General features: G+C 59.1%; 57 protein-coding genes, 2 tRNA genes and 1 riboswitch (2 of these 60 cut by a window edge). Of the genes, 32 read left to right on the top strand and 27 right to left on the bottom strand.

What is annotated here, in order from left to right; all coding sequences use genetic code 11:
- From rstB to ACB042_RS12585, 4 genes are all read left to right on the top strand, one after another.
- A protein-coding gene (rstB, locus tag ACB042_RS12600) for a two-component system sensor histidine kinase RstB (RefSeq protein WP_371178507.1) crosses the window boundary here: on the top strand, nt 1-906 show its 3' portion. The gene continues 420 nt to the left of window position 1, outside the view; the window shows 906 of its 1,326 coding nt (coding positions 421-1,326); its start codon lies off the left edge, out of view; the stop codon is at nt 904-906.
- Between the two features lie 54 nt (nt 907-960).
- Nucleotides 961-1,143, top strand: a complete 183-nt coding sequence (locus tag ACB042_RS12595) for a hypothetical protein (protein ID WP_005337116.1) — start codon at nt 961-963, stop codon at nt 1,141-1,143.
- Nucleotides 1,144-1,296: 153 nt separating this feature from the next.
- On the top strand, nt 1,297-3,846 hold the full coding sequence (mprF, locus tag ACB042_RS12590) for a bifunctional lysylphosphatidylglycerol flippase/synthetase MprF (RefSeq protein WP_371178506.1): 2,550 nt from the start codon (nt 1,297-1,299) through the stop codon (nt 3,844-3,846).
- Nucleotides 3,847-3,857: 11 nt separating this feature from the next.
- Nucleotides 3,858-4,565, top strand: coding sequence for an AcvB/VirJ family lysyl-phosphatidylglycerol hydrolase (locus ACB042_RS12585; protein WP_371178505.1), 708 nt, complete (start codon nt 3,858-3,860; stop codon nt 4,563-4,565).
- Between the two features lie 307 nt (nt 4,566-4,872).
- Here the strand turns inward: ACB042_RS12585 and ACB042_RS12580 are convergent.
- A tRNA-Ser gene (locus ACB042_RS12580) sits at nt 4,873-4,960 on the bottom strand.
- A gap of 134 nt (nt 4,961-5,094) precedes the next feature.
- On the bottom strand, nt 5,095-5,550 hold the full coding sequence (locus ACB042_RS12575; RefSeq protein WP_005337119.1) for a YbjN domain-containing protein: 456 nt from the start codon (nt 5,548-5,550) through the stop codon (nt 5,095-5,097).
- A gap of 158 nt (nt 5,551-5,708) precedes the next feature.
- Between ACB042_RS12575 and ACB042_RS12570 the strand changes: the two genes are divergently transcribed.
- A complete protein-coding gene (locus ACB042_RS12570) occupies nt 5,709-7,046 on the top strand; it encodes a flavohemoglobin expression-modulating QEGLA motif protein (RefSeq protein ID WP_371178504.1) in 1,338 nt (445 codons plus the stop codon).
- Between the two features lie 80 nt (nt 7,047-7,126).
- On the opposite strand, the gene ACB042_RS12565 is transcribed toward ACB042_RS12570, so the two are convergent.
- On the bottom strand, nt 7,127-7,708 hold the full coding sequence (locus ACB042_RS12565; protein ID WP_005337121.1) for a thymidine kinase: 582 nt from the start codon (nt 7,706-7,708) through the stop codon (nt 7,127-7,129).
- A 91-nt stretch (nt 7,709-7,799) separates the two neighbouring features.
- Nucleotides 7,800-9,380, bottom strand: a complete 1,581-nt coding sequence (locus ACB042_RS12560) for a Na+/H+ antiporter NhaC family protein (protein ID WP_144713555.1) — start codon at nt 9,378-9,380, stop codon at nt 7,800-7,802.
- A gap of 88 nt (nt 9,381-9,468) precedes the next feature.
- A riboswitch (Lysine riboswitch) is annotated at nt 9,469-9,640 on the bottom strand.
- Nucleotides 9,641-9,942: 302 nt separating this feature from the next.
- Here ACB042_RS12560 and ACB042_RS12555 point away from each other — a divergent pair.
- Nucleotides 9,943-10,347, top strand: a complete 405-nt coding sequence (locus ACB042_RS12555) for an H-NS family nucleoid-associated regulatory protein (protein ID WP_005359895.1) — start codon at nt 9,943-9,945, stop codon at nt 10,345-10,347.
- Nucleotides 10,348-10,416: 69 nt separating this feature from the next.
- Here ACB042_RS12555 and ACB042_RS12550 read toward each other — a convergent pair whose 3' ends face one another.
- The 5 genes from ACB042_RS12550 to ACB042_RS12530 form a co-directional block, all read right to left on the bottom strand.
- Nucleotides 10,417-10,992, bottom strand: a complete 576-nt coding sequence (locus ACB042_RS12550) for a cob(I)yrinic acid a,c-diamide adenosyltransferase (protein WP_026034843.1) — start codon at nt 10,990-10,992, stop codon at nt 10,417-10,419.
- The gene (locus ACB042_RS12545) at nt 10,989-11,219 is read right to left on the bottom strand and encodes a DUF3820 family protein (RefSeq protein WP_005337126.1); all 231 of its coding nucleotides are present in this window, start codon (nt 11,217-11,219) and stop codon (nt 10,989-10,991) included. The genes ACB042_RS12550 and ACB042_RS12545 overlap by 4 nt, the downstream gene beginning before the upstream one ends.
- A gap of 1 nt (nt 11,220) precedes the next feature.
- A complete protein-coding gene (gene queE / locus ACB042_RS12540; RefSeq protein ID WP_371178503.1) occupies nt 11,221-11,892 on the bottom strand; it encodes a 7-carboxy-7-deazaguanine synthase QueE in 672 nt (223 codons plus the stop codon).
- 61 nt (nt 11,893-11,953) lie between these two features.
- A complete protein-coding gene (gene queC / locus ACB042_RS12535) occupies nt 11,954-12,661 on the bottom strand; it encodes a 7-cyano-7-deazaguanine synthase QueC (protein WP_005359893.1) in 708 nt (235 codons plus the stop codon).
- A gap of 20 nt (nt 12,662-12,681) precedes the next feature.
- A complete protein-coding gene (locus ACB042_RS12530; protein ID WP_139734161.1) occupies nt 12,682-13,305 on the bottom strand; it encodes a tRNA-uridine aminocarboxypropyltransferase in 624 nt (207 codons plus the stop codon).
- Between ACB042_RS12530 and rrtA the strand changes: the two genes are divergently transcribed.
- Complete coding sequence (rrtA, locus tag ACB042_RS12525; RefSeq protein ID WP_074042643.1) at nt 13,304-13,897, top strand: rhombosortase; 594 nt, start codon at nt 13,304-13,306, stop codon at nt 13,895-13,897. The two genes, ACB042_RS12530 and rrtA, sit on opposite strands and share 2 nt — an antisense overlap.
- Here rrtA and pyrF read toward each other — a convergent pair.
- The 6 genes from pyrF to cmk all read right to left on the bottom strand — a co-directional run bounded on the left by pyrF (nt 13,872) and on the right by cmk (nt 19,045).
- Nucleotides 13,872-14,573, bottom strand: a complete 702-nt coding sequence (pyrF, locus tag ACB042_RS12520) for an orotidine-5'-phosphate decarboxylase (RefSeq protein ID WP_202002294.1) — start codon at nt 14,571-14,573, stop codon at nt 13,872-13,874. The two genes, rrtA and pyrF, sit on opposite strands and share 26 nt — an antisense overlap.
- 18 nt (nt 14,574-14,591) lie before the next feature.
- Nucleotides 14,592-15,758, bottom strand: coding sequence for a lipopolysaccharide assembly protein LapB (lapB, locus tag ACB042_RS12515; RefSeq protein WP_371178502.1), 1,167 nt, complete (start codon nt 15,756-15,758; stop codon nt 14,592-14,594).
- 9 nt (nt 15,759-15,767) lie between these two features.
- Nucleotides 15,768-16,052: a LapA family protein gene (locus ACB042_RS12510; RefSeq protein WP_005337143.1), complete on the bottom strand. Its 285-nt coding sequence runs from the start codon at nt 16,050-16,052 to the stop codon at nt 15,768-15,770.
- A 158-nt stretch (nt 16,053-16,210) separates the two neighbouring features.
- On the bottom strand, nt 16,211-16,495 hold the full coding sequence (ihfB, locus tag ACB042_RS12505) for an integration host factor subunit beta (protein ID WP_005299934.1): 285 nt from the start codon (nt 16,493-16,495) through the stop codon (nt 16,211-16,213).
- Between the two features lie 92 nt (nt 16,496-16,587).
- Nucleotides 16,588-18,258 carry a 30S ribosomal protein S1 gene (rpsA, locus tag ACB042_RS12500; protein WP_005337148.1) on the bottom strand — a complete coding sequence of 557 codons (1,671 nt, stop codon included), beginning with the start codon at nt 18,256-18,258 and terminating at the stop codon, nt 16,588-16,590.
- Between the two features lie 94 nt (nt 18,259-18,352).
- Nucleotides 18,353-19,045, bottom strand: coding sequence for a (d)CMP kinase (gene cmk / locus ACB042_RS12495; RefSeq protein ID WP_019444698.1), 693 nt, complete (start codon nt 19,043-19,045; stop codon nt 18,353-18,355).
- 248 nt (nt 19,046-19,293) lie between these two features.
- Between cmk and ribA the strand changes: the two genes are divergently transcribed.
- A complete protein-coding gene (gene ribA, locus ACB042_RS12490) occupies nt 19,294-19,887 on the top strand; it encodes a GTP cyclohydrolase II (RefSeq protein ID WP_005337152.1) in 594 nt (197 codons plus the stop codon).
- An 81-nt stretch (nt 19,888-19,968) separates the two neighbouring features.
- Here ribA and ACB042_RS12485 read toward each other — a convergent pair whose 3' ends face one another.
- Nucleotides 19,969-20,925, bottom strand: coding sequence for a LysR substrate-binding domain-containing protein (locus ACB042_RS12485; protein ID WP_144713563.1), 957 nt, complete (start codon nt 20,923-20,925; stop codon nt 19,969-19,971).
- A gap of 63 nt (nt 20,926-20,988) precedes the next feature.
- Nucleotides 20,989-21,864, bottom strand: coding sequence for a LysR family transcriptional regulator (locus tag ACB042_RS12480; RefSeq protein ID WP_144713565.1), 876 nt, complete (start codon nt 21,862-21,864; stop codon nt 20,989-20,991).
- 95 nt (nt 21,865-21,959) lie between these two features.
- Between ACB042_RS12480 and ACB042_RS12475 the strand changes: the two genes are divergently transcribed.
- On the top strand, nt 21,960-23,183 hold the full coding sequence (locus ACB042_RS12475) for an MFS transporter (RefSeq protein ID WP_371178501.1): 1,224 nt from the start codon (nt 21,960-21,962) through the stop codon (nt 23,181-23,183).
- Between the two features lie 142 nt (nt 23,184-23,325).
- Here the strand turns inward: ACB042_RS12475 and ACB042_RS12470 are convergent, their stop codons facing one another.
- The 5 genes from ACB042_RS12470 to ACB042_RS12450 form a co-directional block, all read right to left on the bottom strand.
- A complete protein-coding gene (locus tag ACB042_RS12470; RefSeq protein WP_198303949.1) occupies nt 23,326-23,880 on the bottom strand; it encodes a VOC family protein in 555 nt (184 codons plus the stop codon).
- Nucleotides 23,874-24,638, bottom strand: a complete 765-nt coding sequence (locus ACB042_RS12465) for a hypothetical protein (RefSeq protein ID WP_005337161.1) — start codon at nt 24,636-24,638, stop codon at nt 23,874-23,876. Before ACB042_RS12465 ends, ACB042_RS12470 begins: the two co-directional genes overlap by 7 nt.
- A gap of 191 nt (nt 24,639-24,829) precedes the next feature.
- Nucleotides 24,830-25,555 carry an oxygen-insensitive NADPH nitroreductase gene (gene nfsA / locus ACB042_RS12460; protein WP_103251767.1) on the bottom strand — a complete coding sequence of 242 codons (726 nt, stop codon included), beginning with the start codon at nt 25,553-25,555 and terminating at the stop codon, nt 24,830-24,832.
- 71 nt (nt 25,556-25,626) lie between these two features.
- A complete protein-coding gene (locus ACB042_RS12455) occupies nt 25,627-27,192 on the bottom strand; it encodes an AbgT family transporter (RefSeq protein ID WP_040069319.1) in 1,566 nt (521 codons plus the stop codon).
- A 143-nt stretch (nt 27,193-27,335) separates the two neighbouring features.
- Complete coding sequence (locus tag ACB042_RS12450; protein ID WP_013723827.1) at nt 27,336-29,288, bottom strand: bifunctional diguanylate cyclase/phosphodiesterase; 1,953 nt, start codon at nt 29,286-29,288, stop codon at nt 27,336-27,338.
- An 861-nt stretch (nt 29,289-30,149) separates the two neighbouring features.
- Here ACB042_RS12450 and ACB042_RS12445 point away from each other — a divergent pair.
- The 3 genes from ACB042_RS12445 to ACB042_RS12435 are packed head-to-tail and all read left to right on the top strand — an operon-like array spanning nt 30,150 to nt 32,605.
- A complete protein-coding gene (locus ACB042_RS12445) occupies nt 30,150-31,088 on the top strand; it encodes a LysR family transcriptional regulator (RefSeq protein ID WP_139494208.1) in 939 nt (312 codons plus the stop codon).
- Between the two features lie 54 nt (nt 31,089-31,142).
- Nucleotides 31,143-32,165: a response regulator gene (locus ACB042_RS12440; RefSeq protein WP_111901339.1), complete on the top strand. Its 1,023-nt coding sequence runs from the start codon at nt 31,143-31,145 to the stop codon at nt 32,163-32,165.
- 8 nt (nt 32,166-32,173) lie between these two features.
- Nucleotides 32,174-32,605 (top strand): PAS domain-containing protein, encoded by a 432-nt coding sequence (locus tag ACB042_RS12435; protein ID WP_005337175.1) that lies wholly within the window; start codon nt 32,174-32,176, stop codon nt 32,603-32,605.
- Nucleotides 32,606-32,694: 89 nt separating this feature from the next.
- Here ACB042_RS12435 and ltaE read toward each other — a convergent pair whose 3' ends face one another.
- The 3 genes from ltaE to ACB042_RS12420 form a co-directional block, all read right to left on the bottom strand.
- Nucleotides 32,695-33,714, bottom strand: coding sequence for a low-specificity L-threonine aldolase (gene ltaE, locus ACB042_RS12430; protein ID WP_144713573.1), 1,020 nt, complete (start codon nt 33,712-33,714; stop codon nt 32,695-32,697).
- Nucleotides 33,715-33,826: 112 nt separating this feature from the next.
- Nucleotides 33,827-34,528, bottom strand: coding sequence for a short-chain dehydrogenase (locus tag ACB042_RS12425; RefSeq protein WP_371178500.1), 702 nt, complete (start codon nt 34,526-34,528; stop codon nt 33,827-33,829).
- Between the two features lie 87 nt (nt 34,529-34,615).
- Nucleotides 34,616-35,023, bottom strand: a complete 408-nt coding sequence (locus ACB042_RS12420; RefSeq protein ID WP_371178499.1) for a helix-turn-helix domain-containing protein — start codon at nt 35,021-35,023, stop codon at nt 34,616-34,618.
- A 147-nt stretch (nt 35,024-35,170) separates the two neighbouring features.
- Here ACB042_RS12420 and ACB042_RS12415 point away from each other — a divergent pair, with 147 nt between their 5' ends.
- A complete protein-coding gene (locus ACB042_RS12415) occupies nt 35,171-36,070 on the top strand; it encodes an aldo/keto reductase family oxidoreductase (protein ID WP_371178498.1) in 900 nt (299 codons plus the stop codon).
- A gap of 71 nt (nt 36,071-36,141) precedes the next feature.
- Here ACB042_RS12415 and ACB042_RS12410 read toward each other — a convergent pair whose 3' ends face one another.
- The gene (locus tag ACB042_RS12410; protein ID WP_005337180.1) at nt 36,142-36,423 is read right to left on the bottom strand and encodes an RNA-binding protein; all 282 of its coding nucleotides are present in this window, start codon (nt 36,421-36,423) and stop codon (nt 36,142-36,144) included.
- A gap of 216 nt (nt 36,424-36,639) precedes the next feature.
- Entirely contained in the window at nt 36,640-37,182 is a 543-nt protein-coding gene (locus ACB042_RS12405) for a hypothetical protein (protein ID WP_335819694.1), read from the bottom strand.
- A gap of 106 nt (nt 37,183-37,288) precedes the next feature.
- On the opposite strand from ACB042_RS12405, the gene ACB042_RS12400 reads away from it, so the two are divergent.
- The 19 genes from ACB042_RS12400 to ACB042_RS12310 all read left to right on the top strand — a co-directional run.
- A complete protein-coding gene (locus tag ACB042_RS12400; protein ID WP_257701391.1) occupies nt 37,289-38,059 on the top strand; it encodes an amino acid ABC transporter ATP-binding protein in 771 nt (256 codons plus the stop codon).
- Nucleotides 38,052-38,849, top strand: a complete 798-nt coding sequence (locus ACB042_RS12395) for an amino acid ABC transporter permease (protein ID WP_139442151.1) — start codon at nt 38,052-38,054, stop codon at nt 38,847-38,849. Before ACB042_RS12400 ends, ACB042_RS12395 begins: the two co-directional genes overlap by 8 nt.
- Nucleotides 38,850-38,851: 2 nt before the next feature.
- Nucleotides 38,852-39,673 carry a transporter substrate-binding domain-containing protein gene (locus tag ACB042_RS12390; protein WP_101529944.1) on the top strand — a complete coding sequence of 274 codons (822 nt, stop codon included), beginning with the start codon at nt 38,852-38,854 and terminating at the stop codon, nt 39,671-39,673.
- Entirely contained in the window at nt 39,673-40,578 is a 906-nt protein-coding gene (locus ACB042_RS12385) for an amino acid ABC transporter permease (RefSeq protein WP_069555751.1), read from the top strand. The genes ACB042_RS12390 and ACB042_RS12385 overlap by 1 nt, the downstream gene beginning before the upstream one ends.
- Nucleotides 40,572-41,309 (top strand): penicillin-insensitive murein endopeptidase, encoded by a 738-nt coding sequence (mepA, locus tag ACB042_RS12380; RefSeq protein WP_371178497.1) that lies wholly within the window; start codon nt 40,572-40,574, stop codon nt 41,307-41,309. Before ACB042_RS12385 ends, mepA begins: the two co-directional genes overlap by 7 nt.
- An 85-nt stretch (nt 41,310-41,394) precedes the next feature.
- Complete coding sequence (locus ACB042_RS12375; protein ID WP_005346564.1) at nt 41,395-41,985, top strand: LemA family protein; 591 nt, start codon at nt 41,395-41,397, stop codon at nt 41,983-41,985.
- Nucleotides 41,982-42,707 (top strand): YgcG family protein, encoded by a 726-nt coding sequence (locus ACB042_RS12370; protein WP_005351128.1) that lies wholly within the window; start codon nt 41,982-41,984, stop codon nt 42,705-42,707. The genes ACB042_RS12375 and ACB042_RS12370 overlap by 4 nt, the downstream gene beginning before the upstream one ends.
- Before the next feature lie 20 nt (nt 42,708-42,727).
- Nucleotides 42,728-43,345, top strand: coding sequence for a TPM domain-containing protein (locus ACB042_RS12365; RefSeq protein WP_005337196.1), 618 nt, complete (start codon nt 42,728-42,730; stop codon nt 43,343-43,345).
- A 145-nt stretch (nt 43,346-43,490) separates the two neighbouring features.
- Nucleotides 43,491-43,578 (top strand) — tRNA-Ser (locus tag ACB042_RS12360).
- Nucleotides 43,579-43,960: 382 nt separating this feature from the next.
- A complete protein-coding gene (locus tag ACB042_RS12355; RefSeq protein WP_139442649.1) occupies nt 43,961-44,719 on the top strand; it encodes a flagellar motor protein in 759 nt (252 codons plus the stop codon).
- The gene (locus ACB042_RS12350) at nt 44,697-45,572 is read left to right on the top strand and encodes a flagellar motor protein MotB (protein WP_371178496.1); all 876 of its coding nucleotides are present in this window, start codon (nt 44,697-44,699) and stop codon (nt 45,570-45,572) included. Before ACB042_RS12355 ends, ACB042_RS12350 begins: the two co-directional genes overlap by 23 nt.
- A 163-nt stretch (nt 45,573-45,735) precedes the next feature.
- Complete coding sequence (locus tag ACB042_RS12345) at nt 45,736-47,874, top strand: TonB-dependent hemoglobin/transferrin/lactoferrin family receptor (protein WP_371178495.1); 2,139 nt, start codon at nt 45,736-45,738, stop codon at nt 47,872-47,874.
- The gene (locus ACB042_RS12340; protein ID WP_371178494.1) at nt 47,874-49,880 is read left to right on the top strand and encodes a prolyl oligopeptidase family serine peptidase; all 2,007 of its coding nucleotides are present in this window, start codon (nt 47,874-47,876) and stop codon (nt 49,878-49,880) included. The genes ACB042_RS12345 and ACB042_RS12340 overlap by 1 nt, the downstream gene beginning before the upstream one ends.
- Nucleotides 49,877-52,324: a proprotein convertase P-domain-containing protein gene (locus tag ACB042_RS12335; RefSeq protein WP_371178493.1), complete on the top strand. Its 2,448-nt coding sequence runs from the start codon at nt 49,877-49,879 to the stop codon at nt 52,322-52,324. Before ACB042_RS12340 ends, ACB042_RS12335 begins: the two co-directional genes overlap by 4 nt.
- Before the next feature lie 59 nt (nt 52,325-52,383).
- A complete protein-coding gene (locus ACB042_RS12330; RefSeq protein ID WP_335874574.1) occupies nt 52,384-53,823 on the top strand; it encodes a DUF1566 domain-containing protein in 1,440 nt (479 codons plus the stop codon).
- Between the two features lie 13 nt (nt 53,824-53,836).
- A complete protein-coding gene (locus ACB042_RS12325) occupies nt 53,837-54,406 on the top strand; it encodes a DUF1566 domain-containing protein (protein WP_005351118.1) in 570 nt (189 codons plus the stop codon).
- A 41-nt stretch (nt 54,407-54,447) separates the two neighbouring features.
- Complete coding sequence (locus tag ACB042_RS12320; protein WP_335874575.1) at nt 54,448-54,684, top strand: hypothetical protein; 237 nt, start codon at nt 54,448-54,450, stop codon at nt 54,682-54,684.
- Nucleotides 54,685-54,784: 100 nt separating this feature from the next.
- Nucleotides 54,785-55,189, top strand: a complete 405-nt coding sequence (locus ACB042_RS12315) for an NADH-quinone oxidoreductase subunit A (protein WP_005344919.1) — start codon at nt 54,785-54,787, stop codon at nt 55,187-55,189.
- Nucleotides 55,190-55,218: 29 nt separating this feature from the next.
- Nucleotides 55,219-55,598, top strand: partial view of an NADH-quinone oxidoreductase subunit B family protein gene (locus ACB042_RS12310; protein WP_005344917.1) — the 5' portion only. Its footprint extends 295 nt past the window's final position; only the first 380 of its 675 coding nucleotides appear in the window; its start codon is at nt 55,219-55,221; its stop codon lies beyond the right edge, outside the window.

Raw genomic sequence — 55,598 nt, 5'->3', positions numbered from 1 at the left:
CTGCTGCTGGTGATCGGTCTATCCCTCGGCCTGCCCATCCTTCTGTGGCTGCGTCCCCACTGGCGCGGCTTGCAACAGTTGGAGCAAACCGCACGTCGCGTAGGTGATGGGGATCTCTCCTGCCGAACCAATCTGCCACCGGGCAGCAGTCTGGCCCGGGTGGGACGCACCTTCGATCAAATGGCGACCCAATTGCAGGCCATGATTGCCAGCCGCAAGCAACTGACCGATGCCATCGCCCACGAGTTGCGCACCCCGCTGGTCCGGTTGCGCTATCGGCTTGCCATGCTCGATCCTGCCCCTGCCGAGCAGGAGCAGCAGGCGCTGGAGCGAGATCTGGGGGCGCTGGACGCCCTGATCGAAGAGATGCTCACTTACGCCAAGCTGGATAGACCCGAACTGCCACTGCAGCGGGACGAGCTGGAGCTCAGTCACTGGGCACAAGCGCATCTTGGCGACTGGCAAGCGCTGTCACCCGAGAAGAGGCTCACCCTCGATCTGCCGCCACGCCACATGCCCTGGTGCGGCGATCAGCGTCTGCTGACGCGCGCGGTGGAGAACCTCATCGGCAATGCCCTGCGCTACGCCGAGAGCGAGGTTACCCTCTCCATCTCGCGGCTGCAGGAGAACTATCTGCTGGAGGTGAGCGACGATGGACCGGGGATCGATCCGGCGCTGGCGCCCCAGATCTTCGAGCCGTTCGTGCGCCTTGATCAGAGTCGGGATCGCCGCACCGGCGGCACCGGGCTGGGACTGGCCATAGTGCGCAGCATAGCGATCCATCACGGCGGTGATGTGGCATTGCTTCCTTCCGGCAAGGGAGCCCGCTTCTGCCTCACCCTCCCTGTACATTTGGATACAAACCGTCACCAACCGCTCACTGAAGGGCCGCCGCAACCGTCATAGGATGAAGGTCATGGAGAACGCTCCATAACATCAACCCGAATAAGGAAATTGAACATGAAAAAGATCATTCCCCTGACCCTGGCTGCCGTCTTCGCCCTCACCTCCGGTTTCACCATGGCGGCCACCCCGACCAAGACAGCCACACCGCAGGCGACCCAGACCAAGGTGGTGAAAAAACACCATAAAGCCACCCACGCCAAGACCCCTGCCGTCAAAGTCGCGCCGAAAACCAAGTGATCCAACCGGTCACTGGATAACACAGAGGGAGGCTGACGCCTCCCTTTCCATCTCTTCCCGAAATTTTCCTGACGAGCGCCTCCCTCGTCCAAACCGGATCCACGACCCGGCTCCCCCTTTGCGGGAAACGGTCAATGACCACAGGAACATGGCATGTGGCGTCATCTGCTTAAATGGCTAGGCCCCTTGTGCAGTTTGCTGCTGCTCGGCACCGCACTGACAGTGCTGTATCACCTGACTCAGGCATGGCACTGGCACGATATTCGTGTGGCCATCTGGTCCCAACCCCTGCCGCGACTGGCGGGCGCCCTGTTGCTGACCCTGCTCAGTTATGGTTGCCTCTGCAGCTATGACATGCTGGCGCTCCATGCGCTGGGCAAGCGCCTTCCCTGGCAACAGGTCAGCATCACCTCCTTTATCGCCTACACCTTCTCCAACACTTTGGGATTTGCCCTGCTGACCGGCACCTCGGTACGCTATCGCCTTTACTCCGCACTGGGGCTCGCCACCGGGGAAGTGGCACGCGTGGTGCTGTTCTGCTCCGTCACCTTCTTCCTCGGCCTGCTGGCGTGGGGAGGTGGCGCCCTACTGACCTGCGATGTATCACAGTTGCAGCCTGACTGGCCGCAATGGGCAGATACCCTGCTCAAGCTGGCGGGCATGATGGCTCTGCTGTTGGTGGCCTGCTACCTCTGCTGGCCCACACACCGTCTCTCTTTGCGGAAACACACCCTGACCCTGCCGGGCTTTCGGATACGTCTGTTGCAACTGCTAGTCGCGCTGGCCGACTGGATGGCCGCCGCCGCCGTGTTGTTTGTGCTGCTGCCCGCCGATAGCGTCCCCTACCCTGTGCTGCTCAGTGCCTTCGTGTTGGCCAGCTTCCTCGGGGTCTTGGCCCACGTGCCGGGCGGGATCGGCGTGTTCGAAGCGAGTATGAGCCTGCTGCTGGCCCACTACCTGCCAGCCGACAAGCTGCTCGCCTCGCTGCTGCTCTATCGCTGCATCTATTATCTGCTTCCCTTTCTCTGTGCCCTGCTGCTCTTTGCGAGTCAGGAGATGCTGCAACAAAAAGCGCGCTGGCAGCGGCTACAGGGGCTGATGAGCGCGGTGCGCGAATTTCTGCCTGCCCTTATCAGCATGGGCACCTTCGCCGCCGGCAGCCTGCTGCTCTGCTCGGGCATGATCCCGACCATGCGCAGCCACATTGAAGTGTGGCTGCAGGTGTTGCCGCTCCATCTGCTGGAGCTCTCCCACGTGCTCGGCAGCGTGAGCGGTATCCTCCTGATCCTGCTGGCGCGCAGCCTCTATCGCCGTCACGACGCCGCGTTTCGCACCACCCAGCTGCTGCTGGCTCTGGGTATCGCCTTCTCCCTGCTCAAGGGTGGGGACTGGGAGTCAGCCCTGCTGCTCGGCAGCTTTCTGCTCATCATGACCCCCTGCCGCTCCCTCTTCTATCGCAAGGGGTCGCTGCTCTATCCCCAGTACACCCCGGGCTGGCTCATTTCGGTCGGCGCCGTGTTGCTGGGAGCGCTGTGGCTGCTGCTCTTCTCCTACCGTCAGGTGGTGTATGACCACGCCCTCTGGTTCCACTTCTCGCCCCACGGTGGGGCTGCCCGCGGCCTGCGCGCCATGGGGAGCGTGGTGGCCGTGCTGGCCGTGGCCGGGGTTGCCCAGCTGCTTGCGCCGCTGCGCATGGTCGGCGAAAAGCCGGACAAGGAGACGCTGGCGCGCGCTCACGAGCTGGTGGTGCGCGAAGGGGGGATCCACGGCTATCTGGCCCAGTTGCAGGACAAGTCCCTGCTGTTCCACCCCGCCGGTGACGCCTTCCTGATGTATGGCATCGAGGGCAACAGCTGGATTGTGATGGGGGATCCAGTCGGTCGCCCCGAGCAGATCGAAGAGCTGCTCTGGCAATTTCGCGAGCGATGCGATGAACACGACGCCAATTCGGTCTTTTATCAGGTGTCGGCCCGCTATCTGCCGCTCTATCTGGAGCTGGGGCTGATCCCGTTCAAGCTTGGTGAAGAGGCGATGGTCGATCTGGCTACCTTCGATCTGGCGGGCAGCCGGCTGCGCAACCTGCGCCAGAGCCACGCCAAGGGCAAACGGGAAGGACTGACCTTCGAGGTAGTCGAGGCAGGTGCCGTGGCCCCCCTGCTGCCCAGATTGCAGACCGTCTCAGATACTTGGCTGCAGAGCAAGATGGGCAAGGAGAAGGGCTTCTCGGTCGGCCGCTTCGAGCCTGACTACCTGACCTTGAGCCCGGCTGCGCTGGTATGGCACGAGGGGCAGATTGTCGGCTTTGCCAACCTCTGGGTGAGCGATAACAAGGAGATGCTCTCCATCGATCTGATGCGCTACAGCCTGGATACCGGCACCGCCCCCATCATGGATTTTCTCTTTGTCGAGCTGCTGCTGTGGGGTAAGGCGCAGGGGTACGCCAGCTTCAATCTGGGGATGGCCCCCATGTCCGGCTTCAACGATCACCCGCTCAACAGCTACTGGGCCCGCCTTGGCAATACCCTGTTTGTGCGTGGCAGCCGTTTTTACAACTTTCAGGGGCTCAGACGCTACAAGGAGAAATTTTCGCCCCGCTGGGAACCCCGCTACCTGCTCTGCAGCAGCAAGCTGGTACTGCCCAGAACCCTGACTCACCTGATCACCCTGATTAGCCGCGGCCCGCTAGGGCTGATCAAGAAATAGGAGGATGGCCAATGAGAGCCCTGATATTGCTGTTACTCAGTCTCGTACTGCCCGTTTCATCTTTTGCGGCGCACGCCGCCCCGGTCAAGGATGACCTGAGCCTGATTGAGCTGCCGGTCAAGCAGCCATCCGACACCCCCATGGTGATCTTTCTCAGCGGCGATGGTGGCTGGGCGGCCCTCGACAAGGGGCTGAGCGCCCAGTTTCAGCTGAACGGCATGCCGGTCGTGGGCTGGAGCTCCCTGACCTACTACTGGAAGAAGAAAACCCCGGAGCAGGTGACCGCCGATCTGGAGCGGATCCTCGATGATTACCAGACTCGCTGGCAGCGCCCCCGCTGGCTGCTGGTCGGCTTCTCGTTTGGTGCCGAGATTGTCCCCTTCGTCATCAACCGGTTACCGGAGCACTATCGTCAGGGACTGGTCGGGGCCGTGATGCTCTCCCCCTCCACCAGCTCGGATTTCGAGATCCACGTCAGCGACATGCTAACCCACAAGGCGCGCAGCTATCCGACCGAGCCGCAGGTGAAGACCATCCGTGATCTGCCGATGCTCTGCCTGCAAGGAGCCGATGACGATGACGGCGACCGCCTCTGCCCCCGTCTCAACCAACCCAACGTCACCAGCATCACCCTGCCGGGAGGACATCATTTTGACGATAACTACCCCCAGCTCTATCAGGCCATCACCAAGCATCTGAACCTGTCCCCGGCTCCGTAGTCTGTGGAGCATTAACCCGTATCACCACGGAATGCCTTTCAAGTACCGATCAGGGCGAATCAGCGAGCAATGAAAAGGGCCTCTCTTGCGAGAGGCCCTTGTACTGAATTGGGCGGAAACTTTAAAAGGAGCGACCAATGGATTGGCTGTGCCGTCAAGGTCACCGAGGCATTTCACTGCTATTGCCCAAGCTGTTCAGCCAGATGCTGGGCTATCAACAATAAGGATTTGCAGTCCTATGCAGACAACCGCTCGGGATTGCGCCATAAAACAAAAGCCCCGATGTTTCCATCAGGGCTTTGCAAGTTGGCGGTGAGGGAGGGATTCGAACCCTCGATACGTTGCCGTATACACACTTTCCAGGCGTGCTCCTTCAGCCACTCGGACACCTCACCAAATTTTGGTCTGTGGTTTAACGTGTTCAGCCAACACGGTGTTCGCTACGCTGTTGCGCTGGAACGGGGCGTAATTTAGGGGAAAGCCCCGCCCGCGTCAACGGCTTTTTTCACCTGGCGAACCGTTCGAACACTTAATGCACAGATTCCGGTGCAACCTGGATTTCCGGCAGGTTGAGGAAGCCGGAACGTTCGCATTCGGCAACCAGTTCGTGGGTGGCAGCGATGGTGCTTTGCACGAACAGCAGGAACTGCTCGACGCTGAGTCCGGCCTTGGTAAAGACGGTGTGGCCGACCACCAGCCGCGGCAGGTTGTCATCGATGATATCGAGGAACACCTTGAGGGAGGGGTACTGCATATTGAGTCGGCCCAGTTCGGCAACCAGCGGCAGCATTGCGGAGGGGCGCACTTCCAGCTCGGAGGAGAACAGCAGGCCTTCCTCTTCCACGAAGATCCGGCTCTCCTGAATACCATCGACCGACTGCAAAGAGACAATGTGGATACCGTGACACTGGTCGCAGACATAGTGCTCGATACGAGCCTGTTGCAACCAACGCATTATCATTTCGGAGCTGGGGATATTCATCATTTCCACGACAAGATTGGGATCAAGGGGCGCAGTCTAAACCAATTTGCTATCAACAAAAAGCACGCCAACCCGATAACCCTGCGGCTCGCTTCTTTTTGGCAAGCGCTATGCATATACTCAGCCAAATCCACGATGACGCTTGCCCCACAGGGGGCCCCATGACTATCCAAGAAAAGTATCGCCTTCATCTGAAATCACTCTCGGATGAGCTGCTCACCCTGCAAAAACCCATCCGCATTCTGGATGCCATCAAATGGCCACGCCATCTGCAGGATCGCTTTCTGGCAAGCGGTGGCAGGGAGCTGCCCGCTATCGACAGGCACTTCTATGATGCCCTCCCCCTCGGCTTCGATCCGCGCAACAAGTATCTGGAGCTCAAGGAGCTGCGGGACCGGATCCGCAGAAAACTGGGGCCACAGGACGATCTTGGCCGGATCCTGCAAGAGACGGTCGATCAGTACATGGTGGTGATCGAGATGCTGCGCCAGCGGGGCCAACCCGATTTTCAGCGTTACAGCCAGCTGCTTTATGGCTCTGCCAGCGATCACCTGCGCGGGGATCGCAAGACCCTCAAGGAGCTGGGCGCCCGCCTGTGCGATATCTTCTCCCTGCCCGGCGCCCGCCATCTGGTGCGCCCCTACCCCAAGGAGTTCGAAGGAGAAGCCGCGGTCGCCAAACTGCAGGGCAAGCTGTCGAGCTACTTCAGTGACGGCACTGTGCAGGTGAAGCTGAGCGATGGCATCGTCTCCGATGCCGCTGCCGGTGGCGACTACATCAAACTCAACTCCCACGCCCGTTTCTCCGAGCTGGACTTGCAGGTACTGGAGGTACACGAGGGGTGGGTCCATGTCGGCACCACCCTCAACGGTCGCCAGCAGCCTTATGCCACCTGGCTGAGCGCCGGTTCACCGCGGATCACCGCCTGTCAGGAGGGGCTGGCCGTCCTGATAGAGACCCTCACCTTCAGCTCCTTTCCGGATCGGGCCAAGCGTATCTCCGATCGGGTGATGGCCATCGACATGGCCGAGCGCGGCGCCGATTTTATCGAGGTGTTTCAACACTTCGTGCAGCAGGGTACCAGCGAGCACGGCGCCTACAAGATCACCCAGCGGGTCTTTCGTGGCGGCATGGTGGACGGCGGCGCCTGCTTTACCAAGGATCTCTCCTACGTGCGTGGCTATGTGGAGACGGTCAATTTTATCCGCAGCGCCGTGCTGGAAGGGGTGCCCGAGATCCTGCCGATGCTGTTTGTCGGCAAGGTGACACTGGATGACATTCCGGTGCTCTATCAGCACTATCTGGAGGGGCTGATTGCCGCACCCCGCTATTTGCCGCCGATGTTTCGCGATCTCACCGGCCTCTATGTATGGTTCGGTTTTGCCTCCGGCATGTCGCTAGTGGATATCGGTCGGGTACAGCACCATTTTCGCCAGCTGTTTCAACGCCTGCCGGTGGCCGACCCCATCATTGCGCCGGTGGATATCGAGATCGACTGAACCACAGCGATAGAAGTTGGGGAAAATAAAAAGGGCGCCAGATTGGCGCCCTGCTCGACGATTCAAATATCGCAGCCGAATTATTTGTAAGCCCGACCTTCGAGATAGTGTTTGCGACAGAGTGACACATAGCGATCGTTGCCACCGATCTCCACCTGTTCGCCATCACGCATCACCTGCCCCGCTTCATTGACCCGGGAGTTCATGTGAGCCTTGTTGCCACACCAGCAGATACTCTTCAGCTCTTCAAACTTGTCGGCCAGACAGAGCAGATGGTAGGAACCGGGGAACAGCTCGCCGCGAAAATCGGTCTTGAGGCCATAGGCCATCACCGGAATATCCTGCTCATCGACGATGCGGGCCAGCTGGTAGACCTGCTCACGGGTCAGGAACTGGGCCTCGTCCACGATAAAGACATCGATATGTTTCTTTGCATGGCGCTCTTTCACCATTTCAAACAGATCACAGCTGTCGCTGAACACGTCCACCTTCAGTTCAAGACCAACCCGGGCACTGATCACCCCAACCCCGAAACGGTCATCGATGGCTGGCGTCATCGCCAGAGGATGCATGCCCCGCTCCAGATAGTTGAAGTGCGCCTGAATGAGCTGGGTGGATTTGCCTGAATTCATGGTGGCAAATTTGTAGTGCAGTGAAGCCATGATACTGTTCCGAAACTGAATTTATGGGGCGCATGCTAACCAAAGCCCCTGACAAAACCAAGGGGCCCGCGGGCCCCTTGCTCTATAAATGTTACGCGGTGGCCAGCACTGGCCGCGCTTTGGCCTTTTTCAGGTGATAGCCGATAAAGAGCACGAACCAGAGTGCGCTGACACTGAAACCGGCCAGGCTGGAGTGCATCAAGCCCATCGCCAGGTAACCGATGGCCGCGCCGAAGGCGATGGCCAGTGCATAGGGCAGCTGGGTCATCACGTGATCGATGTGGTGGCAACCGGCACCGGTGGCAGAGAGGATGCTGGTGCTGGAGATGGGTGAGCTGTGATCCCCGAACACCGAGCCAGCCAGTACCGCAGCCAGCATCGGCAGCATCAGGCTGATGTCGCTGGCGGCGGCCATGTCACCGGCCAGCGGCAGCATGATGCCGAAGGTACCCCAGCTGGTACCAGTAGCAAACGCCATGGCACAGGAGAGGATAAAGACCACGGCAGGTAGCACTTCGATCGGCAGGTTGCCGTTAGCCAGCGAAGCCAGGTACTTGCCGGTCTCAACGTCGCGCACCACGGCACCTATGGTCCAGGCAAACAGCAGGATGTTGATGGCTGGCAGCATGGCCATGACGCCTTGCGGCGCGGCCTTGATCCAGTTCTTGGCACCCAGCTTCAGGCGCATCGCCAGACCGATGGAGACCACCAGACTGCACAGGGCACCGTAGACCAGCGAAGAGCCGACGTTGGTATTTTCGAACGAGCCGAGCACGCTGAAGGGCAGCCCTTTCTCGCTCAGCACCGCAGCACCGGAATCAATCATGAAATAGATGGTGGCGGCGGTCAGGGTCAGGATCGGCAGTACCATGTCGATCATGCCGCCGTTGCTCTCTTCCGGGCTCTCCATATCCAGACCGATGGGGCGGCCCTTGGACTCATCCCACAGCTTGCCTTCCAGCGCCCACGCTTCGTGTTGACGCATCGGGCCGATGTCGAGTTGGAATGCAATCACCACCAGCACCATGATCAGGGTGAAGACGGCGTAGAGGTTCATCGGGATCATCTCGACAAATGCCGCGATGGGGCTCTGTTCAGTCAGACCGTGTGCCGCCATGATGCCGCCAACCAGAGCGATGATATAGGCGCCCCAAGAGGAGATGGGCATCAGCACGCAGACCGGCGCCGCGGTGGAGTCCAGCAGATAGGCCAGTTTGGCACGGGAGATCTGGAAGCGGTCGGTCACCGGACGGCAGATTGCCCCCACCGACAGGCTGTGGAAGAAGTCATCGATAAAGAAGGCAAACACCATCATGCCAGTCAGGGCTTTGGCGCCCTTGCGGGTCTTGGCACGACGCTCGGCCCACTCGGCAAAGGCACGGGTCGCCCCGGAGACGCTCATCAGGCTGATGAGGCCACCCAGCAGCAGCATAAACAGGATCATGTTGACATTGTCACGATTGAGCGCGCCATCGACCCAGAAGATCTTGAGCACGGTATTCAACATGTAATGCAGGGATTCGAGGGGTGAAAACTGATTGAGCAGCAAACTGCCGGTGACGATGCCCACACCAAGGGACAGCAGCACGCGGCGGGTCATGATCGCCAGCGCGACAGCCAACAGGGGGGGAAGAACGGACCAACCGGAGTCGGCGAAATGACTAATGTCCATGATCTCTTTGCACCTAAAGATTACAGGTGGAGATCTACCGAGAGGATCTAAAGAAACAAAACCTATGGGGAGGTCATACTCCTCAGCCCCTTCAGGTAGCGCTCCATAGTGGATGACTATGGCAGTCCTGCACCTATTAGATGCAGAACCAGCAGCCCGGTATGATGGCCTGGCCACTTCGGCGCTGACTCCTTTCCTTGTGCATCACAGGCATCACCCTCCGCACAAATACTCATAGGCAGCGCGCCTCTACTTAAAGGTATTCGCCGCACATTTTATCGAGATGGCAGCTTATAGCAAGTTTTTTGATTAAATAGTCACGATAAACATATCAAGGTCGTAAAATGGTAGTCAAATGATGCAACAACGCCTGTTTTGACGCTATTTTCACCTACTGCGGTTTCATTGGCATCCAATCACCAAGCCTATTGCTGGCCATATTAAATATCTGTATTGATGTTCCCCACGGATATAATATTTAACCCAGCTTGACTTATTTAAATCACCAAGCAAGAATCAGCTGGAACATAATATTTTTCTCTGACTCGACGTGGTAACTCCTATGAATGAATTTTTAAAGGTACTGCTTAATATCCGCAGTCTGCGTGCGACCTGCCGCGAGCTTTCTCTGGAACAACTGGAAGAGGCACTGGAAAAACTCTCTACTATCGTTGCTGAACGTCAGCAGGATGAAGCTGCCGAGCGTCAGGCCCGTGAAGAGCATCTGCGGAAAATTAACGAATATAGCGAAATGCTGAAAGCCGCCGGTATTGACCCGGCAGAATTGGTAAGCGCTGTCGCTACCAACCCCGGCAAATCAGAAAAAGCCAAGCGGGCGCCACGTCCTGCCAAATATCGCTATCAGGATAATGGCGTAGAGAAAACCTGGACCGGCCAGGGCCGTATGCCTTCGGCTATTGCCAGCGCAGTGGCAGCAGGCAAATCACTGGAAGACTTTGCTATCTGATCTCAATCTCGTTGCTAATAAAAAACCTCGCCAAGGCGAGGTTTTTTATTGCCGCTTAAATGTGACATATCAGATAGCCGATTGCGGGCGATCTGCTGCCTTGACCCACAGCACTTCACGATCTCCTGCCACACAGATGAGATAGCGGGCAACGGTAAAGAACCAGTCACTCATCCGGTTCAGATAGGGCAGCACCTCGGGATTGACCCGCTCTTCCCGGCTCAATGTCAGCAGCAAGCGCTCGCAATGACGCACCAGAGTACGCACCACATGCGCTTGCGCCGCGGCACGGGAACCACCGGGCAATATAAATTGGCGCAGCGGCGGCAATGGCTCACTATAACGATCTATCTGCTGTTCAAGGCGAGTTGTCCAAGCGGCATTAACCTGCCAAATCGATTCATTCTGGGCGTCACTGGAGAATGCCAACTCCCCCCCCAGATCAAACAACTCCTGTTGCAACAGCTGTAAATCAGCCAATAAGCAGAGCTCTTGCGACGGGACGTCACAAATCAGCAAGCCAATATGGGAGTTGAGCTCATCGATATAACCGTAGGTCTCGACCCGCAAATGATCCTTGGGCAACTGGATACCATCGGCCAGCCGGGTCATGCCCTTGTCGCCCTGCCTCGTATATATTCTCATACCGACATCCTGTTAATAATGGGAATAATCATGGATTCGAGTCCATTGAGTTTGATTTCGTAAGCCAACGCCAGCGTCTGGCCCAATTTACCCGCCGGAAAACCGCTGCGCGCCATCCACACCAGATAGGGCTCTGGAATATCGATGATACGCCGCCCCTGATATTTACCGTAAGGCATCTTGTTGGTCAGAGTCAGCAGCACCTGTTCGTCGGATAGCCAATCCATATTAATCAATATCCAGATATTTATGAGTCTGGATTGAGAGTCGCCAGTTACGCGCGATACAGGTATCCATCGCCAATTGGGTGGCCCGTGGTTTCTGGCTGATCGGCTGCAAGGCAATGACCACGCCCGGGCGCAGAGTTGCGGTCGCCAGTAGCGCATCCAGCTCTTCAATATGGTGCTCGGTGGCCACCGGATGCTTGATCTCGTTGGCCCGCTCCAGCGCCGAGACCAGCACAGGCAGCCCCCCTTTCATACCGATCTTGGGGGAGACTGTTACCCAGGTCTGCTCATGAGTCTTGATCTCGCTGGTGCCACTGGTTTCAATCTGCACCTGATAACCCGCCGCCAGCAGGGCTGACGAGAGTTCGTGCAGATCGTAGAGGCAGGGTTCCCCACCGGTGATCACCACATGGCGCGCCTGATAACCCAGATCGTCAAAGCTCTTGATAATCTGCGCGGTGCTAAGTTGGCTCCAACAATCGGATTCGTTGGAGCGATCCAGCACCGCCGCCTTGCCCACTTCACGAGCCGGATCAACAACCCAGGTATGACGGGTATCGCACCAGGGGCAGCCCACCGGGCAACCCTGCAGGCGAACAAAGATGGCGGGCAGGCCGGTAAAGATGCCCTCCCCCTGGATGGTCTGGAAAATCTCGTTGATTGGGTAGTGCATCTCGATCACGGCTTGTTGCAAAAGTCGCGGATTATACCCCAAGCCACGGCAAGACGCAGGCTCACTCTGCGCTTTTCTCGCCCAGCCCGGTTTTCTCAAACAGTCTGGCCATGATGCCCGCCTTGTCGGCCAGATAGTTGTTCAGACCGCGACTGCGCAGTTCACACGCAGGACACGTGCCGCAGCCGTCACCGGCAATGCCGTTGTAGCAGGTCAGGGTCTGCTGGCGCACCGTGTCGAGGTGACCATAGTGATCCGCCAGTGCCCAAGTCTCGGCCTTGTCGAGCCACATCAAGGGAGTTTCAAAACGGATGCCGCGATCCAACCCCAGCGACACCGCCTGATTGAGGGCCTTGACGAACTCGTCACGGCAATCGGGATAGCCGGAGAAGTCGGTCTCGCAGACACCGGTGATCACCGCTTCGGCGCCCACCTGATAGGCATAGATGGAAGCCAGGGTCAGGAACAGGATATTGCGACCCGGCACGAAGGTGTTGGGCAGGCCATTATCCTGCAGCTCGCAGCTGACCGGGATGTCGTCACGGGTCAGGGCAGAGACCGCCAGCTCATTGAGCAGCGTCACATCCATCACCTTGTGGGCGGCGATCCCCAGAGCACTGCCCAGACGACGCGCGGTGTCTATCTCTTCCCGATGGCGCTGGCCATAGTCAAAGGTGATGGCGTGCACTTCATCATACCGGGCCAATGCCTGCACCAGACAAGTAGTGCTGTCCTGACCGCCGCTGAAAACCACGACTGCTTTTTTCATCTTGATAACTCCTTGAATTGTCACGCGCGGCGGCCTTCGGCAAAGTCCTGCCACTGGGTATTCAACCGATTGAACAGGGTCAGCAAGGGCGTATAGCGCTCCGGCCTCCCCTCCCACCGGGACAAGAGGTGATAGCCCGCCTCTATGGTAGAGAGGGCATCGGGAAAGGGTTTCTTGCGAATGGCATATTGACCGGCAATGGCACCAATGCCGATGCGGGGCAAGCGGGCCAGTGCCGGGTTGCTCTGCAACATGCGATAGGCTTTGCGCCAGGTGCCGTCAAGCAAGATAAAGGCGACTGATGCGGAGCCAGAGGATTCACTCTCCCACTGCTGGCGAAGATCGGTCAGCGAAATGGCATCCTCATCCGGCCAGAGCAAATAATAACGACGGGATTGGTCAGCCAGCAGCACATTGAGCCACTCATCGCGGGAAAAGTCCTCCCCCACATGGATCTCGCACTGTTGCAAAGAGGCCGCCAGCAGCGCCGCAGTCCCCTTGGGATGTGCCACCTCGTTGGGGTGCTGCAAGATGTAGAGGGGCGTGTGATTGTCAACCGGCACAATATAATCGCACAGGCAGGCTTTGAGGGCTCGGGTGCAACGTGTACAGTATCGACTGTTCTTGTCGTTGGACTGTTTCATGTTGTCAGACAAATCTGGATTGCTCTGGGTTATCACGCTCTCTCTCACCAGCTTGCTACTCTTCTTTACCGTTCCCAATCTTCAGCTCTCCTTCGATCGGCCCTTGATCGCCGGGGGCGAAGGGTGGCGGATCATAACAGGCAATCTGGCTCATACCAATCTGTGGCACCTGCTGCTCAATCTGGGCGGCCTCGCCATCCTCTATAGCCTGTTTCGCGACTATCTGGGTGGGGCTCGCCTGCCGCTGCTGATGTTGCTGCTCTGGCTGGCAGTGGGCTTGGGGATCTGGTGGTGGTGCCCGCAGACCCAGTGGTACATGGGACTATCCGGCTCGCTGCATGGTCTGTTTGTCTGGGGGGCAATGCAGGATATCCGCCACGGACGCCGCACGTCGGGCTGGCTACTGTTGGCAGGGATGGGGCTCAAGCTGGCGATGGACTTCTACAACGCAGGAGAGAGTCCGATCTCCACCCTGATCAATGCCAGGGTACACATCGGCTCTCATCTTATCGGGGCCGGTGCAGGCCTGTTGCTCGGCCTGCACCGCGTATCACTGAGTGAGCCTGTTACGCACCAGCCAGCTCGGCATTGATGCTGGCCAGCATGGCGGCCGGATCGGCAGCCTGCGTAATGGGGCGACCGATAACCAGATAATCGGCCCCCGCCTCGACCGCCGCTTTCGGTGTCATCACCCGGCGCTGATCCCCGGCCGCTGAACCGGTCGGGCGAATACCCGGGGTCACCAGCTTGAAATCTTCGCCCAGCAAGGCTTTCAACTCATGGGCCTCGTTGGCAGAGCAGACCACCCCATCCAGACCGGATGTTTTGGTCAAGGTAGCCAGCCGGATCACCTGCTCGGCGGGGCTTACATCCAGACCAAGAGGGATCATGTCGGACTGCTCCATACTGGTCAGCACGGTCACGCCGATAAGCAGGGGGGCCTTGTCGCCATAAGGCAGTAGCGCCTCTTTGGCGGCACGCATCATCCGCTCACCACCACTGGCATGCACGTTGACCATCCAGACACCGAGCTCGGCACTGGCTGCCACGGCTTTGGCAACGGTATTGGGAATATCGTGAAACTTCAGATCCAGAAAGACATCGAATCCCTTGGCCACCAGCTGGCGTACAAACTGCGGGCCAAACAGGGTAAACATCTCCTTGCCTACCTTGAGACGGCACTGGGCCGGAGAGATACGTTCAACGAACGCTAAGGCATCTGCCTCGTGCTGATAATCCAGCGCTACCAGTACTTTGGGATCTTGCATCTCACATCCTATTGCTTGTTATTCACCGTCCAGACCACGGATCGGCTTGATGGAACCCCAATGGCGACAAGACGGGCACTGCCAGAACAGCGAGTGAGTGGCAAAGCCGCACTGCCGACACTTGTGGGTTGACTTGATTTTGATCTGCTCGCCGACCAGCTGTTGCAGAAGCTCGAGGCTCTCCTTGGCAGGCCCCTCCTCCGCACTGGCCAGTTGAAAACCCACCAACTGGTAAAAACCTTTCATCGACGGATGACGACGCAGCTGACGCAGCACCAGCGAACGGGCCTGACTCAGGCCATCACGCTCTTCAACCAGCTTGGCAAGGGCCAGGGTCACGCTGACACCGGCGTGATCTTCCACTGCCTTCTCAAGCAGTGGGATCAACGCAGGCGTGCGCCCCAACTGCTGATAGCACTCGAGCAATTTGGGCATTGCCTCGGAGGCAAAGTCGATATCCTGCTCGAACACCCGCAGCAGCTCCTTGCTGGCCTGCTCATACTCCCCCTCTGCCATGGCGAGCTCAGCGAGGCGCAAACTGGCCCGGGCACATGCCGGATTGATACTGAGCGCCCGTTTGAGCTTGGCCAGCCCCTCCCCTTTATTGCCCTCACGCAACGCGATATCGGCTTGTTCGCAATAGAAATGGGAGATGGGGTCGGCCAGCTTCTTGCCCTGGAATTTTTGCAGACGAACCGCCACATCGATGGCCTTATCCCAGTCCCGCAACTGCTGATGGATGATCAACAGCTGTGCCAGCGCCGTCTCTTCATAGTCGCTGTCATCACACAGCTCATTCCAGAGCGCTTCAGCACGGTCGAGCAGACCGGCAGCCAAAAAGTCGCGCGCCAGCTCCTGCAGGGCAAGCTGTCGCTGCTCCCGGGTCAGTTGGCGGGTTACCAGGTTCTGGTGGATCTTGATGGCACGATCGACCTCCCCACGCTGGCGAAACAGGTTGCCGAGGGAGAGGTGTGTTTCGATGGTTTCACTGTCTACCTCAAGCAGTTGGATAAAGAGATCCACCGCCTTGTCGGATTCATCGGACAGCAAATAGTTGAGGCCCGCCACATACTGGCGGGAAAACTGGTTACTCTGTTTTTGGGTGTCCTGGCGAACACTCCTGCGACCCATGTACCAGCCATAACCGGCGGCGATGGGCAACAGCAGGAAAAGCAGTTCAAGCATTGAGGAACATTATTCCTTACCCGGTGACCGGGCCAGCTCCAACTCGCGGGATTGACGACGCATGGTGCGGTTGAGGGTGCGGTTTTGCATTTTCAGGCGCAGGAACAGCAGGCCGAATACCAGCCAGCCCAGCAAAAAACCGCCAGCGAAGAAGAAGCCCAACAGCATGGCAAGCGAAAACTCCCCCTGAGCGATCAGGTAATTGAACTGAACCAGCTGGCCATTTTGTGAGCCCAGCGCCAGGGTCAGAACAAACACCAGCACCAGCGGAATGAGGGCCAAAATACGCTTCATAAGAGCTCCCTGTCAGTATCTAATGAGAGGCTGATTATCCTTAAAATCGCAGGCAGACTCTAGAGTGAATGGGAAAAGAGTTTAAGAAACAAGACGATTGGCACAGGAATCTGCGCTAAAAAGAAAAAAGGCATACCCGAGGTATGCCCATTTCTGCATTATTCAATGATGTTGACGCGCTCGCGCAACTCTTTGCCAGGTTTGAAGTGCGGGACATATTTCCCGGTCAGTTCAACCTTGTCCCCAGTCTTGGGGTTGCGGCCCACACGGGGCGCACGATAGTGCAGTGAAAAACTGCCAAATCCGCGGATTTCAATCCGGTCGCCGTTTTGCAAGGTCGACGCCATCTGCTCAAGGATCTCCTTGATGGCGGCTTCGACATCCTTGGCCGGCATATGCATGCGGCTGGCTGCCAGTTGTTCGATGAGATCTGATTTGGTCATAACGTTAAATCTCCTTCCCCGATCACATGCAATATTCATTTTGCCAGGATAAAAAAGGGCGGCGCAATGCCGCCCTTTTCTTGCATCAAGGATTACTCACCCTTGGCGGCTTTGAACGCTTCCATCATAGCATTGCTGAACACAACTTCTTCTTGCTGGTTCAGGTTATCGATAGCAACACGCTCATCAGCCTCGTCCTTAGCACGGACAGACAGGCTTACGGTGCGGTTCTTACGATCAACGCCCATGAATTTAGCTTCAACTTCGTCACCAACAGACAGCACCAGAGTGGCGTCTTCTACGCGGTCACGAGCAGCGTCGGAGGCACGCAGGTAGCCTTCTACGCCGTCAGCCAGTTCGATAACGGCACCTTTGGCATCAACCTCGGTAACCTTACCCTTCACGATAGCACCTTTCTTGTTGTCAGCCAGGTACTTGTTGAACGGGTCTTCTTCGATCTGCTTGACACCCAGGGAGATGCGCTCACGCTCCGGATCCACTTGCAGAACAACGGCTTCGATCTCGTCGCCTTTCTTGAATTCACGCACAGCTTCTTCGCCCTGGTTGTTCCAGGAGATGTCAGACAGGTGAACCAGGCCGTCGATGCCGCCATCCAGACCGATGAAGATACCGAAGTCAGTGATGGACTTGATCTTGCCGGAAACACGGTCGCCTTTGGCGTGAGTTTCGGCAAACAGCTGCCACGGGTTGGATTTGCACTGCTTCAGACCCAGGGAGATACGACGACGCTCTTCGTCGATGTCCAGAACCATCACGTCAACCACGTCGCCAACGTTAACAACTTTGGACGGGTGGATGTTCTTGTTGGTCCAATCCATCTCGGATACGTGTACCAGGCCTTCAACGCCTTCTTCGATTTCAACGAAGCAGCCGTAGTCGGTCAGGTTGGTCACGCGGCCAGACAGACGGGTGGTCTCCGGGTAACGCTTGGCGATAGCAACCCAGGGATCTTCGCCCAGCTGCTTCAGACCCAGGGATACACGGGTACGCTCGCGGTCGAACTTCAGAACCTTGACAGCGATCTCGTCGCCAACGTTGACGATTTCGGAAGGATGCTTAACGCGCTTCCACGCCATGTCGGTGATGTGCAGCAGGCCGTCAACACCGCCCAGATCTACGAATGCACCGTAGTCGGTCAGGTTCTTGACGATACCCTTAACTTCTTGACCTTCTTGCAGGTTAGCCAGCAGGCTTTCGCGCTCGGAGGTGTTCTCGGTCTCGATCACGGCACGACGGGAAACAACAACGTTGTTGCGCTTCTGGTCCAGCTTGATGACTTTGAACTCGAGTTCTTTGTTTTCCAGGTGAGCGGTGTCACGGATCGGACGCACGTCAACCAGAGAACCCGGCAGGAAGGCACGGATGCCGTTCAGTTCAACGGTGAAACCACCCTTGACCTTGCCGTTGATGATACCGATAACGGTAGCTTGCTCTTCGTAAGCCTTCTCAAGCTGCAGCCAGGCTTCGTGGCGCTTGGCTTTTTCGCGGGACAGCTTGGTTTCGCCGAAACCATCTTCGATAGAGTCCAGAGCCACGTCAACGGTGTCGCCGACGTTGATTTCCAGCTCGCCCATGGCGTTCTTGAATTCTTCAGCCGGGATAGCGGACTCGGATTTCAGACCGGCGTCAACCAGTACGAAACCGTTCTCGATAGCAACGACAGTACCCTTGACGATGGAACCTTGACGGGTTTCAACGGCGTTCAGGGACTCTTCAAAGAGTTGAGCAAAAGATTCGATCATTGTTTATGTCACAAATGAAACATCCACTTGCAATCCGGCACAAGCGGGGCTGTTTTAAATAATCTGCGCCATCCTTGGTGCAGACGACCGGATGTCAGCTTGCGCTGGCATCACCAAGTTGTTGCTCTGCATAAGCGAGTACTGTTGCCAGCACTTCATCTATGGTCATGGCGGTAGAGTCTACCACCAGAGCATCTTCTGCCGGTTTCAGGGGTGCAGTAGCGCGATTTCTGTCGCGATCGTCACGTTCCCGAATCTCGGTTAAAAGACGCTCAAAGTTAACATCAAAGCCCTTATCTTGCAACTGCTTATAGCGACGCTGGGCCCGTTCTTCGGCACTGGCGTCGAGGAAAATCTTCACCTCGGCCTCGGGGAAAACAACTGTACCCATGTCACGACCATCGGCGATCAGACCCGGGGCCTGACGAAATGCACGCTGACGGCGCAGCAAGGCTTCGCGCACCCGGGGGAAGGCGGCGATTTTACTGGCAGCATTACCCACTTCTTCGGTGCGGATGGTGCGGGAGACATCTTCCCCTTCCAGGATTACCTTGACCAGATCGCCCTCAACCTGAAATTGCACATCCAGATTGGCAGCCAGCGGCACCAGTGAGGCTTCACTGTCCAGCTCTACATCGTGATGCAGGGCGGCCAGGGACAACACCCGATAGATGGCGCCCGAGTCCAGCAAGTGCCAACCCAGCTTCTCAGCAAGCAGCTGACACAAGGTGCCTTTACCTGCACCACTGGGGCCATCAATTGTCATTACGGGGGCCATCTGAGGCATAACTTCTCTCCTGCACTGTGTTGCTCCCATCCCGAAGGGGTGGGTTAATGGGCGCCGATTATACCCGAATGTGGTGAGCCTGGCAGTCATCAATCCGCACAAAGGGCCAAAACCCCGCCGGACAGCTGTGCTTGTATCTCATTTGGAGATTTCATTAAGCAATGCAGGGACTTGTTCTTATGGTCGTTCCTGACAAGGCGCGCTAAACTGGCCCCCTTTTTTGAGCCGTTAGTAGTAAGGAGCAACCTATGAGCAGCGTTACCCTCGTGGCCAAATCCAAATTGCCAACCCCCTGGGGCACCTTCACGCTGGTAGGTTTTCAGGAAACCGGCACAGGCAAAGATCACGCCGCACTGGTGATGGGCGACATTACCGGTGAAGAGCCCGTGCTGGGCCGGATCCACTCAGAGTGCCTGACCGGCGACGCCCTGTTCAGCCTGCGTTGTGACTGCGGTTTCCAGTTGCAGGCGGCCATGGAAAATATCGCCAAAGCCGGTCGTGGCGTGTTGCTGTATGTGCGTCAAGAGGGCCGTGGCATCGGCTTGCTCAACAAGATCCGCGCCTATCACCTGCAGGATCAGGGGGCCGATACCGTGGAGGCCAACGTAGCCCTTGGTTTCGCCGCCGATATGCGCGACTACACCATCTGCGCCGATATGCTCAAGCAGCTTGAGGTCAAGTCTCTCAAACTGATGACCAACAACCCGCGCAAGATGAAAGCCATGGAATCCTTCGGTATTCCGGTGGCCGAACGGGTTCCGTTGCAGGAAGGACGCAATCCCCACAACGAGTTCTATCTGTCGACCAAGGCCAACAAGCTGGATCATATGCTGAAGAAGTGAGCCTGCATTGACGAATGCCAGATAGTCAAACGCCTCCCATTGGGAGGCGTTTTTCTTGGGATGACCACACATCAACCCAAGCTATCTAAGTGGCACGGTCAGATTGGCCAACAGTTCTTCAAGCTCTTCGCCAGTGCGGGCAGCACAGTATTGTTCGACCCGCTCGCGGGTCAATTGCGGCGCGAGACGTTCAATCAGATCGTAGAGATAGCCGCATAAAAATGCCCCTCTGCGCAACCCGATAGTGGCCACACCGCCTGGTAGCCAGGGCGCCGTTTTGAGCACCAGATCGCCATCGCGCTGGGGCTCCCAAGCAAAAGTTGCCATCACCCCGATGCCCATCCCTTGTCTGACATAGGTCTTGAGCACATCGCTGTCGCTCGCACAGCAGGCGATCCGGCTCTCGGCATGAGCGCAATCAGTGCCATGTGCAGCAGAGAGAGCCCTTCCGTCAGTCACCAGCGCAAACTCCACCAGTTCGGCCGGGGTCAGCGAGGTTGCTTTGGCCAACGGATGATCCTTGGGCAGCACCAAGCCCCGTTGCCACTGAAAAGAGGGGAGCATGAGCAGATCGCTCCCCTCCTCCGGTTCATCCGCCAGCAGCAGCTCGGCAGCGCCATCATGCACGGCTACGCGGCACTGCACCGCACTCCCCTGCATCACAGTTACGGCAACTTTGGGGAAGCGGGCCATAAAACCCTTGAGGATGGTGGGCAAAATATAGCGAGCTTGCAGATGAGTGGCGGCAATGGTGAGGGTTCCCTGCTCCGGATGCACATGCTGCCTGGCCATCACCTTGATGGTGGCCACCTTGTCCAGCACCTCCGCGGCCACTTTGATCACGTCCCGACCTATGGGGGTGATCTGGGTCAGGTGTTTGCCGCTGCGCTCGAAGATCTGGATCCCCAGCTCATCCTCCAGCATCCGCACCTGTTTGCTGATCCCGGGCTGGGAGGTAAAGAGGCTCTCGGCGGTGGCCGACAGATTCAGCCTGTGGTTCGCCACCTCGACGATATAGCGCAATTGCTGCAATTTCATGGTGTAGCCCTCAAGCGAACCCACCGTTAATAGTAACAAACTTTCAGCAATGACCCGCCGCCATCAGGCCGGGCGATCCTTGAGTAGGAAATCGCGCAAGGCACGGTTGGCCATGGAGAGCGGATCACCACGCCGCCACGCCACACAGAGGTCGAGGTAGATGGGTGGGTCGAAGGGCACGCCACTCAGATCCGGCTCCTCTTCCAGCACCATCCGCAAGAAGGTGGTCACCGCAAAGCCTTGCCGCACCACCGCCTTGAGCAGAGGGATAAGATTGCTCTCGAAGGCGATATCGGGTTCAACGCCCAGGCTCTGGGCCAGCGCCTCCATATGCTCCCGGTGGTAAAAACCACGGCGAAACAGCGCCAGCTCCTGAGCGAAAAACTGCGAGAGGGTGACGGCCGGTTTGCCTCGCAAGGGGTGATCGTCCCCCACCACCATCAACATCTCTTCGCTCAGCAGATGTGCCCCCTCGATGGCGGGGGGGAGATCACTGGTGATGAGAATGGCCAGATCGAGGGAGCCATCCACCATCCGGCTGAGCAGCTCACGGGTGCCGGCCTCTTCGACCCGGATCTTGAGGCCGGGATAGCGATGCTTGAAGGCCATCAGACGAGGGGGGAAATAGTAGGAGCCCATCATGTAGGGGATCCCGATCCGCACTTCCCCCCGCTCCAGCCCCTTGAGCTCGGCCATCTCGGCCTCGGCCTGATGCATCTGCAGCAACAAGCGCTCGGCATGGCGACAGAGCACCTCTCCCTCCGGGGTGAGCCGTACCGCCCGGTCCTGTCGATCAAACAGCCGCAATTCGAGCTGCTGCTCCAGCTTGGCGATGGCCATGCTGATGGCCGGCTGTGCCACATGCAGACTGTTGGCTGCCTTGGTAAATGAGCCGGCATCCCTGACCGCCAGCAGATAGGTGAGCTGTTTCAGATCCATGTATCAATTCATATTATGAGATGGATAACTTAAATATATTATATTTATAACCGCAAGGACTCTACCCTGACCAAAAGTAGTCAGGACAATACGCAATGATTGAAGTTGGAAGTCGCGAGTGGATACGTGCAACCCTGGCCCTCAGCCTGGGCTCTTTTCTGGTGTTTCTGAACCTCTACCAGACCCATCCCCTGTTACCCCTGATTGCCGAGGTCTTCTCGGTCAACTCCCTCTCGGCCAGCTGGACCCTGGCAGGATGCACTGCTGGCCTCGCCGCCTCACTGCTGATCTGCGCCAGACTGGCGGATCGCCATGGCCGTCGGCAGGTCATGCTGGGTACCCTCACCCTGGCGATCCTGCTCTCACTGTTGATCCCGATGGTTGAGCAGTTTGGCACCCTGCTGCTGCTACGCATCCTGCAGGGCGCGCTGCTGGCAGGGCTGCCCGCGACCGCGATTGCCTATATGGGGGAAGAGTTCAGCAAACGGGCGCTCCTCTCGGCGGTGGGGGTCTATATTGCCGCCAACTCCCTCGGTGGCATTGCCGGTCGGGTGGTCGGCGGTCTGTTGGCGGGCTGGTTTGGCGACTGGCAGCATACCTTTCTGGGGATTGGTGTGATCAGCCTGTCACTGCTGCCGCTGGTCTTCTGGCTGCTGCCCCATCAGACCCGCTTTGTGGCGAGCGCCCCCGTTCGCGGCCAATTTGCTCGCGCCTTGCAACAACACCTGACCAATCCCTTGCTGGTAGGGGCCTATCTGATTGGCGGCCTCAACTTTATGGTGTTTCTGAACCAGTTCAGCTACCTCACCTTCTTGCTGGCCAAGCCCCCCTTCTCCCTGCCCACCCAGTGGCTCGGCATGCTGTTTCTCACCTATCTCTCGGGAACGGTGGCCTCCTCTCTGAGCGGTCGCTTTGCCAATCGCTGGGGGGCACAACGCATGCTGCTGGTCGGGATCGCGCTGATGGCCATCGGCAGTCTGTGGCTGCTGCAAGCTAGCCTACTCGGGATCCTGAGTGGCTTGCTGATCTCCAGCTTCGGCTTTTTCCTGGCACACGCCTGCGCCAGTGCCTGGGTCGGTCATCATGTCGAACACAACCGGGCCCTCGCCTCCTCCCTCTATCTGGTGGCCTACTATCTGGGGGCGAGTCTGGGTGGACTTTACCTGCACCCGTTCTGGGAGCAAGGCGAGCTGGGCGGTCTGGTCATGGGAATTGAACTGGTCCTCATCCTGACGGCGGGCTTGAGCCTCTGGCTCGGCCGTCTCAAGCAGCGAAGCCAATCGCCACTGCCCGCCCAGCACCCCCACCGACACCGGTAACAGGCTCAGCGCAAACAGGGTCACCAACGAGCAGATGGCGCTCTCGCAACCCAGCACCGCCAGATAACAAAAGGGGTCACACCGGTGACCCCTTTTGCTGCGTTATTCAAGAGCCTGTCAGGCCCGCACATTGAGCGCAGGATCACTCCTGCTCGAAATAATCCGCAGGCACCGCGACCACAGCACCGGTCACCACCTCTTCGGCGATCACCTCAGCCAGCGAGCGCAGATGAAACTTGATCTGTCCGGAAGGCAACATCAGGCCAATATCGGGGTTGCGGATATCCTGCATGTTGCCCGTTTTGAATGGCAGCTCGGGATAGCGCGCTACCAGATCTTGCAGTGAAGTGACCACCAGCTCGATATGTTCCAGCCCCGCCTGATGGACGCGACCCGGTTTCGGTGCAGCCAGCTCGATACAGGGTACCTGTACCTCACCAGCCAACAGCGGCTGATGCAACTGATAAGTCGCAATAGGGCGCCCGCCAATCATACCCTCCACCAGCAAGGTACCTGCCTCAGCCAGCACAGCACATCGCGCGCGGTACTCCTGCAGGGTAGCCGCCCGATAACAGAGGTGATCGACCGTTGGCCGGGAAATGGTGACGCCAGTGGCGGCCAGTTCGGCCAACAGCTGAGAAACAAATGGGGCCATTGGCCCCAGTGTGGAATCGAGTGGGTGGGACATGCTTACCATTTCTTCTTGGGTTGAAACAGGACATCGAGCTCGTCGGCTTCCTTGTCCTTGATGTTTTGCAGATCCTGCGCGCTATTTTGCTGCTGCAGCTCTTCAAGCTCCTTGAGCCCCTGACGCATATCTTCTTCACGGGCCAGCAGATAGGGATCCTTGTCGCCCACGCTCGCCATGGCAGAGAGTCCCTTGGTATAGAGCTGGCGGCATGTACCATATTGGCCCTGAATGCGGGCATCCATCGCCCGCTTGACCAGATTGGAGATGTTGATCTTGAGCTGCATCAGCTCGAGGCGGCGCTCTTCCTGGGCAAACCCCTGAGGGTCAATCTTGCCCTTGTTGTGCTCGACCCGCAGCACGGCCCGCATCTTCTTGACCAGCTGCAGCATCTGGATCGCCTGACGATCGGACTCCGGGGTCTTGAACTGACCCTCATCCTGCACGCTGTAGTTCTCCTGCACATTCTTGATCTGGGTCTGTACATCAACGATGCGCTGCTTGATCTGATTGTTCGGCATCACCTGGGCGATGGCGCGATAGGCATCGAGGATCCGGTGCTGCAACAGCAACACCATGTTCTTGGAGAAAGGCACCAGATTGACGTTCAGCAACACCTCTTCGGTCTCGTCAGCCACCGTCTTGTGTCTGGCAACGGCGTGACGCTTGTCCGCCTCTGCCTTCTGCTTATATTGCTGCACCACGTTATAGGCGATAACCAAAAACAGGAGTGCGCCAATAGACAGCAATACCAAAGTTAAAATCATAGGATGTCCAAACCCCTGTTCCTATCCAATTGCGTGATCCTACAACAGCTTACCCACTTAAGGTAGCCTGCAGATCCCCCCTTGCCCACGATTTGTCACCAAGCTGTGCCCCCGGTCTCAGGGAGAGATTGCAGGATCAGGGGATGATGACCATGACGGTCACCTCCCCATAGTATCGCCCATCAGCGCCATTACTTGAGGTTAAAGCCCCGCGATTGCAGGAAGCCCAGCATGAAAGGGCGGGACTCCTTGCCCAGAATGGCGCGGATCTGGCCGCTCCAGGTCTGCTGTTTGTTGTTGCTGCTGCGAGCCTGATAGTAGTCCGCGATCTGCTGATCGTACTGGGCCAGCAGGTCGCGATCCAACTCGTGCTGGTAGCGCTCCTGATGCACCACCAATCCCCTGGGCAGACGGGGTTTCTGTTCCGGCTGCTGGGCAGGATGACCAAGGCAGAGGCCAAACAGCGGGATCACCTGATGGGGCAAGCCGAGCAGTTCGCTCACCTCGGCCGGATGGTTGCGAATGCCGCCGATATAGACCCCGCCCAGCCCCAGCGACTGCGCCGCCAGCAAGGCGTTTTGCGCCATCAGGGCGCCGTCGATGGCTCCGATCAGCAACTGCTCCGCATAGCCGGTCTGGGCCTCGGGCACGATCTGGGTGTGGCGGTGGTAATCGGCGCAGAACACCAGAAACTCGGCCGCCTGCACCACATAGGGTTGATTGCCCGCCAGCATGGCCAACTGCTGACGCGCCTCGGGCTCGCAGACTCGCACAATACTGGTCACCTGCAAAAAGCTCGAGGTCGAGGCGGACTGGGCGGCGGAGAGAATGGCATCCAGCTGCTGCGGGGCGATCGGCTCGGCAGTGAACTGACGAATGGAGCGATGGGAAAGGATAAGATCGATGGTCTGATTCATGGCACCTCCAAAATGAGGTAACACCATAGCGAAAAAAACGAGGGAGCCCAAGGCTCCCTCGCACACCCAGCTTAAGGGGCCGGATAGACGTAAGGGGCTTGCAACCCGAGCGGGAAGCCGAGCGCCCAGTAGAGCAGCAGGAAAATCGTCCAGCTCACCAGGAAGGCCAGCGAGTAGGGCAGCATCATGGAGACCAGGGTACCGATCCCGGTGCTCTTCACATACTGCTGGCAATAGACCACCACCAGCGGGAAGAAGACCATCAGCGGGGTGATGATGTTGGAAGCAGAATCCCCGACCCGATAGGCCGCCTGGGTCAGCTCGGGGGAGATCCCCACCGCCATCAGCATGGGTACCAGGATCGGGCTGATCAGCGCCCACTTGGCGGAGGCCGAGCCGACTACCAGATTGACGGTGGCGGTGAGCAGGATCATCCCGACGATGGTCACTTCACCGGGCAGCGCCAGCGCATGGAGCACTTCGGCACCGGAGAGGGCCAGCAGGGTGCCCAGGTTGGAGTCACCAAACGCCTTGATAAAGAGCGCGCAGAAGAAGGCCATCACCATGTAGGAGCCCATCTTGTTCATGGTGGCCGACATGGCATCGATCACATCCTTGCCACTCTTGAAGCTACCTGCGACAAAGCCGTAGACAATCCCAGGCAGGATAAAGAGCAGGAAGATGAGCGGCACTATGGACTTCATCACCGGCGCGGCGAAGGTGGTCAGGGAGCCATCGGCAGCACGCAGCGGTGAATCGCTCGGGGAGAGCGCCAGCGCCAGCAGCACGATAGCCGCCAGCATGGCAAACCCGGCCCAGTTGAAGGCCCGGCTCTCTTGCGCGCTGTAGCGCCCCATCTCGTCGGCACTCTCCAGATCCTCGTTGAGCGCCACATGCTTGAGGCGCGGCTCCACCACCTTTTCGGTGACGAACCAGCCGACGCAGATGATCAGCAACGAAGAGGCACCGGTAAAGATGATGTTGCACAGGGTGTTGACCATGTAGTCAGGATCGAGCAACTGAGCGGCGGACTGGGTAAAACCCTGCAGCAGCGCATCCCCGCCGGAGGGCAGGAAGTTGGCGGCAAAACCGCCGGAGACACCGGCAAAGGCAGCTGCGATCCCCGCCAGCGGATGGCGTCCGGCAGCGTGGAAGATGATGCCACCGATGGGGATCACCAGCACATAACCCGCATCTGCGGCGGTGTGGCTGACGATCGCTACAAGGATCAGCATGGGAGTGAGAAAACGTGCAGGCGTCACTTTCAGCAACTTTTTCAGACCGGTATTGATAAAACCGGACTGCTCGGCCACCCCGACCCCGAGCATGGCCACCAGCACGATCCCGAGCGGGGCAAAGCCGGTAAAGGTGGTCACCATGGTGGAGAGAAACTCGGCCAGACCGGCACCGGTCAGCAGGTTGTTGACCACTACCGCCTCCCCGGTACGGGGGTTGACCAGATCAAACTGGAATTGTGACAACACCCAGGAGCCGACCCAGACGATCAGCAAGGCGTAGAGGAACAGCATGGCGGGGTCGGGTAATTTGTTCCCGGCTTTCTCGACGCCATTGAGGAAACGGTTCAGCCAACCTTTGGGAGGGCTGGCCGGACGGTCATTGACAGCAGCATGACTCATTATTGCGATACTCCTTTCCCTAGAAACGAGGTCGCATGCTAGCAATTCCAGTCAATCCGTCTCATGACCGATCGCAAAAGAATGATTAATTTTGATTAAATATTGCGGAATAAAATCCCAAGTTGTGGCCTAACGCACACTTGTTACTCTGCCATCACGGCATCTAGCAGTGGATAACGCCCGACCTGGCACTCCACCACAAAACCGCTCGCCTCGACTTGCGCCACTGTCAGCGGCTTGCTGAACAGATATCCCTGGAACACATGGCACCCCTGGGTCTGCAGTGCGGCCAGCTCGTGAGGCTCCTCCACCCCTTCCGCCATGATCCCCAACCCCAGATTGGTAGCCATGGCCGCAGTCGCCCGGATCACCGGCAAGTTGAGACCGACCACGAAGGAGCGATCCAGCTTGATGTTGTTGATCGGCAACCGGTTGAGATAGGCCAGCGAGGAGTAGCCGGTACCGAAATCATCGATGGCAATCTTGATCCCCTGCTCGCTCAAATCATCGAGAATGCCGAGGCACCCCTTCATATCGAGCATCAGCACGGTTTCGGTCAGCTCCAGCGTCAACAGGGAGGCATCCACCCCGTGCAGCTCCAGCTGCTGGCGAACTTGCCCGGGCAGCGCCGACGAGAGCTGGAAACCGGAGAGGTTGACGGAGACCGGCACCCGCTGATGGAAGCGCTTCTGCCAGCTGGCGACCTGTGCCAGCGCGGTGGAGAGCACCCAGCTGCCGATCTCGCGGATCAGCCCCATCTCTTCGGCCAGCGGGATAAATTCTACCGGCGAGACATGGCCGAGCACCGGGTTGTACCAGCGCAGCAGCGCCTCGTAACCGATCAGACGCCGTTTGGCGGCATCGACCTGCGGCTGGTAACAGAGGCTCAGCTCCTGGCGGCCGATGGCCTTGGCCAGAAACTGTTTGAGATTGAGCTTGCGCTGCAGGGTCTGCTGCATGCTGGGGGTGAAACGCTGCCAGCGCAACCGCCCCATCTGCTTGGCCTGATACATAGCCATGTCGGCACGGGTGATGAGGTTGTCCCCGTCATCCGCATCATCGGGATAGATGGCGATACCGATACTGCCACCGATGGTCACCTCCGGCAGCCCGCTCAGTTGCAGCGGCTTGGTCATCTGGGAGAGCATCTGATCGGCCACCTCTTGCGCCCGATCCCCCTGATTGCCCAGCGGCACCAGTGCTGTGAATTCATCGCCACCGAGGCGAGCCAGCTCCACATCCCGCGGGCAAATCTGTTTGAGGCGACCGGCGACCCGCTCCAGCAGGCGATCTCCCGCCTTGTGGCCGTAGTTGTCGTTGACCAGCTTGAAGTTGTCCAGATCCATGAACACCAGCGCGAAACGCTCCCCCAGCCCGCAATAGGCCTCGAGGGATTTCATCAAGCCATACCGATTGAGCAGGCCGGTCAGGGAGTCGTGCCAGGCGAGGTGGCGATGCTCCAGCTCTTCGAGTTTGCGATCGGTAATATCCCGCATGGTGAGCAGAATGCGGGCCCCCTGCTGGATATAGCGGAACTGATACTGGAACCAGCGCATCCCCTTGAGGGTACGGCACTCCCCCTCGGTCACCACTTCATCGAGACGGGAGAGCTTCTGGTAGAAACTGTCATCATTGCCGGAGAAAACCTGGGAGAGCTTGGCGATCTGGTGGCCGAAACACATTTCGAAGTGATAGTTGCCACTCTCGAACACGCCGTGGCTATCGAACAGGCAGGCCAGGGTATCGCCGGTTGCCAGCGAGGACTCCTGATAGAGGGTATCGGAGTCGAGCACCGCTTCGGTCATCATCATCAGCCGGCCAGCCAGTTGAATACCGGAGAGGCGCAGATAGATCTGCTTCTTGACCCCCTTTGGGGAGAGGGTCCACCACTCGTTGTAACTGCGCCCCTGCTGAAAATCACCCAGATAGCGCTGCAGCAGCAGATCGATGGCGGTTGCCATATCGGCAGAGAAGTCGCGGGAGCAGAGTTCGTCGAGTGACGTCGCCTCCCACACGGAGAGCGCGGCGCTGTTTGCCCAGAAAATATGGTGATGCTCGATGTCATAAACCCAGATCGGGGTATGCAGAACATCCATCGTCTTCAGTAACCGTTCGTCAAGCGTATTCATCTGGTCAAGGTCATTCATGCTGGATGGTCACTGGTTAACCGGAAAACAGATCTGGCAAACCGCTAGCTGCAGAATGCAAGGTGCAAATACCTCTCGGCCATTATCCCTTTTCACATAGCCAAGAGCGGACAAAACTATTTCAGATATCAACAACAGGGCAGCCTGTACGGCAATACTACAAAGGACTCAGCCAAGGACCCTGTTAATCCAGGCAAATCATATAGTCGATTTTTAACTTTTTTCCCCAGTAAAAACAAGCACTAAGAGCTATCCACTCGAGACCTTGAAAGAGCAATTGCATATTTGCTGCGATAAATTTGTTATTAACATTTAAATCAATGGTGGAAATAGTCATCACTCTCTGTCACAAAGCTTCCATTAATTAACCAAGCGGATGGATAAACAGCCAAAAAAACGCCAAAACGGACAAAAATAGTTCACTAAGGCGGAATTGATATACCCCAAATTCATTTTTCAACAGGCAATGAGCAAAACCCGAATATATGATCTGCATCACATTGGCTGTGGATGGCAAACCACCCCGGCTGAGTACGCAGAGCAACCCAGATTCCTGCCATCAGATTGCAATATCGGCCTTCGCCCGCGGTTATAGCGGAACAAATCAGGAAATATGGCAAACATCACTGCCGCAGTACCATTTGGCATCGTGCCGAAATAATCACCAGCTCGGGGAAACTGAGATGACGGGCGGGTGGATAACTGGTATCAACAGAAATCGAATCCAGATCAATTAAACGCTGAATTACCCTTGCCAACCCGGAACGCTCTTTTTATGGTTGCCCCCTTGTTACACCCAGAACAGCGTTTATGAAGCACATCGAAGAGTTCTACCTGTTCGTCAAGGTGGTGCAAGAGGGAGGATTCTCCCACGCTGCAGCCGCACTGGGCATGCCAACAGGCACCATCAGTCGACGCATTTCCCAGCTGGAAGAGCAACTGGGTTGCTCCCTGCTACATCGCTCTACCCGCAAGCTCCGCCTTACCGATGATGGCCTCAGATACTACGAACGTCTCTGCACGCCACTCGCACAAATCGAGCAGGCCACCAGCGAGATCCAGGGTCAAGAGGCCGATATCACCGGGCTTATTCGGATAGCTGCGCCGATCGCGCTCTCCAACACCATCCTCATCGATATGCTGGCCGAATTCGGGCTGCACTATCCCGAGGTACAGTTCGATATCACCCAGACCAATGATCACCAGCACCTGTTCGACAATGATCGGGATCTGGTGTTCTTCAACGGTGAGCTGCCCCAGTCGCTGCCCAATGCGATCTGTCTCGGCCATATCGAGTACGGCCTGTTTGCCTCACCACTCTATTTGACCAAGAAGGGCACTCCCTCCCATCCCAACCAGCTGGAAGAGCATGATCTCATCTACTGCTGGCCTCACCAGCACTGGCAGCTGACCGACAAGGATGGCCAGAGCGTCTGCATCAAACGCATCGCCAAACTGACCGTCAACCAGACACAGGCCGCGGTACGTGCAGCCCGGCGTCATCTGGGGATCGTCAATGCCCCGCTGCACTATCTGAGCAGCTTCCTCCATGACGAGCAGCTGGTGCCGGTACTGACCGACTGGCAAACCGGCAATCGACCCTTCTACATGTTGTGTTGCCAGCACCAGTTCGCTCCGTTGCGTGTTAAGATGTTCGTTGAATTTGTTGAAAAATACTCAGCACGCTATCGCAATCGGCAATGGGACAATCAATTTTCACAAGGTGATAGCCTCACCCATTGCATCTGACCGTTAGCGGGCCACACTTATAGCATCCCTTGCCAACAGAGCCTGCCTAACGCCATGAATGTATTGATATGTGATGACTCCGGGTTCGCCCGCAAACAGCTGGCGCGGGCGCTCCCGGCCGACTGGAAAGTCGATTTGCACTACGCAGCCAATGGTCTCGAAGGGATCGAACAGGTGCTGATGGGTCATGGCGATCTCATCTTCCTCGATCTGACCATGCCGGAAATGGACGGTTACGGCGTGCTGGAGACCCTCCAACGGGAGGGTCTGCGCAACAAGGTGATCGTGGTCTCCGGGGATATCCAGCCAGAGGCCTATCAACGGGTCATGGGGCTGGGGGCGCTCGATTTCATCAAGAAACCCGCCGCCCCAGAAACCCTGCTCGCCCTGCTCAAAAAGCATGATTTCTGGAGTGCCGCCCCGAGTGGTCAACCAAGCGCCCCCGAGCAGCTGACAAGCGGCGTGGTAGCCGATGCAGGCGTCAAGATCACCCCCGAAATCCGCGATGTCTATCAGGAGCTGGCCAACGTCTCCATGGGTCAGGCAGCCGACTTGCTGGCTCGTCTGCTCAACGCCTTCGTGGTACTGCCTATCCCCAACGTCAACGTGCTGGAGGTCTCCGAGCTGCACATGGCCCTCTCGGCCGCTGCGGATTCAGATACCCTCTCCGCCGTCTGTCAGGGGTTTATCGGAGCTGGGATCGCCGGTGAAGCGCTGATCCTGTTCCATGACTCCAGCTTCAAAGATTTGGCCAAGCTGATGAACCATCAGGGGACGCTGGATCGCACCGCCGAACTGGAGCTGTTGATGGATACCGCCAACGTGCTGATCGGCGCCTTCCTGCGCGGCTACGCCAACCAGCTCGACACCCCCTTCAGTCAGGGGCACCCTGTGGTGCTCGGCCAGCACAGACCCATCAACGAGCTGATCAACACCAACAAGAGTCGCTGGCGCCGCACGCTCGCCATCGAGATCAACTACCGGATCCAGGATTACGCGGTGCAGTGTGATCTGCTGCTGCTGTTTACCGAAGATTCCATCGCCACCATGAACAACAAAATCATGCACATGCTCTAGGAGTGACTATGGAAATCCGTGAATTTCATTGGCTGATGAACATAGTCCAGAACCTGGACGTAGGCTTGGTTGTGCTCGACAAGGAGTACAAGGTACAGGTGTGGAACGGCTTTATGGAGAGCCACAGCGGCCGACTGGCCAGTGACGTGCGCGATGGCGTACTGTTCGAGCTCTTCCCCGATGTGGACAGAGCCTGGTTCGAACGCAAGGCCAACATGGTCTTCAAACTCAACAACCGCGCCTTCAGCACCTGGGAGCAGAAGCCCTATCTGCTGCGTTTCTCCAACTACCGCCCCATTACCGGCTCGGCCCCCCACATGTTCCAGAACCTGACCCTGGTGCCACTGGCCGATTTCGGCGGTCAGGTGACCCACATCGCGGTGATGATCTACGATGCCACCGATGAGGCCATGCTGATGAGCGGCCAGCGGCAGGCTTGAGCTTGCAGCAAATAACAGAGGGCGCCGCAGCGCTCTCTGTTATTTCGGTATGAACAGGTCTTGGTATAACCTCTACCTGACCAGCCGTCTCAACGCGCTCCGAGATACTCGGTGAAGGCGTCGATCACCTCTTCAATATCGTCATCGTTGATTTGCAGATGGGTCACCAGCCGCAGCTCGCCGTAACCGGAGAAGAGGATCCCCCGCTCCTTCATAAAAGCGAGCAGAGGGGCCGATTCTCCCTCATGCAGCCGCAGGAACACCATGTTGCTCTGCACCAGCGAGAGGTCGAGCTCGATGCCCGGCAGTGCAGCCAACCCTTCGGCCAGCCGTTTGGCACGGCGGTGATCATCGGCCAGACGGGTCACATGCTGCTCGAGGGCAAACAGACCGGCTTGCGCCAGAATCCCCGCCTGACGCATGCCACCCCCCAGCATCTTGCGTAGGCGGCGCGCACGGGCGATGAAATCGTGGCTGCCCACCAGCAGCGAACCCACCGGTGCCCCCAACCCCTTGGAGAGACAAATCGAGATACTGTCAAACGGTGCAGCGATCACCCCGACCGGGGTCTCGCTGGCCACGGCGGCGTTAAAGAGCCGGGCGCCATCGAGATGAAGCTTCAAGCCGCGCTCGGCAACGAATGCCCCCATCTCCTGCAGATAGGAGAGCGGCAGCACCTTGCCGTTGTGGGTGTTCTCAAGGCAGATCAAGCGAGTCTGGACGAAGTGGGCATCATCAGGGGCCAGCGCAGCCTTGATATCATCGAATGCCAGCGTGCCATCGCGCTGCATCGGCAAGGGTTGCAGGGCTACGGAGCCCAGCACGGCACTCCCCTGCGCTTCATAGCGATAGATGTGAGCGGCGTTGCCGAGGATGGCCCCCTCACCGCGCTGACAGTGGCTCATCACCGCCAACAGATTGGACATGGTGCCGGACGGCACAAACAGCGCCGCCTGTTTGCCCAGCAATCTGGCCCCAAAGGCCTCCAGCGCGTTGACGCCCGGATCTTCACCATAGACATCGTCACCGACTTCGGCGTGGAGCATGGCTTGACGCATGGCGTCAGTAGGCTGGGTGACGGTGTCACTTCGTAAATCGATATAGCGCATGAGATCCCTCCTGAAACAGGAGAGTGACGTTAGCTATGCGCCCCTCGCTTGGCAAGGGGCGCATGAGCAGAATGTGAAGCCAATAGACGTCCATAGAACCCGCAGGCGGGATTTACCAAGGCAGCGGCTGACCGTTGAGATCCAGTAGCTGACCCGATTGGGTCAACGATAACCCCTTGATGAGATTGAGCAGTTTCACCGCCACCTCGGCAGGATCCTGCAATTGCTCCGCAGGCAACTCGCTCAGAAAGGGGGTATTCATCGGGGAGTCCATCAAGCCGGGCGCAACGGCCACCACCCCTGCTTGCGGGAAACGCTGCGTCCACTCAAGGGCCAGGGTTTTCACCCCCATGTCGAGGGCCGCCTTGCTCATCCGGTAGCTGTAACGTCCCCCCTCCAGATTGGCGGTGATGGAGCCCGCCAGATCAGAGATGGCACAGAGCCACAGCGGATGGTCATTGCCCATCAACCGACTGAAACGGGCAGCCAGCGCCAGCGTTGGCCAGGCATTGGCAAGCAGGCTGTCGCACAGCCACTTGGGGTGCACCTCTTCGACCCGCCGCTCCGGCATAAAGCTGACATCGTGCAACAGGCCGATGGTGTTGATCACCACAGTGGGAAGCGGATCGGTGTCGTAGAGGGTAAACAGGGCGTCGAACGAGATGGCGTCCACCTCTTGCAGCGGGAAGAAGGCCCCCATCTCGATCCCTTTTGGATAGGTGCGCCCGGCAAGCAGGAAGGACTCCTCCCTTGCCATCAGCTCTCTTGCCAGCGCCGAGCCCAGCGCACCACTTCCGAGGATCAAGTAGCTCATCGCCCATCCCATGGAGAGTTATCTTGCTTAGAGCGTATCAGAATAATCAACCGGCCGTGACACGACCAAAGGGTAATATGCCCCTCATCACGCTTCCTCCAGATGGCGACCAAACTCCCGCGCCAGCGCCAAGTCGAGAAAACCGTCCGCTTTCTTGTGGGTGCGCAAAAACTGGTAATAGGCGAGCAGGGTGACCAGTGCCTCCTCATCGGGCAGCCCCACCCCGGGTTGCTGCTCGCCCAGCAGTAGCTGCGCCGCTGCCAGTGCCTCCCTGTCGACCACTTCCGCCTGACGGTAGAGATAACCGCAGCCGGTTGCCAGCCACTCCAGCGAGCAGTTGGCCCCCATGGCGATCTGGTTGGCCCGCGCCAGGCCAGGCTCGGCTCCCTTCAAATATTTGCGGATCAGCGCTTCACTGAGCCCCACCTTGCGGGCAAACGCGCTCACGCTCATCTCCCCGATCAGGCTCTGCAAGCGCTCGGCAAATCCTTCCATCCAACTCTCTCTCCTGCTTTGCGATCAGAACCAAAGTTCGAATCATGCCACTGCCCATTATTGCTTTGCCAGCCACATGAGGCCAAGATGCCCGCAGTCATCTATGTTGCACATCGTTTTCGCATCGTGTTTTTCAAGGAGTCAACCATGTCTGTATCCCGTGTCGCCCTTCATCCGCAAGGCCCCACCTTCTCTCGCCTCATCATGGGTTACTGGCGCCTGATGGAGTGGCAGCTCTCTCCGGCCGCTCTGCTCGATCTGATGAAATATCATCTGGATCTGGGGGTCACTACCATCGATCACGCCGATATCTATGGTGGCTACCAGTGCGAAGAGGCCTTTGGTCACGCCCTGCGCCTCGAGCCTTCCCTGCGCAGCCGGATGGAGATCGTCAGCAAGTGCGGTATCGCCCTCACCGCCAAGCCGGAGCATGCTCTCAACCACTACAACACCAGCAAGGACCATATCATCGCCAGCGCCGAGGCCTCGCTGCGCAAGCTCGGCACCGACCATCTGGACCTGCTGCTGATCCACCGCCCGGATCCCCTGATGAACGCAGATGAAGTGGCCGACGCCTTTATCACCCTGAAACAGGCGGGCAAGATCAAGCACGCCGGGGTATCCAACTTCACCGCCCGTCAGTTCGAGCTACTGCAATCGCGCCTCCCCTTCCCGCTGGTCACCAACCAGCTGGAGATCTCACCGCTTCATCAGGAGGGAACCCTCGATGGTACCCTGGATCAGTGCCAGCAGCTTGGCATCAAGCCGATGGCCTGGTCATGTCTCGGCGGCGGCCGACTGTTCAGCGATGACGCCTATGCCCCGCTGCGTGCCGAACTGGAGCAGATCCGTCAGGAAGTGGGCGCCCAGACTATCGAGCAGGTGGTCTACGCCTGGGTAATGATGCTGCCAAGCCAGCCGCTGCCATTGATTGGCTCCGGCAAACGGGAGCGGATTGCTGCCGCCGTAGCCGCCGAATCTGTCGAGCTGAACCGCCAGCAGTGGTTCCGCATCCGCAAGGCGGCGCTCGGTTACGACGTCCCCTGATCACAGCAAAACGTCCAGAAACAAAAACGGCATGGGGGAAACCCATGCCGTTTTTTTATTGCCGAGGCACCTTAGCGGTGGCGCTGTTGCGGGCGACCACGGGGAGCATCTGTCTTCGGTTTGGCCTGGTTGACGGTGATGGTACGGCCACCGACTTCAGTGCCATGCAGACCAGCGATGGCCTTTTCGGCATCACCATTGACCGGCATTTCAATAAAACCAAACCCCTTTGACTGGCCGGTATCGCGGTCGATGATGATATCAACCTTGTCGACCTGTCCAAACTGGCTGAACAGTGTTTTCAGTTCGTCGGCCGTCATCCGGTACGACAGATTTCCTACGTAAATCTTCATGCCATCCACTCTCGATTCAAGGTGCCTTCTCTATGCAATTCCCAGCATAACGGTAAGGGCACAACCCCTATGCCGGACCTGCCATGGCTTCATGCCGTGGCCTTCTCCACACTGTCGTCAAGTGATTGATCTCTTGGGTTAACAGTGCAGACAAGATCAATTCGAGTCACTGGCAGTATCTGAGCTTTGCCGGGAATTGTCGAGAAAATAGTCGACTCAGGCCGATTGCAGATCTGACAACCGTTGCGTCAGCATCCGGCGACCGTGCCAGGCCCGTTTAAAGCCGAAGCGATAGACAGACGGGCTCACCAGATGCAGCTCCCCCGCCTTGAGATCCAGCAAGGCCATAGCCGCCGCCAGCTCCTCTTCACTCAGTTGCAGATCGAGGCTGAAGTCGAGCCACTGGCCGTCGTGCCCCACTCGCCGCTCCCGTTCGAGCGCCACCAGCTGGTTGCGGGGCAGCGCCAGCGCCTCATCCTTGCTGCCATTGAGCAGATAGATATGCTGTTCATCCCACCCCAGCTCCGCCAGTCGCCAGGGTTGCCAACTGCGGGGCAGCGACACCATGATCCCGGTGATGCCACCAAAGACCACGCCCACCCAGTTGAGCAGCGCCATGGCGCCCCAGCCATCCCACAAGGAGGCCGCCACCACGCCCCAACTCACCAGCAACAGCAGAAAAATGACGCAGCGATAGCGCACCACTGGCGGCATCAACAGCTGCACCTGCGAACCGGCAAGCAAGGATGTAATACGCATGAAAAGCTCCTGTCATCACGAAATGGCGCCATTGTGAATAGCCATCAGGATGCTGACAAGGGGGTTTTCTTTGTCATCCCCCTATAAAATCAATACCATGGCGTAAATGATTCTCAGTGGAACCCGCTTCTTGACCAGCTCGCAACCCTGTGTGCGCTTTTGTGGCGTCGACAAATTCTATGGCGACTTTCAGGCTCTTCATCACATCGATCTCACCATTGAACGGGGAGAGAAGTGGGTCATCTGTGGCCCGTCAGGCTCGGGAAAATCGACCCTGATCCGCACCATCAACGGGCTGGAGGGGATCGACGACGGCCAGCTGTTCCTGTTTGGCGAGCCGGTGACCCCTTCCTACCTGCGCCGCCTGAAAGGTCGGGTTGGCATGGTGTTTCAGCAGTTCAACCTCTTCCCCCATATGACGGTGCTAGAAAACCTGATGGTGGCACCAGTGCATACCCTGGGGTTGCGCCCCCAGGAGGCCAAAGCCCGGGCGCTCGGGCTGCTCGAGCGGGTGCGCATTCAGGCGCAGGCCGACAAGTACCCCCACCAGCTCTCCGGCGGCCAGCAGCAGCGGGTCGCCATCGCCCGCTCCCTCTGCATGCAACCCGAGCTGATGCTGTTTGACGAGCCCACCTCCGCCCTCGACCCCGAGATGATCCGCGAAGTGCTCGATGTGATCCGCGAGCTGGCTGACGAGGGGATGACCCTGATCTGCGTCACTCACGAGATGGGCTTTGCCCGTCAAGTGGCGGATCGGGTGCTCTTTATGGATGAGGGGAAAATCATCGAGTCGGCCCCGCCCGCCCAGCTGTTCAACGCCCCCCGGCACCCGCGTACCCGGGCCTTCCTCGAACAGGTGCTCAGCTATCATGGCTAGGCTCAATCGCCCCCGCCTGCTTGGCTGGCTGTCGGGCACTGTGATGCTCTCTGCGCTACTGGGCTGGGCGCTCTATAGCGGCGCTCGCCAGATGGGCTATGAGTGGCAGTGGCCGCGGGTGTTGCCCTTTCTCGGCGAATGGGATGAGGGAACCTTTTATGCCGGCCCCTTGCTAAACGGCCTGCTGGTCACTTTGCAGGTGGCGCTGCTCAGTCTGTTGGGCACGATGGCGGTCGGTGTGTGCGTGGTTAGCCTGCGGCTGCTTCCCTCCAGGCTCGGCCCCTGGCTCGCCATCGCCTATCTGGCGCTGGTGCGCACCACGCCCCAGTTGGTGCAGCTCTATATTCTCTATTTCTTGCTGGGCCCCATGCTGGGATTGGCCCCCCTTGCCTGCGCCGTGTTGAGCCTCTCCCTCTATCAGGGGGCCTTCACCGCCGAAGTGCTGCGTGCAGGTGTACAGGCCATTCCCAAAGGACAGTGGGAGGCAGCCCAGTCGCTTGGCTTGTCACGAGCCATCACCCTGCGCAAGGTGATCCTGCCCCAGCTGGTGCGCATCACCTTGCCGCCGCTGACCAACGAGCTGGTCTCCCTTATCAAACATTCGGCGCTGGTGAGTGTGATCGCCATCTTCGATCTGACCAACGAAGGGCGTACTCTGGTTGCCGATACGTTTCTGACCTTTGAGGTGTGGTTTACCGTGGCTGCCCTCTATTTGCTGTTAACCCTGACGCTGTCAGCCTGTTCGCGGGCGCTGGCCCGTCACCTGAATCCGGATCAACAAGGACGCTAACCATGAATCTGTCATTCAAGACCACCCTGTCGGGCGCTGCCCTGCTGCTGGCAAGCCTGCTCACTCCGGCACTGGCACAAACTGCCCCCTCCGACACCCAGGCACAGATCGAGCAGAGCGGTACCCTGCGGGTCGGCATGTCCACCTTCGCCCCCTGGGCGATGCGCGACAAGCAGGGGGCCCTGATCGGTTTCGAGATTGACGTGGCCCGTCGCCTCGCCACAGATAACGGCTGGCAGGTAGAGTTCGTGCCTACCGCCTGGGATGGCATCATCCCCTCCCTGTTGGCGAAAAAATATGACGTCATCATCGGCGGCCTCACCATCACCCCCGAGCGGGAGAAGAGCGTGCGCTTCACCCAGGCCTACTCCCATTCGGGGGTGCAGCTGGCCGCCTCCAGCACCATGGCCAAAGAGAAGAAAACCGTGGCGGACTTCAACCAGCGCGGGGTGATCCTGGCGGTACGTCGTGGCGCCTCACCGGTACAGGTGGCAAAAGAACACTTCCCCAAGGCCACCCTGCGCCAGTTTGATGACGAGTCACAGGTATTTCAGGAGGTGTTGAACGGCCGCGCCCACGGCGCCCTCTCCTCTTCCCCGAAACCCGAGCAAGAGGCGCTGCGCCACCCGGATGCCCTCTTTATGCCGTTTGCCGAGCCGTTGGCACAAGGCGATGAAGGCTTTGCCCTGCGCAAGGGGGATGATGCCCTGGCTGAGCAGTTCAACGAGTGGATCGCCGCCCGTCAGGCCGATGGCTGGCTCAAGGCGCGCCATGACTACTGGTTCAAGTCGCTGGCCTGGGAAGCGCAGGTCGCCAATCCCTGATGCTGATTGCTCTAAAAGAGACCATCCGGCGCATCGTCCGTGGGGCATGTCGGAACATCAACTGGCTGGATGGGGCGATCGCCCTGATCCTGCTGCTGGCTGGCCTCTGGCTGGCCAGCCGCCTGCACATCGGGGTGGCCTATCAGTGGCGCTGGCATGAAGCCTTCGACCTGCTGTTCACCCCCGGCCCTCACGGCGAGTTGCCCTACTTTTTCAGCGGTCTGCTCACCACCTTGCGCATCGCCCTGCTCGGCATGGTACTGGCGCTGCTGCTCGGCACTGCGCTGGGGGTAGCCGCCTTCAGCCGCCGCCCCTGGCTGGTGATGCCAGCGACCCTGTTTATCCAGCTGATCCGCAATCTGCCGCCGCTGGTCTTTATCTTCATCTTCTACTTCTTTATCGCCAACCAGCTGCTGCCTGCGAGCGGCCTCTCCCGCTGGCTCGGCACCGTATCACTCTCCCCGTGGCAAGAGGCGCTGTTTGGCCCACCTGCCCGCTGGGAGAACCTCATCTCAGGCACCCTCTGCGTTGGCATGATCAGCGCAGCCTTCGTCGCCGAGATCGTCCGCGCCGGGCTGGCCGCCATCCCCCGTGGCCAGTGGGAGGCGGCGCAGAGCCTCGGGCTCTCCCCCTGGGTGCGGCTGCGCCATGTGATCCTGCCGCAGGCCATGCTGCTGATGCTCCCCCCCCTCACCGGCCAGCTCATTGCGCTGGTGAAAGATACCGCCATCGTTTCCCTTATCTCGGTGCAGGAGCTCACCTTCGTCGGCACCGAGATGGCCAACTCCAGCGGACTGGTCTACGAGATCTGGCTGCTGGTGGCCGCGGCCTATTTATTTATATGTTTGAGTCTGTTCGTATTGCTGAGCCGACTCGAAGCAAGACAAGGAGCACGCACATGCTGACGTCCCTGTTGCTGGCGACTGTATTGCAAGCGGAAGCCATCGGTGGTTATGCCGCCGGTTGCCTGAAAAACGGCGTATCCCTACCCCTCGAAGGGCCGGGTTATCAGGTGATCCGCACCAAGCGGCTGCGCTACTACGGCCACCCCGATCTCATCCACTATCTGCAAGCGCTGGCCAACCAGACCCGCATGGCCGGGCTGCCAGATCTCTATATCGCTGATCTGGCGATGGCCCGTGGCGGCCCCTTTACCTCCGGCCATCGCAGCCACCAGACTGGCCTTGATGCCGATATCTGGTTTCGCATGGCCAACCGCCCCATCAGCAAGTGGGAGCAGGATGCCCCCAAGGAGTGGGCACTGATCGACGAACCCAGCTACAAGATGTTACCGGGTCGCTTTGGCCCCCAGCAGCTCACCCTGCTGCGGCTTGCGGCCAGCAAACCCGAGGTGGCCCGCATCTTCGTCAATCCGGTGATCAAATCCGCGGTCTGCCAACAGGCTGGTAACGAACCCTGGGTCGCCAAGCTGCGCCCCTGGGTGGGCCACTTCAGCCACTTCCACGTGCGGCTGCGCTGCCCGATCGACAGCCCCGATTGTGAACCCCAGGCTCCCATTCCGCCCGGCAATGGCTGTGGGGAAGAGCTGGCATCCTGGCTCAAAGACAAGCCCCAGCTGCCCAAGGTCTCCGGCATCAACAAGCGACCCGAGCTACCTGCGCGTTGTGGCAACTGACCCCAAGCTGGTATGGTGGTGCACTCTTGGTCGTACACCATCCATGGCGCACTATCGACTCGAAATACCAAAGGAGAACAACAAGATGGCCACATCACTCTGGCGCAGAACCACGCAGAGCCTGTTGACCCTGACCCTGCTGCTCGGCCTGACCGGCTGCGGCATGAACAATATTCCGACCCTGGATGAGCAGGTCAAGGCGAGCTGGGGGCAGGTTGAGAACCAGTATCAGCGCCGTGCCGATCTCATTCCCAATCTGGTCGCCACCGTCAAGGGCTACGCCAGCCATGAGCAGGAGACCCTAAAGGCGGTCACCGATGCCCGTGCCCGGGTCGGCAGCGTGCAGGTGAGCGATCCTGCCCAGCTCAAGGAGTTTGAAGCGGCGCAGAACCAGCTCTCCAGCGCCCTCTCCCGCCTGATGGTAGTGGTAGAACGCTACCCCGAGCTGAAAGCGGATCAGCAGTTCCTTGCCCTGCAGGCCCAGCTGGAAGGAACCGAGAATCGCATCTCGGTGGCTCGCCGCGACTATATCGAGGCGGTGCGCCAGTTCAATACCGAGATCCGCACTTTCCCCGGCGTTATCTGGTCCAAGCTGCTCTACTCGGATCTGGAGGCCAAACCCAGTTTCAGTGCCAAACCCGGTGCCGATGAGGCGCCCAAGGTCAGCTTCCAATGAAGATGATGCTGCGCTGGTTTCTTCCCTGTCTGCTGCTCTGGGCCAGTGCCCTGCAAGCGGCACCGGACTTCCCGACGCTGAGCGGACGGGTGGTGGATGAAGCCAGTCTGATGTCCCGCAAACAGGCCCATCAACTGACCCAACAGCTGGCCGCCTTTGAAAAGCGCAGCGGCATCCAGCTGGTGGTGGTCTCCGTCGACAGCCTCGATGGGGAGACCATCGAGGAGTACGGCTACCAGCTCGGTCGCCACTGGGGGATCGGCCAGAAAGGCAAAAACAATGGCGTGTTGTTGCTGATCGCCCAGGATGAGCGCAAGGTGCGGATCGAGGTAGGTTATGGATTGGAAGGCGCCCTGCCCGACGCCATAGCTGCCAACATCATCCATGGCCGCATCCTGCCCGCCTTCAAGCGCGGCGATATGGTGGCCGGGATCATGGCGGGCAGCCAGAGCATCATGAAGGCACTCGCCGGAGAATATCAGCCGGTCGAGCAGCCAAAGAGTGACAACGGTGGCGGCCCCTGGCTGTTTATTCTGGTGGTGATTGCGATGATCGTGCTCCACAACCTGCGCGGGGGTGGTGGCGGTGGGCCGGGAGGACGACGTCGGTCGACCTACATGGCCGGTGGATTGGGTGCCGGCTCCTTTGGTGGTCGCTCTGGCGGCGGATTCAGCGGTGGCGGCGGCAGTTTTGGCGGCGGCGGAGCCTCCGGTGGCTGGTAACAGGAGTAAAGAGACAAATCATGATTTCTAAACAGTTCTTCCACACGCTTCAGGCCAAGGTGCGCGAAGCGGAGCTAGAGACTGATGCTGAACTGGTCACCGTGCTGGCCCCGGCCAGCGATGGCTATCGCTACATTCCCACCCTCTGGGCGGCGCTGCTGGCCATGCTCACCCCCCTGCTGGTGTTCCAGCTCGGCTTCTGGCTCGGCTGGTACGAGATCCTGCTGGTACAGTGGTCGGTCTGGCTGCTGCTGAGCCTGCTGTTCCACTGGACCCCCATCAAGATGCGGCTCATCCCGAAGAAGGTTCGCCAGCACCGGGCGGCCCTGATGGCTCGCCTGCAATTTGTCGAGCAGGGGCTACACCGCACCCGCGACCGGCTCGGGGTGCTGATCTTCGTCTCGGCCGCCGAGCACTATGTAGAAATACTGGTGGATGACGGCATCGCCCAGCATATCGACAACGGCCAGTGGCAGGAGATCATCGACGACTTCGTGGCGCGAGTGCGCAACAAGGAGATCGAACAGGGTTTTCTGGAGTGCGTGGAGCGCGTTAGCGCCATTCTGACCGACGCTTTCCCGGCCACCCGAGATCAAAACGAGCTGCCGGACAGTCTGATCATCCTCGACAAGCCCTGATCCGGTTTAAAAAACCGGCATTCTGCACAAGGGTTAGGCATTCGGAAAAGATTATGAAAAATAAGGGGAAAAGAGGTTGACCCACACAGCCCTTTCCCCTAAATTACGCCCCGTTCCAGCGCAACAGCGCAGCGAACGAAAATTTGGTGAGGTGTCCGAGTGGCTGAAGGAGCACGCCTGGAAAGTGTGTATACGGCAACGTATCGAGGGTTCGAATCCCTCCCTCACCGCCAAATCTAAAAAAACCGACCTCAGGGGCGGTTTTTTGCTTTCCGGCAAATACCTATGCCGACAAGTGAGCCAGAGCCACGCAGTGGCAGATCATCCACGCACTCATCCCCCGGTTTGCAAAGCACTGATGGAACATCACTGCTTTTCGTATTGCCAGCTCCCGCCCCCTAGCTTGCTTTTGTGATTGCCCCACCCGACAAGCGTTCCTTCCTGTCACAACTGGGGAAACCTGGTGATTGCAAGACCATCTTATGACCGCAACACGCCTTCTTTTATGGACGTTACCCAGCGCCCATTAATTGCTCAGCGATTGGATTTCATTTTGAAAAACTGATACTTAAGTAGCTACACTAGCCATTATCAACATGCAGGGACGTGTAAAAGATGAGCTTGATTGGCTTGGTACTGGCGTTGATCGCCATCCTTGGCGGCAACATGATCGAGGGTGGTCATCCTAGTGCACTGCTTGATCTGCCCGCATTTCTTATCGTGATAGGTGGCACCATAGGTGCTGCGCTGACCCAGTTCCCTTTCTCCGTCGTCGGCAGCACCATGAGGCGTTTCAAATGGCTGCTCTCTCCCCTCAAACTCGACCTGCTGGAACAGGCACAGTTGCTGGAGACCCTGGCAGGCAACGCCCGCCGCAGCGGTATGCTGGCGCTGGAAGGGATGATCGAGGAGATCAAGGATCCCTTCCTGAAGAAAGGGGTGCAGATGATGGTCGATGGCTACGAGAAGGCCAAAATCCACGAGGTGCTGGAGAACGAGATCGAATTTGAACAGGAAGATCTCGAACAGACGGTCAAATTCTATGAAGCCATGGGCGGCTACTGCCCGACCATGGGGATCGTCGGGGCGGTATTTGGCCTGATCCACGCCATGGGTCTACTTGATGCCCCCGACAAACTGGGTGGCGCCATCGCGGTGGCCTTTGTCGCCACCATCTACGGGGTATCCGCCGCCAACCTGATCTTTTTGCCGTTCGGCAACCGCTACAAAGGCTTTGCCCACCAGATCCGCCACTACAAGGAGATGACCCTGACCGGCATTCTCTGCATCGTGGATGGCGAATCCCAAGCGCGCCTGCAAGTTACCCTCGAACCTTATCTGGGAGGTCACGGTGGCCAAAAAGAAAAAGGCTGAAGCACCGGAGAACCATGAACGCTGGCTGGTCTCCTATGCCGACTTCATGACATTGCTGTTCGCCCTGTTTGTGGTGCTCTATTCCTTTGCCATGGCCAAGCAGTCCGAAACCCGGGTGCTTATCCAGGGCTTTATCGAGTCGCTGGGTAAAATCGGCCTCATCTCCCCGCCTGCCGGCTCACCCTTGATGCAGGGGGGCACAGGGATTCTTGAACCGGAATCGAAGACCACGCCAAGCAGCCCGAAAGAAGAGACTGTGCTGGAGAAAGATGCCCCCATGGCGGCATCGGATCCATTCAACGAGACCATAGGTGCCTCGGAAAAGCCGAGCGCCACCGAATCCTGGCCCCATAAGACCAAGGAGCAGGAGTGGGTGCAGGTGACCAAGCAGAAGCTTGAGCAACAGCTCAAGGCCCAGATTGAATCGAAGGATCTGGAGGTCGAGCAGCTTGGCAGTCAGCTGGTGATCCGCATCGGCGAGAAGGCGCTGTTTCCCGCCGATTCGGCGTTCCTGCAGCCCCAGTTCATCCCGCTGGTCAACAAGATCGCCGGCATTTTGGCCAATATCCCGGGTCAGGTAGTGGTCACCGGCCATACCGACAACTCCCAGGCACCGGTGGAGCTTTATCGCAACAACTGGGAGCTCTCGGTGCTGCGGGCCTCTTCCATCGTGCAAACCATGCTGGCTAACCCCCAGCTGGATGCCAGACGAGTCATTGCTCAGGGTGTTGCCGACACCCAACCCCGCTTTGCCAATGACACCCCCGAACATCGCCAGGCAAATCGCAGGGTCGATATCACCCTCTCCCAAGGCAAGGCAGCAGAAGAGTCGCTGCAACTGCTCAAGCCCTGATCTCCCCGCTCCCGCCTCGCGCGGGAGCCCCTTTCTAAAAAACAAATAACTCAATAATATCAACACCATAAGATCTTAATGATAATGATTGCCATTTATTGTCAAGTGGTCAGGCCTCTGCAATAATGCCGCCCCTCAGGCTTAAATAAAAACAATTATCATTATGAAAAAACTGCTTCAGGCATGGCCGGCACTCTTGTGTGCCTCCGCTGGCGCGGCCGCTCTTCCCCCTGTGGAGAAGGCTCGCAGCGACGACACCATCATTGTCACCGGGCAACGGGTACAACAGAAACTCTCCGATGTTTCCGGCTCCATCACCGTCATCACCCAGGAAGAGCTGGACCGTCAGGTCGCCAGCGAGCTGACTCATGTGTTTCGCAAGATCCCCGGTGTCTCGGTCACCGGCTCTGCCGGGCGACCGCAAAACATCAGCGTGCGCGGCATCGGGGGCAACCGTATCCTGCTGATCAAGGATGGGGTGCGCGTCAGCGACGGCTTTGGCGCCGACAACATCAATGACAAGGTAGGTCGCTTCAACTTCGATCTCGATGACATCAAGCAGATTGAGGTGGCCAAGGGGGCCGGCTCCTCTCTGCATGGCTCCGATGCCATCGGCGGCACCGTGGTGATGAATACCAAGCAGCCGGAAGATTATCTGCAACAGCAAGATAGCTATCTGGCGGCCAAAACCCTCTACGGTGGCGACAGCAACAAGAAGAAGCTCAGCATGACCGGCGCGGTGCGGGCACTGGAGAGCGAACATCTGTTGCGCCTCTCCGGATGGCGTGGCAACGAAACCACCAACTTTGAGGAGAACCGAATTCCGGCTGATTTGGATGGCATGAGTGCCTCCACCAGCAGCCGCCTCCCCCTCAATGCCCATCACGCTCTGCGGCTGGAGCTGGACTACTACGAGGATCACGCCAAACGCCAGATGGGGCCCAAAGCTGTGCCCCAACCCGATGGCAGCTGGGACGTGGTCGGTTTTCAGGAAGATGGCGATCAGCGCACCCAGGGCGGCAAGTTTAGCTGGGAGGCCAACGATCTGGGCATGATCGATACCCTCAACTGGAGCCTGTTTGGCAACCAGTCACGCAACGAAGCCAACCAGCGCCAGCTGCTGCGCAACGATGCCCTGAGCGGCTATCCCAGATATCGCAGCCAGCGCACCCTCTCCACATTCGAGGAGCTGCGCCTTGGCAGTGAGCTGGAGCTGCAGAGCAAGCTGAGCACCGGCTCGCTGGATCACACCTTCAGCTACGGTGTGGAGCTGGAGCAGGCCAACCACGAGCGGCCGGTCAACAATCTGACCCTGGAAGATGGCATCACCACCCAGGGACAGAAAGCCCCCTTCAGCAAGGCCGAGACCCGCCGCGATGGCATCTGGCTGAGCGATGTGATCGATCTGGGCAGCTGGCAGTTTACCCCGACCCTGCGCTTTGACCGCCAGCGCCTGCGCGCACCGGACAGTAATCTGGCCGAGAACCACAGCGACCACATCTCCCCCAGTGTGGCGGCCAGTTACCGCTTCAACGAAACATGGCGCAGTTGGCTCAGCTATGCCAACGGCTTCCGCGCCCCCGCTTACGATCAGGTTTACGGCAACATTCCTCACTACTTTGCCATGCCGCCGTTCGAGATCATTGCCAACCCCAACCTCAAGGAGGAGACCAGCCACAGTCTGGAGTGGGGAGTGAATGGCCAAAGCGACAACTGGAGCGTCAAACCAGCCGTTTTCTACAACCGCTACTACAACTTCATCGACTGGCGCCAGACCGGTTTTCGCCTCGATGACGGTGTCTTCCTGCGCCAATATCGCAACGTTGCCAAAGCAGAAACCTGGGGCGCCGAGCTGGCCGCCAGCCTCTGGCTGAGCGACGAGTGGGAGCTTTCGACCAATCTGGCCTGGATGGATGGCAAGGATCACCGCGGTGAGCCGCTGCGCACCCAGACACCGCTGGAAGGCAACACCACCCTGCGCTGGCAACAGCTCGACTGGGGGGTTGAGCTCAGTGGCAACTATGCCGCCGCCATGACCAAGGTGCCCCAGTGCGCCAATGCGCAGACTGGCTACAACGGTGCCTGCCAGAGCAGCGCAGGCTGGTTCAGCCTGGACCTCACCGGCGACTGGCAGATCACCGAGGCGCTCAAGGTCAATGCCACCATCGGCAACCTGCTCGATACCCGCTATGTCCGCTATCAGGATGTGGCCGGACTCCCGGCTGGCAGCGACACCTCTCTCTACAGCCAGAGCGGCCGCTACCTGTCAGCCAGCCTCAGCTACCGTTTCGTGGGGATGTGATGAAACATCATGCAATCATGGCGGCCCTGTTGGCCGTCCCGTTGGCGTGGGCGCAAGAGGCCCTGCCACCGCCGATCCCGTCCCAGCCACACCTGATTTCAGGCAATCCCGTACGCCAGGATCCCTACTTCTGGTTGCGGGACGAGAGCCGCAGCAACCCGGCCATTCTCGCCCTGCTCAAGCAGCAAAATCGCTGGAGCGAGCAGCAACTCGCCGCGCAGCAGCCGCTGGAGGCAACCTTGCGCGCCGAGTTTGCCCGTCATCCGGCGGGGGAATCTGTGCCAGAGAACTGGCTTGTCCGCGGCGATCAGGCATGGCTGCTGCGCCCGGATGGCTCACTCTGGCAACGCCACGGGGGCAAGGTGCTGCAGCGGCTTACCGCCAGAGCGGGTGAGGGCTATTACGAAGCGGGCGGCTGGGCTCTGAGCCCGGATAACCGCACGCTGGCCATCGCCGAAGACAGGCGCGGCGATCTCGACTATCAGGTCACCCTGCTCGATCTCCAAAGCGGCAAGGCGCTGGCCAGTTTGGCGCAGCGCAGCGCTGATCTCGCCTGGTCACAAGATGGTCGCACCCTCTACACCATCGCCAACGAGCGCTACACCCTGCGCCCCTGGCAGCTGCGCGGCTGGCAGGATGGCCAGGAGCAGACTCTCTATGAGGAGCAGGATCCCGCCTGGCTGCTCAGCCTCTATCGCACCACGGATGGCCAGCATCTGGTGTTGCAGGGCAACAACCACGACAGCTCGGAGCAGTACCTGCTCGACTCGGGCAAGCCGCAGCAGGTCAAACCCCGCCAGCGCGGGGTGGAATACTATCTGGACAGTCAATCCGGCTGGGTGATCAAGAGCAACCGGGAGGGGGCATTTGCCCTCTACTCAGCCAACACGCCGCTCGGTGAGTGGCAGCGCCTGTGGCCCGCCAAAGAGGAGGATCTCGGCGATCCCGAAAAGTGGCGGCTGTTTGATCGCCATCTGGCGGTGCAGTTTCGCCAGCAGGGGGAGGATTGGCTCGCCCTGCTCGATCGCAACGGCCATGAACGCCAGCGCCTGCCGCTGGCCAGTGGCGCCGGAACCGGCTGGCTGCAAGGAGAACATGACCCGGCCAGCGACCGCATTCTGGTGCGCAGTCAGGGCTTGAGCCAGCCCCCCGGCCAGCGCTGGCTGGATTTGACCAGCGGCCAGTGGATCAACGACCAGCACACCGCAGGCAATAAAGCATTGCCCTATCAGAGCGAGCGGCGCTGGATCACCTCTGCCGATGGCACCCGGGTGCCTGTCTCGCTGGTGTGGCGCAAAGATCTGGCCCCTCGCGCTGTACTGCTCTACGGCTATGGCGCCTATGGCACGCCGATGCGCCCCTACTACCAGAAAGAGCTGTTAAGCCTGCTGGATCGGGGCTTTGTCTACGCCATCGCCCATGTGCGCGGCGGCGGCATGCTGGGGGAGCAGTGGACCCGCGACGGACGGGGCATCCACAAGCAGAACGGCATTAGCGACTTTATCGCAGCCGGTCACGCCCTGCGCCACTGGTCGCCCGACTCAGCCCCCCTGCCTCTGTTTGCCATGGGAGGCAGCGCGGGGGGCACGCTGGTTGCTGCGGCCCTCAACCAGCAACCGACACTCTTTAGCGGCGCCGTGTTGCAGGTTCCCTTCGTCGATATGCTCGGCACCATGAGCGATCCTGCCCTCCCCTTGACCCGTCAGGAGTACCAGGAGTGGGGCAACCCGGCCAAGCCCGCAGAGTATCAGACGATGCGCCGCATCAGCCCCTACGACAACCTGCACCGCGCCCCCTACCCGCCCCTGCTGGTCACTACCGCCCTGCACGACAGCCAGGTGCCCTACTGGGAGCCGGTCAAGTGGCTGGCCCGCCTGCGGGAGCACAGCACGGGCTCCGGCCCCTACCTGCTGCTGACCGAACTGGAGGGAGGCCACCGCGCCGGTGGTGGCGATCGGGCTCGTGAATTTGCCTTCTTGTTGCATCTGGCGGGGATCAACCAATGACCCTGCCGCTGATTGGGAGTACCACTATGAAACCCCTGTTGCCCGCCCTCTTGCTGGGGCTGGCTGGCTTTTCCACTCAGGCCGCCGAACTGCGTTTTGTCGAACAGGGCGCCCCGGCCGATCCCCGTCTCTGGCTCGAACAGCAGCTCGGCGTCACCCTGAGTGATGCCCCGGCCTACCAGCGCCAAGGCAAGCTGGGCCACTATCTGCATTATCGCCAGCAGCTCAATGGCGCACCGATCGCCGGCCTGATGGCCGCCGTCAGTCTCGATGAGCAGGGTCGCCCGTGGCGCCTTTATCACAATACCCGGCTGATGCAGGCACAGGCGGCTCCATGTGATGAAGCAAGCCGCGCCGGGGTAGATGCCTATACCGCCACGCTGGATGGTACGGTGTGGCAATTCGCTGGCAGTGACCAAGCCCAGCCCTGGTACTGGCAGGATGGCGACACCCTGACTGCGGCCTGGCGCCTGCTGGCGGTGGAAAGCCAGCCGGGCAACAGCAAGAGCAGCCACTGGCAACTGTTTGTCACCTGCGATGGCAGCGCCCTGCTGGGGCGCACGCTGCAAGAGGCCAGCACCCGTGCCGAAGCGGCCCCGCTGGCAGGGGAAGCGGCCACGGTGCAGGCCCGCATCTTTGCCCTCGATCCCCGCACCCAGCTGCAAGATGGCAATTTGCTGTGGCGCCACGATCTGTTGCTGGACAACCGGACCTATCGCACCGTCCCGCTCAGGGTACAAAAGGTGGATGACACCTACCGGCTGAGCGGCCCTCGCGCCCGGGTCGTGGATGGCACGGAGCCGGAAACAGCTCCCTTTAGCAGCCCTGATGCCGATGGCTTCCAGCTGGATCACCAGCAGCCCGCCTTCCTCGATATCAATGGCTACTACCATCTGGATCTGGCCCAGCGCCATGTGGAATCCCTTGGCTACCCGACGCTGATGGGCGGCCCCCTGGCCATCGATACCGATGCCGGGGAGCAGGACAACTCTCTCTATGACCCCTTCCTGCGCCGGTTGGAAATTGGCCGGATAGGGGTGCCCGATGCGGAAGATCCCATGGTGATCTGGCACGAGTTTGGCCATGCGGTGCAGCACCATATCCTGCCCGACATGGGAGAAGAGGGTGACTGGGGCGCCATCGGCGAGGGCTTTAGCGACTATCTGGCCGCCAGCTGGCGCCAGCGTAGTCCTGAGGCTCGCCAGTTCGAGCCTTTCATGGTCTTCAACTGGGATGCCAGGATCAGCGGCCGAACGCCCCGTCAGCTCGATGATCTGCGGGCACGCTATCATCCGGGCTTCCTCTATCCGGCTCACCTCACCATCAACGGCAGCAACGGCGACCAATTGTGGGGCACCCCGCTCTTCACCGCGCTGCGCCAGGCCGTTGAACAATATGGCGAGGTAGCCCGTGACGAGTTCGATACCCTGCTGATTGAATCCCACTTCGGCCTCGGCCCGCAGGTGAGGATGCCCCAGCTGGCGCGGGTCACCGTGGATACCGCCAACCGCCTCTATCCGGACCGCAGCTATGGCAAGCTGCTGGAGCAGGCCTTCCGCCACCACGCCCTGCTGCCCACCCCCATCGCGGCCCGCCTTGCCGATGACAGCTACCTGTTGCCCGGGGAGAAAAAGAGCCTCGCCATCGAATTGACCAACCAGAGCGGCCGCCCCCTGACCGTGGCTGACGCCAGCCTGATCCCGAGCAAGGGGCTCATGGGTGATGGTCACTGGCAAGGAGAGCTCAACGCCGATGGCACCGCCCGCTGGACCCTGCCGCTGGAAGCGGCGAGCAACCTGACCTGTGGCGAGGCAGTCACCTTGCCGCTGCAGTTCCAGCTCACCCTGCCCAGCCCCACCGAGCGCCAGACCCGCCTTGACCTGCAACTGCCGATCGGTGAACCGCTCTGGCAGCGGGCCATCGGCCAGGGTGGCCAGATCAAGGATGCGGTGAGCGATGAACGGCACGGCCTGTCCCGCTTCACTCTCACCCTGCCCGAGAGCAAGGCCCGCATCGACAGCGGATTCGTGGTCGCCCTCGATCTGGAGCACAGCAAGCTGGAGCAGCTGGAGATCTGGCTCACCTCCCCTTACGGCACCCGGATCAGCCTGTGGAACAAGGGCTACGCCAGCCATACACGGCTTAAGGGGGAGTTTCCCCGTGAACTGGTACCGTTCGAATCGCTGGACAAGCTGCACGGCGAACCGCTCGCTGGCCGCTGGCTACTGGAGATCAACGACACCAGCGCCGGTGACACCGGTCAGTTGCGCAACTGGCGGGTAGCCCAGCAAGTCGGCGCCCGCTGCGACAAGGATGAAGCCCTGCCCAACACCGGCATCATTCCCCTTGAGCAGGATGAAGGGGGTGGCGGCACGGCTTCCCCCCTGCTGCTGTTGCTGGCCCTCTGGCCCCGCCTCTGGCGCCGGAGCACCCCGCGCCGTTGAATCCTGCACCACGGGGGTTACCGCCCCCGTGAACCTGTGACCGAATCAAGGAATGTGAAGTGAAACCATCCGTACTGGTTATTGCAACCCTCTCAGCCCTGCTCAGCGCCTGTGGCGGCGGGGAAGATAACGCACCACTGGCGATCCCGGACTACCGGGTCGATGTCGCCCTGCCGACTGCCGGTACCCTGTGCGCCGATCTGGATCAGAACTGGCAATGTGATCCTGCCGACCCTGCCGTCAGCGGCGAAGGAGCTGTGGCCCTGGTCAGCCGTTCGGCCAACATCGTCAACTCGCCCCTGCTGTTCGTACCGAGGAGCGGAGGCCTGCTGCTGGCACATCCGGCCGCCAAAGGGGATCCACAACGGCTGCAACCAACCCTGCTCAGTACCCTGTGGCAGAGCCGCATTGCCGAAGGGGTGGCCGCCGATCGCGCACTGGCGCAGCTGCTGGCCGATCTCGCCCCGCTGCAACCGGGCAGCGACCGCGTGGCCCTCGCAGGTCTCGGCCAGTTTGATCAGGCCCTGCAACAGGTGGCGATCAGCTTGCAGCAACAGGCCCGCACACGCCTTGCCACCGCCAAGGAGACCCAGTTGCTCACCACCAGCTATCGCGCCATCAGCCTGATGCTGGCGCAATTGGCTCAGGAGTGGCAGCGCAACGGCCAGTTTGCCGAAGAGACCCAAAGCGAGCTGCTGACCCTGCTGGTGCAGCAGCAGCCACGCAACCTGCTGACCGTCACCGGCGTCACTACCTTCAGCGATGGCAACGATCCGCTGCTGGAACAGGAGCCCGACGACTATCCGGGACAAGATGCCAGCTGGAATCGCACTCGTCCCCAGCTTGCCTATCGCAAACTCGATGATCGCGGTCAGGTTCTCCCCGACAACGCGCCGAGCTGGCAGTGCGTCAAGGATCTCAATACCGGTCTGGTGTGGGAGGTCAAATCGGACGATCCCTTGAGCCCGGCCTGGAAAAGCAGGCCCTTTGCCTATGAGGATGAGCAGTTCAAGGCGACCGCAGGCGAGCAGCAAGCGGCCTACCAGCATATTCATAACAGGATCGAACAGCTCACCGCCGAAGGAGATCTGGCGGCCCTCGCCCGGGCACAGGCGCTGACCACCATGCTGACCACCCGCGCGTATCAGCAGTGGCTCAATGGCGAGCAGCGCTGCGGCATCAGCCAGTGGCGGCTGCCCACCATGGGTGAGCTGATGTCACTGATGCACTACGGCAGCCTGGCCAAGGACCCGCTGGGTCAACGCATCATCGTGGATACCCGTTACTTCCCGGATATCGCCCCCTCGGAAGATGACACCTACCATGGCTACTACTGGAGCGCCACCAGCAACACAGCTCAGCGCTTCTCCGGTGGCCCCATCAGCAAACGCACAGTCCTGCTCCTGGGAGAAGATGCGGGCACCACCTATCCCGCGCTGGTGCAGCAAGATACCTATATCGAGCTGATGCAGGTACGACTGGTCGCCACTCCCCAATAATCCGAGGAATATCATGAGCCTTTATCGCTTTTCGTTCGCCATGCTGGCACTGCTGGCCCCCCTGGCCCACGGTGCTGCCATTTGTGATGACACTATGGATCGCACCGCCCCCTCTGCCCGTTTTCTTGACCATGGCAACGGCACCGTCACGGATCAACACACCGGCCTCACCTGGATGCGCTGCAAACTGGGGCAGACATGGAGTGGCAGCAGTTGCCTGGGGGAACCGACCGTTTACTACTGGCAGCAGGGGCTGCAAGTGGCGGAGCGGATCCGCAGTGACAGCAGCCATGCTCTCTATCACTTCGGCGGTATCAGCCAGTGGCGCCTGCCCGACATCAAGGAGCTGGCGACCCTGGTCGAGCATGCCTGCTACAAGCCCTCTCTCAATGAAGCCATTTTCCCGCGTGCCATGGCGGGGGGCGGTAAAGAGGTCAATGAGGGTTATGTCTATCTGATGAGCAGCACGGTAACCTCCGCCAATGGTCAGCGGGCGTATCTGGATATCACCTCGGGAGATATCGGTCTTCGCTCCATTGGCGCCTACCCGGATCAGGTCTTGCTGGTCGCCAATAAACCCTGACCACCCTACGCTCGAAACCGGAACGCTATGACAGGAGAGGCTTGAAAGCCTCTCTTTTTATTGCTCTTGCCGCCCCCTATCTCACCCGCCATCACGCTCTTCTCCCGCCTGTGCCCCCTGCCCGCGATACCGACCTGATCCGGCTTCGCCCGCGGCATTTACCCCTTTCAGGTGATAACGAGGAGCAGCTCTATGCGCTTTCCAGGCCTTTCTCGCCCGCCATAACCAACAAAAAAGTGCGCTTCTTAACAAAATTTAATTACCGGTTAACCGATTAATAATTAACCCGTAAAAATGACATGTAAATCAGTGCGAAAGTGTCATAATGCGTAACATTATTGTTAAGTCGCTTGATTAATTTGGTTAGGAAAAACCTCTATGTTTGCTGATATTTCTGCTCAACATTGGGCTTTTGCCATTTATGTCATCGGTGCCATCACCATCTGTCTGGTGATGATAGGCCTCGCTGCCCTGCTGGGAGGTCGTGCCTACGGCCGCACCAAGAACAAGCCATTTGAATCTGGTGTCGACTCGGTCGGCAGTGCCCGCCTGCGTTTTTCCGCCAAGTTCTATCTGGTCGCCATGTTCTTCGTCATCTTCGACGTCGAGGCGCTCTACCTGTTTGCCTGGTCTGTCTCCGTGCGGGAGAGCGGCTGGGTCGGCTTTATTGAAGCCACCATTTTCATCGGACTGCTGCTTATCGGCCTGATCTACCTCTGGCGCATCGGCGCACTGGACTGGTCACCGCGCAAACCGCAGCTGAACAACAAAAACAGTGATTGAACCACAGACCCTTTCCTTGAGGTTGCACCATGAAGTACACCCTGACCCGGATTGACCCGGATGCACCCGTTGAGCGCTACCCCCAGGAGCAGCGCCAGACCGTCGATGACCCACTGGCGCAAGAAGCGACGCGCGGCATCATGATGGGCCGCCTCGAGGAGGTGCTGCAAGACACAGTCAACTGGGGCCGCAAAAACTCCCTCTGGCCTTACAACTTCGGCATCTCCTGCTGCTACGTGGAGATGTGTACCGCCTTCACCTCCCCCCACGATGTGGCCCGCTTCGGCGCCGAAGTTATCCGTGCCTCGCCCCGTCAGGCCGATTTCATGGTGATTGCAGGGACCCCCTTCATCAAGATGGCGCCAGTTATCCAGCGCCTGTATGAACAGCTGCTCGAACCCAAGTGGGT

This window comes from Aeromonas sp. S13(2024) (assembly GCF_041402405.1).
Lineage (GTDB): Bacteria > Pseudomonadota > Gammaproteobacteria > Enterobacterales > Aeromonadaceae > Aeromonas > Aeromonas veronii.
This window is presented reverse-complemented; position numbering and strand designations above follow the sequence as displayed.

Coding starts and splice junctions, on each gene's coding strand:
- ACB042_RS12595 (WP_005337116.1), top strand. CDS start 961: ATGAAAAAGATCATTCCCCTGACCCTGGCTGCCGTCTTCGCCCTCACC.
- mprF (WP_371178506.1), top strand. CDS start 1,297: ATGTGGCGTCATCTGCTTAAATGGCTAGGCCCCTTGTGCAGTTTGCTG.
- ACB042_RS12585 (WP_371178505.1), top strand. CDS start 3,858: ATGAGAGCCCTGATATTGCTGTTACTCAGTCTCGTACTGCCCGTTTCA.
- ACB042_RS12575 (WP_005337119.1), bottom strand. CDS start 5,550: ATGATGAATATCCCCAGCTCCGAAATGATAATGCGTTGGTTGCAACAG.
- ACB042_RS12570 (WP_371178504.1), top strand. CDS start 5,709: ATGACTATCCAAGAAAAGTATCGCCTTCATCTGAAATCACTCTCGGAT.
- ACB042_RS12565 (WP_005337121.1), bottom strand. CDS start 7,708: ATGGCTTCACTGCACTACAAATTTGCCACCATGAATTCAGGCAAATCC.
- ACB042_RS12560 (WP_144713555.1), bottom strand. CDS start 9,380: ATGGACATTAGTCATTTCGCCGACTCCGGTTGGTCCGTTCTTCCCCCC.
- ACB042_RS12555 (WP_005359895.1), top strand. CDS start 9,943: ATGAATGAATTTTTAAAGGTACTGCTTAATATCCGCAGTCTGCGTGCG.
- ACB042_RS12550 (WP_026034843.1), bottom strand. CDS start 10,992: ATGAGAATATATACGAGGCAGGGCGACAAGGGCATGACCCGGCTGGCC.
- ACB042_RS12545 (WP_005337126.1), bottom strand. CDS start 11,219: ATGGATTGGCTATCCGACGAACAGGTGCTGCTGACTCTGACCAACAAG.
- queE (WP_371178503.1), bottom strand. CDS start 11,892: ATGCACTACCCAATCAACGAGATTTTCCAGACCATCCAGGGGGAGGGC.
- queC (WP_005359893.1), bottom strand. CDS start 12,661: ATGAAAAAAGCAGTCGTGGTTTTCAGCGGCGGTCAGGACAGCACTACT.
- rrtA (WP_074042643.1), top strand. CDS start 13,304: ATGTTGTCAGACAAATCTGGATTGCTCTGGGTTATCACGCTCTCTCTC.
- ACB042_RS12530 (WP_139734161.1), bottom strand. CDS start 13,305: ATGAAACAGTCCAACGACAAGAACAGTCGATACTGTACACGTTGCACC.
- pyrF (WP_202002294.1), bottom strand. CDS start 14,573: ATGCAAGATCCCAAAGTACTGGTAGCGCTGGATTATCAGCACGAGGCA.
- lapB (WP_371178502.1), bottom strand. CDS start 15,758: ATGCTTGAACTGCTTTTCCTGCTGTTGCCCATCGCCGCCGGTTATGGC.
- ACB042_RS12510 (WP_005337143.1), bottom strand. CDS start 16,052: ATGAAGCGTATTTTGGCCCTCATTCCGCTGGTGCTGGTGTTTGTTCTG.
- ihfB (WP_005299934.1), bottom strand. CDS start 16,495: ATGACCAAATCAGATCTCATCGAACAACTGGCAGCCAGCCGCATGCAT.
- rpsA (WP_005337148.1), bottom strand. CDS start 18,258: ATGATCGAATCTTTTGCTCAACTCTTTGAAGAGTCCCTGAACGCCGTT.
- cmk (WP_019444698.1), bottom strand. CDS start 19,045: ATGCCTCAGATGGCCCCCGTAATGACAATTGATGGCCCCAGTGGTGCA.
- ribA (WP_005337152.1), top strand. CDS start 19,294: ATGAGCAGCGTTACCCTCGTGGCCAAATCCAAATTGCCAACCCCCTGG.
- ACB042_RS12485 (WP_144713563.1), bottom strand. CDS start 20,925: ATGAAATTGCAGCAATTGCGCTATATCGTCGAGGTGGCGAACCACAGG.
- ACB042_RS12480 (WP_144713565.1), bottom strand. CDS start 21,864: ATGGATCTGAAACAGCTCACCTATCTGCTGGCGGTCAGGGATGCCGGC.
- ACB042_RS12475 (WP_371178501.1), top strand. CDS start 21,960: ATGATTGAAGTTGGAAGTCGCGAGTGGATACGTGCAACCCTGGCCCTC.
- ACB042_RS12470 (WP_198303949.1), bottom strand. CDS start 23,880: ATGGTAAGCATGTCCCACCCACTCGATTCCACACTGGGGCCAATGGCC.
- ACB042_RS12465 (WP_005337161.1), bottom strand. CDS start 24,638: ATGATTTTAACTTTGGTATTGCTGTCTATTGGCGCACTCCTGTTTTTG.
- nfsA (WP_103251767.1), bottom strand. CDS start 25,555: ATGAATCAGACCATCGATCTTATCCTTTCCCATCGCTCCATTCGTCAG.
- ACB042_RS12455 (WP_040069319.1), bottom strand. CDS start 27,192: ATGAGTCATGCTGCTGTCAATGACCGTCCGGCCAGCCCTCCCAAAGGT.
- ACB042_RS12450 (WP_013723827.1), bottom strand. CDS start 29,288: ATGGATGTTCTGCATACCCCGATCTGGGTTTATGACATCGAGCATCAC.
- ACB042_RS12445 (WP_139494208.1), top strand. CDS start 30,150: ATGAAGCACATCGAAGAGTTCTACCTGTTCGTCAAGGTGGTGCAAGAG.
- ACB042_RS12440 (WP_111901339.1), top strand. CDS start 31,143: ATGAATGTATTGATATGTGATGACTCCGGGTTCGCCCGCAAACAGCTG.
- ACB042_RS12435 (WP_005337175.1), top strand. CDS start 32,174: ATGGAAATCCGTGAATTTCATTGGCTGATGAACATAGTCCAGAACCTG.
- ltaE (WP_144713573.1), bottom strand. CDS start 33,714: ATGCGCTATATCGATTTACGAAGTGACACCGTCACCCAGCCTACTGAC.
- ACB042_RS12425 (WP_371178500.1), bottom strand. CDS start 34,528: ATGAGCTACTTGATCCTCGGAAGTGGTGCGCTGGGCTCGGCGCTGGCA.
- ACB042_RS12420 (WP_371178499.1), bottom strand. CDS start 35,023: ATGGAAGGATTTGCCGAGCGCTTGCAGAGCCTGATCGGGGAGATGAGC.
- ACB042_RS12415 (WP_371178498.1), top strand. CDS start 35,171: ATGTCTGTATCCCGTGTCGCCCTTCATCCGCAAGGCCCCACCTTCTCT.
- ACB042_RS12410 (WP_005337180.1), bottom strand. CDS start 36,423: ATGAAGATTTACGTAGGAAATCTGTCGTACCGGATGACGGCCGACGAA.
- ACB042_RS12405 (WP_335819694.1), bottom strand. CDS start 37,182: ATGCGTATTACATCCTTGCTTGCCGGTTCGCAGGTGCAGCTGTTGATG.
- ACB042_RS12400 (WP_257701391.1), top strand. CDS start 37,289: ATGATTCTCAGTGGAACCCGCTTCTTGACCAGCTCGCAACCCTGTGTG.
- ACB042_RS12395 (WP_139442151.1), top strand. CDS start 38,052: ATGGCTAGGCTCAATCGCCCCCGCCTGCTTGGCTGGCTGTCGGGCACT.
- ACB042_RS12390 (WP_101529944.1), top strand. CDS start 38,852: ATGAATCTGTCATTCAAGACCACCCTGTCGGGCGCTGCCCTGCTGCTG.
- ACB042_RS12385 (WP_069555751.1), top strand. CDS start 39,673: ATGCTGATTGCTCTAAAAGAGACCATCCGGCGCATCGTCCGTGGGGCA.
- mepA (WP_371178497.1), top strand. CDS start 40,572: ATGCTGACGTCCCTGTTGCTGGCGACTGTATTGCAAGCGGAAGCCATC.
- ACB042_RS12375 (WP_005346564.1), top strand. CDS start 41,395: ATGGCCACATCACTCTGGCGCAGAACCACGCAGAGCCTGTTGACCCTG.
- ACB042_RS12370 (WP_005351128.1), top strand. CDS start 41,982: ATGAAGATGATGCTGCGCTGGTTTCTTCCCTGTCTGCTGCTCTGGGCC.
- ACB042_RS12365 (WP_005337196.1), top strand. CDS start 42,728: ATGATTTCTAAACAGTTCTTCCACACGCTTCAGGCCAAGGTGCGCGAA.
- ACB042_RS12355 (WP_139442649.1), top strand. CDS start 43,961: ATGAGCTTGATTGGCTTGGTACTGGCGTTGATCGCCATCCTTGGCGGC.
- ACB042_RS12345 (WP_371178495.1), top strand. CDS start 45,736: ATGAAAAAACTGCTTCAGGCATGGCCGGCACTCTTGTGTGCCTCCGCT.
- ACB042_RS12340 (WP_371178494.1), top strand. CDS start 47,874: ATGAAACATCATGCAATCATGGCGGCCCTGTTGGCCGTCCCGTTGGCG.
- ACB042_RS12335 (WP_371178493.1), top strand. CDS start 49,877: ATGACCCTGCCGCTGATTGGGAGTACCACTATGAAACCCCTGTTGCCC.
- ACB042_RS12325 (WP_005351118.1), top strand. CDS start 53,837: ATGAGCCTTTATCGCTTTTCGTTCGCCATGCTGGCACTGCTGGCCCCC.
- ACB042_RS12315 (WP_005344919.1), top strand. CDS start 54,785: ATGTTTGCTGATATTTCTGCTCAACATTGGGCTTTTGCCATTTATGTC.